We start from the raw sequence: 46,456 nt of genomic DNA, 5'->3' as shown, positions 1-46,456 counted from the left end.
GAGTCAGCTGCCGGTAATGCGTAGTCATCTGCGCTTGAATCCTTCGGTGTGAGAGCCTGGATTCTACCGGTGGCTGGCTCTCTGCCTCTCGTTTCAAGCGTTGCGCTTATTCTATGAATTCAGGGGGCAATGATTGGACGAAGGCGAATACCCCCAGAAACCACGGCTATATGACGGTCTCGGAACCATCGCTTTGCCACAGTTGTGGCAGGTAACAATCGAGTGTCTCATGCCGCACCTCAGCTCAAATCGTCTTAGATGAGCCCATGGTGCGCTGCCGCGGAAAAAACCCAACTGCGTGACCTGACATCTACCCAGCAACCGGTCTGAGCTGGGCATCAAACCCTTCTGGCCAGCTAACCGAGGTTGTGCTGTACACGACCGACTCTATTAAATGCTCCCGGTGGTTGAATGGCCTCGCCCGGTCGCAAACGAGATTCAGGACGCCAGTTCAACTCCTTAAGTAGCCGCTCATCGGAAATACGTGCACGGGGGCATTTATGGGGGCACTTAATAATTAATCTTTAAATAAACTCTTTTAAAACAATAACTTATGTATAAATCTTTAATCCCCCCGGCTCCACCAAATAATCATCTAAAGACGTCCACGGACGTCTTTTTTTGTGCCTGAATTCCAGCAAAGACGGGGGTTTCAGCGCTGCCAGGATCCATCAGCGTCCATCGACATCCATGCAAACGTGTATTCCAAGTGGTATTCCAAGCTCCCAACTGGTAATTTCTGGAATACACAAACAGCATTGGAATACACCATGTGTGCCCAAGCCACGCGCCTTTCAGACATGAAAGTCAAAGCCGCAAAGCCCAAAGAAAAGGACTACACACTCACGGATGGCAACGGCCTTCAAATGCGAGTGAGAACCAATGGCTCTAGGCTTTGGAATTTTAACTATATCCATCCCGTGACCAAAAAACGGATCAATATGGGATTAGGTACCTTTCCCGAGGTCAGCCTGGCCCAAGCCCGCAAACGGACTGTTGAGGCCAGGGAGCTTGTCGCCCAGGGACTAGATCCGAAAGAGCAACGCGATGCAGATCGCCAAGTGAAAAGAGCCGCGACAGAGCACACGTTTCAAAACGTGGCGACGGCATGGTTTGAACTAAAGAAAGACTCAGTGACAACTGCCTACGCTGAAGATATTTGGCGCTCGCTCACGCTCCACATCTTCCCGGACCTGGGCTCAACCCCAATTTCCGCAATCAGCGCACCTAAGGTCATCAATCTGCTCAGACCTCTTGAGACCAAAGGTAGTTTGGAGACTGTTAAACGGCTGACCCAGCGCCTCAACGAGATCATGACCTACGGGGTGAATTACGGGCTCATCCATGCCAATCCACTTAGCGGGATTCGCTCGGTCTTTAAGAAACCAAAAAAGAAAAATATGGCGGCACTGCCTCCCGATGAGCTAAATGAGCTCATGGTGGCAATTGCGAATGCCAGTATTAAAAGAACTACGCGTTGCCTAATCGAATGGCAGCTCCACACTATGACCCGACCAGCAGAGGCTGCCACCACCCGCTGGGCTGACATCGACTTCGAGAAGAAGACCTGGACGATCCCAGCGGAGCGCATGAAGAAACGTCGCACACACATTATCCCGCTCACGGAGCAGGCTTCGGCGCTCCTAGAGGCAATCAAACCCTACAGTGGACACAGGGAGTACGTGTTTCCTGCAGACCGGAACCCTCGCACTCACTGCAACAGCCAGACCGCCAACATGGCGCTGAAGCGCATGGGTTTCGAAGGGCGCCTAGTAAGTCATGGCATGCGCTCAATGGCGAGTACCATCCTCAATGAGCATGGCTGGGATCCGGAGCTGATCGAGGTGGCGCTTGCCCACGTTGACAAGGACGAAGTGCGGAGCGCCTACAACCGAGCAGACTATATCGAACGCCGACGTCCAATGATGGCTTGGTGGAGCGGACACATTCAGGAAGCAGCCACAGGCAACATGTCGATCTCAACGCTCATCCAAAATCGAGACCGAAAGGTTGTCTCCTTACGCTGAAGATTCGATCGATGATGAGTAGTCACTCGACCGTAGCTATCGGCCGCATAAACTAAATATCACGTAGGTATCCACACTATCAGCACGGATACCTGCAACATAACCTTCCGGCCATGTCACATCAACCAATGTCCCTCCTCTCGGGGTGAACAAACATTTGATCATCCCGAATGACTCCGCTCATACCAGTCAGCGACATAACCTCACAATGTATCAGCCACCCGTACCTCCAAGGCTTTCATCGCTCGGGCCATGGCGCGCAGCGTGGCGTGGCGTGGCGCGGCGTGAATGCGCTCTCGTGTGACCTCTAGGTTGATGACTTCCTTTTGCACGTCAAACTTAAAGGTAGCGACTAAAACTTTTCCAGATCAGGTACGGGTTTCAGCGCTTTTCGAGACATTTAAACCCTGAATCGCCCTGAGACTGAATAAATCAAGAAGTACAGGCAGCAGTCCCGAAATATGAGGGCCAAATCCAAGCTCGGCTCGAACTCCGAGCCACTGACTGTCTGGTATTCATCCAGCCGCAGCGGTAAGAGCTTTTCCTGCAGTTGCTCCGCTTCAAGCTTGGTGAGTAGGTGATAGCTGAACAACTCGGCATGCATCCCGCTCATGCGGCTTTTCTTTAGCAGGTAGATCTGGTCGCCATACCAACGCAGCGCATGCCAGCAGTACGCCCAGAATCTATGCGCCCGACACGCTGACCAATTGCAAAATCTTTCACAAAAAGTCAGCATACTCGTCTCTAAGGGGCAGAACGCCACCATGGACATTGCTTCAGTCAAAAGGAACTTGTAATGCCCCAGCCCCCGCGCCCGACAAAAGAGGCCGTCCGCCGTGAGTCATTGGGCAGCGACGATACCCCGACCTTCCGGAAGGCGCAGACTCTCAACAAGCCGAACCTGGGCGAGAGACTCGAGCCTGCAACGCTGGTCGAAGAGTTCGGTGTCAACATCCGCACCATCCAGTGCGACCTCAACGAGCGCCTTTCCAATCTCCCATTGAACAAGATCGACTGCCACTATCGGCTCGACCGGGCCTTTCTCGGCAAGATCGACCTGCGCGACGTCGAGCGTTTCGCGGGATTTGTCGGCATTTATGAGCTGTTTCTATCCCTGTCCGCCGATGTCCTACGCGACACCTTCGACGACCGCACGCAGAGTCCCCTGCTGATCAATAGTCAGCGTTACGAAGATCTCAGTGGCCGCAAAGTGCCGTTCCGAGCACCGGAAAAGACCAGAGTCACGCACCGTCATATCCACATCATCAGCCCGGAAAGCGTGTAGGACGAACTGGAAAACGAAGTTCGTACCGCCCTCGCCCGCTACCCCCTTCATCTAGAAGACTCGGCCGAGCCCCCATAGAGACGCCGACACAATCATGGAGCAGAGCATGAAATTCAGGAAACTCGGTCTTACCCTATCTGGCGGCGGCGGTAAGGGCGCCTATCAGATCGGTGTCTGGCAGGCTATGCGCGACCTGGGCCTGGACAGCCAACTGAGCGCCATCTCCGGCACCTCGGTAGGCGGACTCAACGGAGCCATGTTTGCTCAAGACAAATTCGATCAGGCCAAATCCATGTGGCTGAACATCGAAAGCCGCAACATGCTTTCCGTACAGGATGTGCCTGGACTGGCGTCACGACTGGCGTTACTGACCGCAAGCGGCATGATCTCGCCGATGCTCAGCCACTTCATCAGCACCAAGGGCTTTTTCAAGCAAGATGGCCTCAAGAGCATGATCGCCGAAGGCCTGGACGCAGGCAGGCTGACTTCCTCGGCGCTGCCGCTGACCGTGGCGCTGCACAATACTGCCGCCAACCGGGTCGACTACCTCTCGGTACGCGATACCCACACCGCAGCGGACATGCTGCTCGGTACCGCCGCTCTGCCCCTGATCTTCGACGAGGTCGCCATTGGCGACGGCATCTATACCGATGGCGGCTTCTACTGGGGGCTGCCGCAGAAACATGTCGACAACACGCCGATCCGGCCACTGATCGAGGCCGGCTGCGACACCATCGTGGTGGTGTATCTGTCGCCCGACGACCTGAGCATCGACCCGCGCCACTATCCCGGGGTGCGTCTTTTGCCAATCATTCCTGCCAATAGTCTTGGTGGCGTCAGCGCCACCCTCGACTTTTCCAACGAAGGCGCCGCAAGGCGCATGGAACAAGGCTATGCCGACGGCCTGCAGATCTTCCGCCACCTGCAATTGTTCCTCGACAACGAGGCTCAGTACGAAGCCCTGTGGGAGCGCGCTCGCTTGGCAGCCGAACAGGAGCGCAATCTCAGCGACAACCTGTACGACGTGGACCGTAAATACAGCCAGGCTGTCGGCGATATCCATGACTTCGATCGGCAAATTCGCAACGACGATTTCAGCCAGAAGTTCGAACTGGCCGACGACGATATCCCCCTTGCACTCGAGCACCTGGCTCTGAACAACACTGCGCTGCTGGCTGACATCGAGCGTCAGCAACTCGAAACTGCCGTCGACAGTTTCCTGGCCCAGAACAGCAACAACCGCCGGGCGGTCGAAACCTCGGTGCTGGACGCCCTCGCCACCCTTTCTCCAGTCAGCGGACGCGCCACCTACCTGCGTGAGCAGGGATTACTGTCGCGCTTCATGGGCGCTATCACCGGCAAAAACCAGCAGATTGCCGCCGAGAATGACCGCGACCTGGCCCAGGCGCAATTCGCCGCCCTGCGCCTGATTGCTGCAGTTCAGGAAAAAGGTGCAATCACCCTCGAGTTCGCCTGCACCTTGCAAAACCGCCTGAACGGCGCCTTCGCCGAAATCCAGCGACTGGGCGATCGTCATAATCAGGATCTGCGGCGCGTCTACCGCTCGCTGGCCGGAGTCTACTGCAAGCTACGCGACCGCCTGAGTACACATGAGAACCGCCTCGACGCCCTGGAACGCACCAGCCGCTTGCACGACTGGCTACTGCATCCCAATAGGCGTCATCTTGACGGCAAGGCGCTCAGCGAACTGCCTACTGCTTTGCGTCTCAGCTGTCTGGCCAACGACTTCTTTCGCCTCACCGACGGGCAGTGGACAGTCCACGAGCTGAACAGCCTTAAAGAGATGTGCCTGCTCGTCGGGCTGGATCTTGCTCACCCCGTGAAGATCGGCGAGTTCTGCACCCAGTTGAGCGAGCAGCCAACCTGCCTACAGGCACTCACCCTACACCTGGCCGCACTGCCTCAGACTAACCTGTTCAACCCGACCGCTCTCTGGCTGCTCGACCTGCGCGCCGGTACCGCGCCAACGGACAACAACAGCGTATCGGCCCGCTGGGGGTACGGCGCGGCAACGGTGTTACCCGCCTGGGACTTTCTCGCCGAACTGCTCTACCACCTCCAGTCCGCCGGATTTTCGGTGGTGCGCAGCAGCGACCTGAGCCAGTACAAGGAGCATTGGCTAGGGCAGTTGCAGGTGCTTGACGACCTGCTGGGCGAAAACATCCTGCCCAAGAGCTTCGCCGGGGAGATCAACGCGCTACGCCAGCAGATCACCGGTTTCCACCTCAAGGTACCGCTGATCGGCAAGTTCAGTGTTGGTAAGTCGACCCTGCTCAACTGCTGGCTGGGCGAGGATATTCAGAAGGACGACCTCGGCGCCTGCACCAGTCTGGCCACTGAATTCCACTACGCCGAACCAGACGCGGAAAAGCTGGTGATCCACTGGCTGGAGGACGCCCAAACTGGCCACGTACAGCGCGAGGAAAAACCGCTCACGGCCTACGCCGCGCTACTCGACGATCCGCGCACTACCGCCCGGCCACCGCTGTTCGTAGAACTACACCTGTGCCGCACTACCCTCGCCCGCCACCCTGATCTGGTGCTGGTCGACACGCCGGGCCTGGGCTCCAACAACGGCCAGCATGAACGTGCGCTGGAGCAATACATCGGCGAGGCTGTGTCGTGCATCCTCTGCGTCACCCGTATCAGTCAGGTCGGTATCGACGAGTTGGCCTTCATTGATCGCCAGCGCTCCCTGGGTCAGACGTTTTCCCTACTGGTCTGCCAGGAGGCACTGAACAGCCGTCAGCAGCGCGAACCCCTGCGCCGCTCCCTCGCCGAACAGGCCGGCCTAGACCCAAGCCAGCCGACCCGTGGCTGCTCTGCGCGTGAGGGCGATCTGAGTGGCTTCGAAGATTTGCTCGCCGGCCTCGAAACCCAGAAGGCAACCCTGTTCCACGAACGCTTCGCTGCGCAGATCAAGGCGTTGTTGGTTCAGGCCGAACGCCTGATTCGCCAGCAACTGGCGATGGACACCAGCGCAGAGCAGTTGCTCGAACAGCAAAAGGTCCTCGACAAGGGCATGGCCCGCCTCGAAGAAAATTACGTTAACGAACAGGACCGCCTGCTACGCGACTGCCGCGGACCGATCAGCCAGCAGGTGCTGGCCACCGTCAACAGCTACCTGCGTAGCCGTCGCCAGGCCTACAAGCAGATGCTGTTGGCTGGCCAAGGCATTGGTCCGCTGCTCACCGCCGATGCGCGTAACGCGTGCCAGTTGGCCATTGAGCAGAACCTGACCCCGCGCCTAAAGGATGCCTGCCAACGTTTGGGCAGTCATATCGAGTTCGGCGCCTTCGAGGGCCCGCAACTCTCCGGCGACGGCCCCGCTGGGATGGAGGCCGACCATGGTCTCAGTGCCTCCGCGGCCGGTGCAGCGGCCGGGGCGGCTATCGGCACCATAGTGCCGGTGATTGGTACCCTGATCGGCGGCCTAGTCGGCGGCGCGCTCGGCTTGTTCGCTTCACGCAGCAATAAGGAGAGCGAAGCCGAAGGCAAAGCCAATGATGCGATTGAAACGGTCATTAGCCAGTTGCAAAGCGTGATACCCGACACACTCGACAAGCATGCCCGTCAGTTCATCACCGATATGTGCGATAGGTTAGCCACACAGTTGGCGGCGCAACGGGAAAACCTCGAACGCATCGAACAGCAACTGATGGTAGACCGTGACCGCAAGCAACAGATCCAGCACAAAGCCGAAAAGGCGCTGAACAGCGTCGCCCGATTACTCGACCACAGCCGCCAGCAACAGTCCCTACCTGTGGAGGTCAGTGCCGATGTCGCTTGATTTTAGCTTCTCCCTCGAAGACCTGGAGGCCGCGCAATCGGCCACCACCAACACTTACCTGAGTGATCCCGGCAAAGGCTTGCAACTGATTGTCAGCCTGGTCGGCCAGCCACGTCCGGACGTGGGCCAGGAGCAACAACAGCAACTGCCCGCAACGCTGCACCGGCTGATCCATGAGCGCTTCATCGACCTCACATCCAAGGGCAGCTATCCCGGTGAAGCCCAGGCGTTGCGCGAGCTCCAGGCGCTGGAAGCGTCACTGGAAAACCTTGCTCTGTTTCCCGACCTGGCCAACAAGACCGTAGTCGGCGTCGGTGGTGGTTTCAGTGCGGGCAAGTCGCGCCTGCTCAACACCCTGCTCGGCGTCAACCTGCTACCGGAGTCACTGGAGCCAACCACGGCGATTCCCAGTTTCATCACCCTTGGCGAAGACGGTATCGTTGCGCTGAACACATTCAACCTGCAGATTCGACTGGACCGCGACGGCCTGCAGGCCATCACTCACGCCTTCACTAGCCACTACCGCGACTGCCTCGACGAGGGGTTCGGTTTTGCCCATGTGCTCAAGCTTTTGATGCTCCACTGCGCAAGCTTCGCCTGGAGCAACCTGGCCTTCCTTGATACGCCCGGTTACAGCAAAGCCGACGCCCGAGGTAGCCACCACACCGATGAAACCATTGCCCTCAAGCAACTGACCGAAGCCGACCATGTGATGTGGCTGCTCAGTGCCAAGAACGGTTCGATTCGCCAGGACGATCTGGCGTTTTTGCGCAGCCTCAATCACCCCAAACCGATCTTCTTCGTGGTCACTCAGGCAGATCTGGTCGGCCGCTCGTCTATCAACGCTATCCTGCACAGCACAGCAGAAGCGATCGAGGCTTCGGGCATTCCCTGCGCCGGACTGATGGCCTGGGCGGCGCCGCTGGGCGTCGGCCAGGGAGAGTTGATTGCTGGTGATGATGTTCGCGTGTGGCTCGAAAAGCTGGACGACACTCCCAAATACACCAACCACAGGCGCACTTGCGAACGCGTGCTCGACGGTTATATCCGTCACAACCAGGAAAACCTGTCCAACAGCCGCAGAAAATTATCGCTGTTCAATTCCCTGCTGCCATTGCAAAACAAGCTGCCTCAGAGCGAACAGGCAACGCTTCAAGAACTGCTCCAGGAGCAACGTACCCGACAGAAAGTCTTTGCCGAGCTGGTCGACGCCTTCACTGTTTTAAAAAGCGAAATGCAGGAAATCATCGCGCAGATCATCGGCGATCTAGCCGTTGATGCACTTTCCATCGAAGAGCTCTACGGCAAGGGTCTGACACTTCATGAGGAAGGTGATTACGACTCAGCGGCTGTCTACTTCCTGCACGCTGCAGAACAGGGGAGTTCCGCTGCTCAGTTTCGCCTTGGCATCTATCACGAGCTAGGACAGGGCGTGTGCGTAAACGAACGCCTCGCAGCAGAGTGGTACCGCAAGGCCAAAAACCAGGGTCATGTGGAGGCCCAGTTCTACCTGGGCGTCTGCTACGAGAACGGTGTAGGCGTGCAAGAAAATCTGGAAAGCGCCGTCGCCTGCTACCTCCAGGCCGCGGAGCAAGGGCACCCCGAGGCTCAATACAACCTGGGTATTTGCCTTACCAGGGGAGAAGGGATTGCGAAAGACGACCAGCAGGCACTGCATTGGTTTGAAAAAGCAACCAGGCAAGGTCACCAGGAAGCCCGCTTCCACGTGATCAAACGATCAGCCCAACATGGCAGCCCCGCCGGGCAATACGCGTTAGGGGTGCTTTACGAAAAAGGCCTGGGTGTTTCCCAGAACCTGGAGAAAGCCATTGCGGCTTACCGCAAAGCGGCCGAGGCAGGGCATGCCGATGCCCAATTTGAACTTGGTCGCCGCTTTTTATATGGCGAAGGACTGAGAAAAAACTCCGCTCACGCTATCAGTTGGCTGGAAAAGGCGGCTGCACAAAAACATGCCAAAGCCTCTTCATTGCTCAAGCAACAACAAGCGACTGGCGCCTTTTGGGCGGGAAGCTCAATTGCGACTTGGCAAAAAAATCTCGGGAAAAACTTTCTATGACCGCCAAAACATTCTCCCTAACTTCGCTAACCCCGCATGCCGCAGCTATTGACGCCGAACAACTCAGTAGTCTGAAAACCTTGCTCGACGGGCTTGAAGTTAATCTCGACGCTGTACGCGAGAGCGATCGCGACCTGCGCATCGCAGTTGTTGGTCAAATGAAGGCCGGTAAGTCGTCGTTCCTCAATGCTGCCTTCTTCGGCCGCGACTTACTGCCCAAGGCGGACACACCGATGACCGCCGCGTTGACCAAGATTGTCTACGCCCCCAAAGCCAAGGCTGAAGTGGTGTTCTACAGCACCGACGACTGGGCCGACATCGAACAACGTGCCAACGAGTACCCCGGGGCCTATGCCGAAGCAGAGCGCAAGCTGAAGGAGCCGCCGAAGAGCGATGGCCCTTTCGCCAAGATACTGCCAACACATCGCGTGCACACAGCGGAGGAGATCGACCGCCACGTCCCCGAAGCCATCCGCTCCTCACGGGAGCTGGTGGAAATGACACGCAAGCAGGGTCTTGACGTACACGACTACCTGGGCAAGACCGAGGTGCTGGACGTCGCTGGCGGCGCAGAGAACCTGGCATATGCACTGCAGGACTATGTTGGCAGCGGCGGACGCTTCACCGCCATTACCAAGATGTCCGTGCTGCATGTCGACGACAAGCGCCTGCAAGGCCTGGAAATAATCGATACCCCCGGCTTCAACGACCCGGTGGTTTCCCGTGGCCAAATCACCCGTAGCTTCCTTGGCCAGTGCGACGTGATCTTCCTGCTCTCGGCAGTCAGCCAGTTCCTCACCTCTTCTGACATGGCGGTGCTGCGCGAGCAACTGCCCGAAGCAGGTATCGATGACAAGGCAGTGTTCCTAGTCGGTTCGCAGCGTGATCTTGCCCTGCGCCAGGATCGCGGTATTGCCGTCACGGCCAGCAAACTCGCCGAGCGGGCACCGGCCGAGAAACGTTCTGCTGTACGAACCGGTGCGATGCTGCAGCTACTGGACAAAAAAATGACCGATCAGGCCAGCCTGACGCTGGATGCGCAGATCAGCCAGCCTGGCCAGGACAACAAGACCCGGCGCATCCTCGGCGCCGTTAAAAAATCCGCACCACGCTTCATTTCTAGCTGGGCGTGGCTGCTCGCCGAGCACTTCGATTCCCTGTCCGAAGAAGACCAGGAACAACTCGATCAGCTATGCACCGCCACCGGTTTTGCCTTCGAGCCGAACAGCCTGCGTCAGCTGTCCAACATCCCGGCGCTGCGCGACGAGATCCTCGCCCAGCGCGAACACAAGCAGCGCCTGATCGCCAGCAAGGAGCAGGCGCTTATCGAAGGCGTGCACAACGGAACGCGCGAACGTCTGCAACAGATTGAGCTCAGCCTGCAGGCGCGCAGCGAACAGGTTCGCAACGGCGACATCGGGGAGTTGGAGAGAACCGAGCAGGACATGCTCAGGCGTATGCAAGGCGGCAAGGCGCGTCTGGAAGGCGTGTTTGACGAGCAGTTGGTCAAAGCCAGCCAGCAGTTCGCGCTGCTGAAGACAGACATTCGCGAGCAGGCACAGAAATACTCGCGAATACAGGTTGTTCGAGAGACAACCACCGAAAGTTATCAGGTCGACACTTCGTGGTTCGGCGGGTTTTTCGGCCATGACTGGGAAACGCGCTACCGCGACGTGGTCACCACCTACGCCAGCGCCCAAGATGCCATCGAACAGGTCCAGGTTTTCGCCTTGCAGACCACTAAGGCCCTGCAGAAGGCAATCATCGACTGCGTCGATCTCGATGAGCTGCGCCGTAAAGTTGGTGTCGCCGCGATGTCGCTGTTCGACACCGGCAGCGCCGACTTCGATGCCGAACTGATGCTGGCCGAGGTCAACAAAAGCCTGCGCCGCATCACCATTCCGAATGTTAGCTTCGGCAACAAGGACTACAGCATCAGCATCATTAAATCGTTTGGCAGCGACCGGGTTTCAGAGAGCCAGATCAACGGCCTCAAGGATGCCCAGCGCGACGCTGTAGCCACGATCATTCGCGACCTCGAAAGCGAAGTGAAGGGCAAGGTAGAGGCTATCGAAAGCAGCCTGGGCAGCACGGGTCAGACCTTTGTCGAAAACATGAGCCGCGACATTCAGCAGAGCCTGACCCGCTTGCGCGAAGATATTGCCAACAAGGAGCAGAGCATCAAGCAGATCACTGCAGCCCGCCAGGCGGTGGCGACGGCACTGACTGCGCTGTAACAGCGAAGTGCCGAACAGTTCATACGCCATGGAATATCCGCAAATTCTCGATTCGAGACAGTAGCCTGCCAAAAAGAAGAAATTTAAATGTTCCTTGATAACAGCTTCTCCCTCGAAGAATTGGAGGCCGCCGAAGCCGAAACTGCCAACCCTTATCTGGCAGATTCGGCGCTGGGCCTGCAGTTGATCACCCGACTGATCGCCCAGCCTCAAGGCACGATCCGCAGCGAACATCGCCAGCAGTTGCATCGATTGCACCAAATGATCCACCAGAGCTTCGTCAATCTCGCGGCACGCGACGACTACCCGGCCGAAGCACAAGCCTATCGCGAGCTGGTGGCGCTGGAGCAGTCGCTGGAAGACCTGGTTGCTTTCCCCGCCTTGGCCAACAAGACCGTGATCGGTGTGGGCGGCGGCTTCAGTGCCGGCAAATCGCGTTTTCTCAACAGCATGCTCTGCGTCGATGTGCTACCCGAATCGCTTGAGCCCACCACCGCGATTCCCAGCTACATCGTGCAGGGCGAGCGTGAGGAAATCATCGCGCTGAACAGTTTCACCCAGGAGGTCGCGCTGGATCGCAGTGCTCTACAGGCAATCACCCATTCCTTCCAGAAGCATTACCAGGAAACGCTCGGCGTGGAGGTCGGTTTCGCTCATGTCCTGCGCCTGCTGATGATCCATTTGCCCGGCCTATGGCAGCGCCTCGCCTTCCTCGACACGCCCGGCTACAGCAAGGCGGACCGCAACGACGCCGCGCACAGCGATGCACAGATTGCCCAGCGCCAGCTCGCCGACGCCGACCATATAATCTGGCTGCTCAGCGCCAAGAACGGCTCGATCCGCCGCGATGACCTGGAGTTTCTGCGTACCCTCAACCATCCCAAACCGATCTTCTTCGTCGTCACCCAAGCGGATCTGGTCGGTCGTTCACGTATCCAGGCGATCCTCAACAGCACAGCGCAGGCACTCGACGACGCGGGCATCATCCGGGCCGGGCTGATGGCTTGGGCCGCCCCACTGGGTAATCTCAATGGTCAGCACATTGCCGGCGATGACGCACGCGCCTGGTTGGATACGCTCAATAGCCAGCCCAAGCGCACCCAGAAGCGTTTGGCTTGCGCGCGAGTGCTGGATGCCATTATCGCCCACAACAGCAATGCCGCGGCCAGCAACCGTGAGCTGCTGGCCGCCATGAACGAGCTGCTACCCATCGCCGAGAATTTGGCTGAGAAACGACGTGGAACGGTAAAGCACCAGATCGAACGCTTACGCAATGACCAGCGCCGACTCAACGAAATGGTCGGCGCCTTTGGTGAGCTCAAACAGGAAATGCTCGAGACGATCACCCGCATCGTCGGAGGTGTAGCCGAAGACGAAGAGGTGCAACGCGGCCACGTATTGATCTACAGACTCCGGCGAACATGGCTGAATCGCCCGCTTGCCATCGGTGAGCACTTCGAGATCCGGGTGCTGACGGTCAAGCCGGAGATCAAAAAGATCATCGTAGAGTTCGGCAGCGGGATTGCCTCCACAGGTCTGAGCTTCAGCATGATCCGCGGAGGTCTGCGCATCGACCCGCAGGTTCTGGTCAAGGGCAGTTTACTGCACGGTGAAGTTCGCCTTGTGGATGATGAGCATATCACCCTGGCGATCAGCAACCCGCACGCAACAACATGAGCACTTCGCCGGAGACCTGAGAAGGTTGCAGGCGATGCAGACTCGACTGCAGCATATGACATCACTTCGCGTACCGACGAGCACTCAAAAGCGTCGCAGTCGCGCCAGCCATTCAGCCGCTGTGCGATCGATAACATTCGCTCGCCGGTGACTCATCGCCTCGCTACCGCATTTGGGGCAGCGCGCGAACCAGTCTCCGGGCCCCAATGCATCGCTACGTGGAGCTACAGTTTTTTTCCAACCACACTCATCACAAACAAAAGTGAAAGGTTTGGGTTTAATTGGCATCGCAGCTCTCCTGAAAATTTATCTATAAGCCACAACTGCAGATATTCGGTGAAATCAACTTCCGACATGCAATGCACTGGATGAAGAAAAAACTCTCTTTCACTTCTTCCGGCCCCTCGCCATACTTCAAAGCCAAAAGCCATCATCGCTGCATCGGCGTGAATGTATGTACCCCTAAAAAATCGAGGCAACGGAATGAAATATGGAGCCGACCATGGTCTGGATGACATTCAAATCGACCAGCGAAACCACCTGCTCGACGATATCCGGACCGGCCTGCGAAACTTCAATGAAACCTATGCACTTGACCTTCCACTGGTGCGATTCGAAGGCCCCCTTGAACCCGGACTTTCCTCTAACCTGGTGATCGTTGGCACGCAGCCTGTCTATGATGAAGCCTGGGTTTATAAAACCCGGGATTTCATTCGAAACAACCTGATCGACCACCTCAGCAAGCAAATCTTACGAAGGGTCAGCACGCTTGACCGCCACGACTATTGCTTGAGGGGCAGCTCCTATGCGATCGCCCTTAAGCTTTGCACCACCCATCCCCTCAAGTATCGAACAGGCTTCGGCGATGAGCGCAGCGATTTCAGACTCGACTGCGACACAGGCAAGCTTGCCCTGACATTCAGCGACATTGTCGACCGTGTTTCCGAAGGGTATGAGCGCGACCACATGACCTACCGACTGTGGAGCGAAAAATCTCTGGAACTACTGGCCCAATTCCTATTTTCCGGGGAGTGGGACAGCACGGTCTTCGAGAGTGGAGCCTTGTGGGAGGAACTGAATAGCGAGGGAGAACCGGTCAGCCTTGAATCCTTCATCGAATCGGTCGACCAGACCATATTCGACTTACCGATGGAACGACTGACAGAAGCCAGCTTTCCAGACTATTCGGGCATTATCTTCACTGAGTACGTTCCTGCGGAGAACATGTCGCCAGCACAAAAGGAGCAGCTCTATCGGCAGTACGTCAACCTGCTTGCGAACTGAGACACGCCGATTGATGTCTCCCTGACAACAACTCTACACAGAAAAGACACCCGACTGCACTGGGACGAATGAGTAACTGAACGGACTATTGAAGCAGTACTTTCCCAAGAGAACTTACCTTCCGGCCGCAAATGCAAGTCAAGCTCAGTGCAGTAGCGACACAGCTAATCCCGCTCACCGAAGCTGATTATGACGCTAGCTATTAGGAATAATTCCACCTTGCCAATGTGGGCCTTTTTGACCACAGGGTCCGAGTAAAATCATTGACACCAGCTTTGTCTTTCCTGCATATCGGAGAGGGGCAATCAATGCAATTAAAAACCCCTGAAGGGTTGCCGAGAAGATTCACACACGCGGCAGGTAGGCTTTTTTCGGCAAAAACTTATCTTCAAAACACGCAGGAAATGGGTCATCGGTATGCATGCCCCCAACCGGTTTGCGCAGGTACTGTTCCCAATCGTCCGTCACATTACGCAGATCGATCTCGTCGTTGAACTCGGTGTGACGGCAGGCGTCCATACGCGTCTCGACCGCATGCTTGAGCAATACGAATGAGGCTAATTGCTCCTGGTCGAACGAACGTGTGAGATAGGGATAGTGAATCGCCAGTTCAGCCTCTCCGTGCTCTTGCAACTGCCGGTTTATTCGACCGAACAGCCGATCCACACGACCTACTCGCTGCTCGTTGTCACCAGGCGTCCAAGCGATACCATAGTGATGCACCTTGCGGCATTGCAGATGCAGATTCACACCTTCCTGGAATACCGAAGTCGCCACTAGCACGTTTGGATAAAAAGGACTGTTGAAGCCAAGAATCAGCCGCTGCCGGTTACCTGACTGACCACTGGCGAACCAGGCAGGGCTTTGCAGACTGGTGAGCGTGCGCCAATCTTTCTGCCAGTCCGCCAGCGCATGATCGGTTATTTTTTCACAGATTTGCTCGAAAGAATCCAGGGCCGCGATGAAGTACTTCCGGATCAGCGAACTTGGCAGGCGCGGTGTCATCCAATTGACAAAAGCAAGGTAACGCTGCTGAGCATCGCCACCATGAGAGGTGCGACGAAACTCAGTGAACCAGCTATAGAGTTCGATGATTACGGGGCTGGCAAACAGGAAGCCTGCTTTCACGTAATTGCCGAAGTTTTCGGCGATACCTCGATTTCCCGTCTCGGGGTCCAGCCAGACATCCAATCTCTGACGCGTAGTTTCGGGCAGGCCTTCATACATCAGGCTCCACAGGCTCGGCATTGGCCTGTCGTAATCGATTTGTATTCGGCCGGCCCTATCCGCCAGTTCGCTGCTACTCGCTCCCCCTTGGTGCGATGCAAGACGCGCCTGCAGCGCCGCCGTACCGTAGTCATCGCGATCACGCTCGCCAACATGTTTGCGGTCATACTGCGTATACCCGCCTCGGCGGTAATCACTTGCCGGCTCCAACAATAAAGAGAACAGGCTCTCGGGCTTGCGCAATCGCAAGCTGAAATTCGAGCAGTCCGTACTGCGCTCCTTGTGGTTCTTCTTCACTACAAACAGATCAGCAATGCGGGAGGCCAGCTTTTCATCGCCTTCCTGAGCATCGGCAACATCTGTTTGATCCTGATCATCCAGCAGATCCTGATCGCCCAAATCCTCAGATGCCTGCTGCCTAACAAACTGATTGAAATAACTACGCGACCAACCATTCTTCCGCCACCGCTCTAATATTCGCTCCTGATCTTCCGGTTGCCAGGCCTGGACAATTCGTCGCGCCAGCATCTGGTCACTCGCTGCATTCAAGCGCTGGGTGATTTCCCGAACCGAAGCGATCCGCCGCACAAACACCAGATGCTTGTGTTCGTGCAAAGCTATGCGCGTATCAAAAACATCTTCAGGCTGGCACTCGCACATCAGCGTGTCGTATTTAGGATGCTCGGGATAGCTGTGGAAATACTCACGGTGCAGTTGGGTTAGATGATTAAGAATCTTCGTATCCGGGGCGCCAGAGAATGCCTGTGTGGAGTGATCCTGTTCCGCCTGTGCAGCATCCATAACGTCGGCATCCAGCTTGGCGCCAATGGATTCGAATCCCTCGAGGTAGCCGTACAAAAACCTGCGATTGTTACCAGCCTGCCCCTGTTGTTGCACGAGTTTTTTCTGATACAACGCGAAGAACATCTCGGCTTCAGGATTGTCCTGGAAGCTTGCCGGCAAGGCTTTTTCATGACGATAGTTGTACTTGTTGCGGTAGCCCTGTGCGCCTTGCATCAGACGCAGACGCCGCAACGCATATTTGGTTAGAAGCTCATCAGGCTCTAGTTGTCGCCCGTCGACCGGAGTATCGATGAAGTAGCCAAGAATGGCCGCTATATCCTTGAGCGAGGAATGACTGGGCGTAGCGGTCAGCAGCAAGACTTTCTGCCCCAGCCGATTGCCCGGTTCACCGAAAAATTTTCGGGCTGCTTTGGCGCGCTGTGACCCTCCATCAGCGTTGCGAAAATAGTGGGCCTCATCCACGACGATAAGATCGAACCCATTGTCACCCAGCGATGACTTGAGTTTTCGGTGAATGCCGGCAGCGGCTTGCTGCGCTTTTGCCAACACATCACCCTCTTCCTTTTCGCATTTCAGAACCAGGTTGCTGAGCGAATGAATCGTGGTGAGATGGAGCTGCCCACTGCCCTCACTGACCGCCTTCGCCAGATCCGCAAGCCGCCAGTGCACTTGCGCTTCATGTCGCGGTCTGCCGTCGGGCGCATCGCTGGTCAAATGCTCACCACCTCGGTAGTGGTCGCGCAGGAAGGCCGCATATTCCCGTGCCCAGTGATGGCAAATGTCCCGATTGGGCGCCATTACCAGCACCCGGGCAGAGGGCTTCAGTTTCCATAGCAGCGCCATGATACCTAGCGCCTGAAACGTCTTGCCCATGCCGACCTCATCGGCCAGCAGTGCCACGTTGTGCATGGACAGTTTGTTCCACAAACCGGCGACGCCTTCGGCCTGGCGCGCCGGCATTGAAATACGCTCGCAGCTTGAGCTTGCGTAATGCCAGTCGCGATCAGTCGCATCGAAGTTGATCCAGTCCGCGACCTGTTCTGGCTTCAAGCCCCCCCACTCACTGCGGCGCATAGTCACATTCCTGTTCGACGCAACGAAGATAGTCCATATGCTTTTCCAATCCCCGCGGCAATTTTGGCGGCACCACTCGCAATGTCGACCACAATTCCTGTGCGGGCTTGCGGCGCTCGTAGCTCCGGTATGACCGCACTGCCTGGTCGTAAAGCGAATTGACTTCCTGTGCGAGAAACCAGTTGAACACGCTGGGTTGACTCCCTTGAAGTTGTTGGCGCGTTTTGGCCGCCAGCTCCTGCAGACAACCTGGGTAGCCGAAAAGCCATTTCTCCAGTTGTACCGTTTCCGTGACTGCGTTCAGGCGCTCCCGAAAATGCTCAATCGCTTGGAACAGTCGGAAATAAGACAACGCATCTTGTTCGATAGAGGCCGATGGTATCGGCAGGTCTTCATCCGGCCCGGCACCTGTACGCAGGCACGCGCGGAGCACCGTGTTGTTATCGCTCTGCGGATCAATTTGAGTGACCAAACTGTCGAGCAAATCCTTGAGCGACTCGAATCCTTGCGCACGCCGGAAAGACTGACCGCTTTCAACAATAATCCCCCGATAGACCGGAGGGGTCTGGTTCCGCAGAAGAATGCTGTAGCTGTGATCCGCCAGCATTGCCTCGTTATCCGGGGTAATCCGCTCGATCGGCGTCAGCGAAAAGGTTCCACCCTGACGTCGTGTCCTCCAGTGCAGGGGCATCGCTTCGTTCACACCCGGCAGCTTCAGCCAATAATCACTGTTGGGTTTGTTTGCGCACCAATGTCCCGTCACCGTAAAGCAGGCCCTCTTCCAGTCGTAATGCACGTTCAGGTCGAATGGCAGTTCCTCTGGAATGGTCAGGCTGTCCTCTAGCAACAACAGGTCGCTGGCAAAGTCAGCCTCGGTGACATCGATGGGGTCTCCAAGCATGTCTGCGTTGCGCTTGTAGTTCAGTACGATGCCCGCTTCGATATTGCGCTGCTCGAAACTGCTGGTACCTGCGTGCGTGAAATTCCACGATCCGATCGCCAAGCGGCAACCCTTGGTTGAGCGAAACAACCATGCCTTGGCGTGAGTTATTTCGACGAGATTATGGCGAAAGGAAGGGTTGTGATGAAAAGCCAGGCTCTCATCGTCAATACTCGTTGCCAGTGCTTCGCTCCAAGGCGTTCGGAAATAGCGGCCCTCGAGCCGGTCCGCGACCAGTGCCACCTTCAACCCGGGATTGCTGGACACTTGCTGAAGTCGAGCCAGCAGATCGGGCAGGTCCGCCGCCAGGTACGGTGACCATACCTGCAACGAAGTGATCCTGTCCTGCGCCATGAGTCGATGGAGAAAAGTGTCTCGGTCAAAGCTGTGCACGAACTGCCAATCGGAACCGTTGTTCGCAAAGCGTCTGTCGGGCCAATCGAACGTCAGCTCCCACGGTTCGATCAATGCATTGAAAAACGTCTTTATTTGTTTGTATTGCCCGACATTGCAGACCCGATGAAAAGTGAACACTTCCTGATTGCGTCCCCAGCCACCGACCGTCAGGTTGGCACTGCCCGCGCCTAACACCATCTGTCCCGACTTGCTCTCGAGGTAGATGACTTTCGGATGAAATAGAGTCTGGTCTGTGAAGCCATCGTCTTCACTGAATGCACGCGCTGACACGCAATGAACATGGATGGCCGTACGTTTGTACTGTTCGGCCCCCAGCATGCGTTTGTCGCAGAAGATCCGAAAATCGATGTCTTTTTCTACCAGATACAATTGGAAGCTTTCGTAGTCCATGCGATTGCGTGGCTGATCCATGCCCAGCACTGCCGGCAGCAGGTAAGTTTCGACAAAACCGATATTCAGGTTGAAGCTAGTCAGCCAGACCCGGCGTATTTCGCCCAGTTCCTCCAACTGCTGCTTGAAGGCATCGAGCAGCTTCATGCTGCCACTCCCTGCAAGCCGCCGAGCAAATGACGAAACTGGGGAATGTAATACTGATGCACCCAACAACCCAACGGCCTGTCGGCGAGGGTCGGTTCACTCCGTGGCCGTACATGTAGCTTGAGCTGCACGCCATTGACCAATGTCAGCCACGGCGACTGCCCGCGGCTTTCCATAACTTGCGCATGGTAGTTCAGCAATGCGCACATCTGGGCCGGTACGTCACCCTGCCTGGCCAATATCAGCAAGCGATTCAGCCGTGATTGACCGGTTGCCGAAAGCACCGAAGACATCGCTACGCTCTCTTCAATGGGGGCGGCATAGGATGCCAAGGTGGCGGCATTACGGCCGAGGGCCTCCCAGCGTCGTTGAGCCTCCTCCAAGGATTGGGACTTCTCGGCCAGCATCAGGTTGAACAACAGATCCAGCTCGCCCAGTAAAGGCTCAAGTAGGCGCACGTGTTCAAGCTTGCCCTGCGCTTCTAGCGACAACGGTTGCTTCACCGCCTTCTCAAACACGGCGGCAGCGGATGCGCTGCTGAGCCCCTCGCCGCGCTTGGCGGGTGAGAGCACCTTGTACAGCGCTCCCGGTGCGCCTTGATCCAGCTCCGTGATGGAAAGCCAGAAGTCGCAAGTCCTGGCGCCGACAACCGCCGAAGAAGGAAAGGCCTCAATCAGAGCCAGCGTGAGCGTCGTGGGTATGTCGGAAAAATCCCGCTTCGGCTCGCCACTGTTGCTCGCCAGTAATTCCCGTAGGTGCAGGCGCAGTACGTGGTAAAGGCGGGAGAGTGTCGGGACACTCTTGATCAGTGTCTCTGCGCTTTTCCACAGCGGTGCGGCCGTCGGCAAACTGTAGTGATACTGACGATCGAAAAAGCCCATCTCCACCAGCGGAGTCTTATAGCGACCGCTCACACCAAGCATGGTTTGACGAACCAGTACCTGAGCCTCGCTGTTATGGCTGAACGAAAGCCGAGGGTTCGCGCCGCGTTCATACCACCGGCGTCGTGCCTTGCTGATCCCCAGCACACCAGTGCTTTCCAGGTCGGCAGTGTCTTGATGAGCGATGACGCTATAGACGTACAAGTTTTCCAGGTATACCAGGCAAGCATGCTTGAAGTTGAGATCATTTTTTCCGGCGTAGACTTTTTTCAAACCGCTGCCTAACGCGACCGAGTCATCATCAATCAGGTTCTTGATCAACCAGTGATTGAACAGATTCAAGGTGTAGTTGCGGATATCGTTGGAGATCGAGCTGATCCGGTTCTGAAAAATCTGCTGGCCGAACGCCGACCAAATCACCTGTAACCCCAACGGATCGATATTCAGCTCACTGCCAAGACTGTCGTCATACTCAGTCAGAAACTCATTCAGCAACACACTCGGACTCCTCGGCGGTCCCTGCCATCAAAAACCGAACAGCCGCTGCAACCGCAGACGCGCAAAGCCCAGCCACTTAATAAACCTGCGACCTGCCTGGTGGGGGACGCATGAAGCCAACAAATTCAAAGCGAGATCAATATTTCTGCTTACGCATGGCCAAGAACGCTAGCAAAATGCCATAGTCTTGTACACGTCAGCTTAAGGGCTGCTTTGACTTGCGAATAGAAAACAAAAACCTAACCCATATCCAAGAAGCCTGCCTTATCAAACAGGAACCGGCATTGACGCTATCCATCTTCGTTAACACAGGTTTCCATTAAAGCTTGCTGGACTCATGCCGATATCGTGCAGTGGATTTCTCTTCGTAGCCACGAACGCCTATACGCACAAAGAAGTTGCGAATGTCTGTAGCAGCCCTGATTTATCCGTCCCTCGCACCTTTCCTCGTCCCCCCCTTCCCTTGCCACGGAACGACAGGCGTCAATTCGACTGACTTCACCGTAAGTGCTGCACGCGAGTGCCCATGCAATCCGGATGTCGCGCGCGACACAATATGTCGTGGCCATGTTCGACATTTACTCGTCTTGTTCTACATCTGACCCAGCGAGAGATATCCCCATGCATGAGTCCTTCTATCCGTCGCAGAAACGCTCGAAGCAGCCCGCCTTGTTCCTGGCAATCGATATGTGGGGGATTGAGGGCGAGTACGCCGACGGAAACTGGCATGTCCTGCTTCATCGGTTCGCTCTGGAATGGAGCAAGAAACATCCGGACCAGGCAACAGCAACGCTATGGTCAAGCGTTCAACCCTGCAGCATTTTCGCCAATGGATCGTCTTGCTACGTCTCCGGCAGCTCCAGGTTGCCCGATGCGTTTTTTCAGCAACTGGAGAGCTTTCTACGCTCACAGTTCGGTAACTGCGCCCGTATTGGTGGAGAAATCCAGGTCAATCCGGATGAGTGGCGGGTGTACCTGCACTTTGAGAAAGGCGCAGTCTGGGAGAAGTACAACGGTTATGAATGGAGGGAACTCAAGCTGTGAAGCGGGTTTGGCGAAAACCGCTTCAGCGTCCCTATTAATTACACACACCTCGTCAAAACCAAAAAACCGTAGAGAGCACACCATGTCAGACAGCGCATTTGAAAAGGATTACTCAGACGACTCGTTCTGGGACAAAGTTAAAAACTATGCGAAATCCGCCGGCGAGGCGGCACTGGAACCGGCGCTGAAGATGTACTACGCCGCAACCGACTCAGATACCCCGACCTGGGCAAAAACCACCATCTATGGTGCACTCGGCTATTTTATCTCTCCGATCGACGTCATTCCCGACATCACGCCAATCGTGGGCTACTCCGACGACATCGGCGTGTTGTGCGCAGCGTTGGCAGCGACCGCTAGCCATATCAAGGCCGAACATGTGGCCAAGGCGAAGGAAACATTGAAGCAGTGGTTTTCCTGATTTAAGTGGAAGCCTTACTCCGGTCCCGTTTGGGAGTAAGGCTTCAACATGAACAGATGCAACCATCAGCGTCATGGCATGCCCCTGAACCATGCCCCCCACTCCATCCCTCCTGCAGAGTCAGCCTCATGGATTACCAAACCCTCAAGGCGCGTCACCGACTTGAACGCGACAACCATCACGTCAACCTGACATTGCGTGTGCACCGGTCCTTGAGCTGGTTGCAACGCGCCGAACAAGCTGATGATCCGGACGGTCGTTTCGTGTTCCTATGGATTGCCTTCAACGCCGCTTACGCAACTGACATCGACGAGAACTATCGGCTATCCGAACAGGAAACCTTCCGCGCCTTTCTGCGCAAGCTTTGCGATCTGGATCGCGAACGGCAGATAGAGAAACTGGTCTGGTCCGAGTTCTCGGGAAGCATCCGCGTGCTGCTGGATAACCCATATGTTTTCCAGAGCTTCTGGGATCACCAGAACGGCAAGATCACCGAGCAACAATGGAGTGAACGTTTCGCCGACGGCCGACGCAAAGCACAGTCCGCTCTGGCACAACGCGATACTGCGGATGTACTCGCGGTGCTGTTCAATCGCATCTACACCTTGCGCAATCAAATCATGCACGGCGGTGCAACCTGGGATAGCAGTATCAATCGACCACAATTGCGCGATTGCGGAAAACTGCTCGGTAAGTTGGTGCCTTTGATCATCCATCTAATGTTGGACAATCCCGACACGCTCTGGGGCGACGCATGCTATCCGGTCGTGCAAGCTTGAGTATCAAGGGACTCAATCCCCGCCAGTGGCTGCCTTACGCCAAACATCGTTTTCCCGCTCCATTTGCTTGTACTTCTGGTACAGATCAGAGCTCCTTTTTAGCACCACGACCAGACCCACTGTTGCGAGTACGTTCTTCAGCATTGCCCATCCCTCTCTAGTCCATTGTGTGGATTCCAGACTAAGAGTCAGGCACGACAGAATGTGTCGAGCCTGAACTCTCACTGACCACTATTACCACGACACATTCTGACCATCCCTCGCCCCATCCTGCCGCCTCCACAGCATCAGGAGATCCAGCATGGGAACCCGATTAATCCCTTTCGCACACGGCAGTCGCCGCGCCGTTGACACCTGTGCGCTGTCGCTGAAGTGGAGTTTCCAGCTGCTGCTGGATCTGGGGGGACATCGTACCTTTATCAGCCGGCACGGCCTGAATGATGAGGATCTGGCTCATGAACTGGGTCTGGCCAAATGGATAGACGGCGAAAATTACAGTCCCGCACTTGCTCTGGCGACACTGCGCAAAGGCGCTCGTAGCTTCAACGCCGATCCCCTGTATGCGCCCTACCCGGACAGCCTGGCGACCAATCTTGAGGCATTGGGAGAATTGTTGGGTTTGGCCGACGCAGAGCTTCAGGTGCTCGGTTTTTGCGTGCTGATGCACACCGATCCGACACTCAGTGATGCTACAGATCAGCTGGGAATGCTGGGACTCAACCGTGCAATAAAAGTGCTGTCCGTACTATTGGGCCTGCCGCTGCCGGAGGTCGAGGCCTGCCTGGCGCATAACAGCCCACTGATGCGCACCGGACTGCTGGAAATAAGCAACAACCACCGTTCCGTCATGGCGTTGAGTTCGATGTTGTCGGTTAGCAACCCGGATCTACCTGGCCTCCTGCGCTTCAGCAAAGGCACGCCACTGGAGCTGTTCGCCTATGCGTTCCGTTTGAGTCCACCCGGCAGCTTGAGCTGGGAGCATTACAGTCATGTCAGACAGCCGCTGATGATCGCCGAACGCTACCTGAGCAAATCCTTGGCCCAAGGGCGTCAAGGTGTGAACATTCTGCTGTATGGCCCGCCTGGTACTGGCAAGACTCAACTCAGTCGTCTGATCGCTAACAGCCTGGACAGCGCTCTTTATGAAGTCGCCTGCACTGACAGCCAAGGTGACCCGGTGTCCGCCAAGCAACGTCTGTGCTCCCTGCGCGCGGCCAACAGTGTGCTGCATTCTCAACGCGCCTTGCTCGTACTTGACGAGATCGAAGACATCTTCCAGACCGCCAGCGCAGACGCCAATAGTCGCTCGCAGAAAGGCTGGATCAATCGCATGCTGGAAGAAAATACGCTGCCGTGTTTCTGGCTGAGCAACAGCATAGAGGCTATCGACGCCGCCCATATACGACGCTTCGATATGGTGATCGAGGTGCCCAACCCTCCTCTGGCACAACGCAAGCGGATGCTGCGCGAGTGTGGCGGTGGCAAATTGAGCGATCAGTTGATCGAACACCTCAGTGCACACGAGCGAATGACGCCTGCCGTGCTGGAGCGAGCAGTGCGCGTAGGACTCAGCGTGTCGCAGCGCGCCAGCAAGGCGCTGGATAACACTATTCGCTGCATTGTCGACGGCACGCTGAAAGCTCAAGGCTTCGAAAAACTTCAGCACACCGACGGCGCTTTGCCAGCGCTCTATTCTCCGGAGTGGATCAACGCCGACCTCCCACTGGACGGACTGGTTGACGGTTTGCGCTCTCATCCACAGGCACGGTTGTGTTTCTACGGGCCACCCGGCACTGGCAAAACCGCATTTGGCCACTGGCTGGCGCAGGAGTTGGGCAAGCCGCTGATGGTCAAGCGAGTCTCCGACCTCGTATCCCCTTACGTGGGAATGACTGAGCAGAACCTGGCGGGCGCCTTCGAGCTCGCGCAACGAGAAGACGCCGTACTCCTGCTGGATGAGGTCGACAGTTTTTTGCAGGACCGGCGCAAGGCGCGGCAAAGCTGGGAGGTCACTGCAGTCAATGAAATGCTCACGCAAATGGAAAGCTACCGAGGGCTGTTCATTGCCTCCACAAACCTGATCCTCGATCTGGATCAAGCCTCTCTGCGGCGCTTCGACCTTAAGGTGCATTTCGGCTACCTGGCAACCGCTCAGGCTCAGGCATTGTTTGCCGCACATCTGAAGGCTCTGGCGCTCAAGGACCCACAAAACAGTGCTGCGACTCGCTTGCGCGGCGAGACATACCTGACTCCCGGTGACTTCGCGGCGGTCGCGCGCCGGGGGCGCTTCAAGCCATTCGCCAGCGCGGATGAATTGGCAGGCGCACTGCTTGCCGAGTGTCGATTGAAGTCCACTGGGCAGCAGCGCCCTATCGGTTTCATACATTAAACGGACTAAAGGTTGCCAGATTGTCGCCGATAGGCAGACAACCGGCTTATTCGCCAGCCAAAGGCCAGCTTCAACACTACAAGGATGATTCTCTTGCCTTCAGCCAAGACCCATAGCGCTTTGAGTCGTCAATGGGAGCTGTTGCAACAGCTGCCCAAACGCTCACCCGGTATCACAGTGAGTGAATTGCTGACTCGCCTGACGGCCACTGGCTACTCCATCAGCCGCCGCAGCATCGAGCGCGACCTGCGTGACCTGTCCCTGGTGTTTCCATTGCAGTGCAACGATGGTGGTACGCCCTTCGGTTGGTACTGGAAACCGGGCGTGAGCGTCGAATTGCAGGGCATCACCTTGACTGAAGCAGTGAGTCTCGCACTGGTCGAGGATGCGGTTCGCCCTCTTCTGCCCGGCAGCATGCTGAGTGTGCTGGAACCCCGTTTCGAGCACGCCCGGCAGAAGCTCAAAGGCCTCGGAGAGGGCAACCCTGCCGCCCGCTGGCCGGATAAAGTCGCCAGCGTTCGGCCAGACTTCAATCTTCAAGCGCCGGACATTTGTGCAGATACCCTGGAGGCGCTGCAGCACGCGTTGATCAGCGAACAGCAGGTGCATTGTCAGTACTACTCGGCGCACAACGACAAAATCAGTGAAATGACACTCAACCCGTTGGCCATCGTCCAGCGCGGATTGATCACCTATCTCATCGCCACCGCTACGCGCTACACCGATGTCCGTCAGTTCGCGGTGCATCGCTTTCGCGCAGTGACGGTACTCGACACTCCCTGCCTGGGGCTGGAGTCGTTCGAGCTGCAAACCTACCTCGCAACTGATGCGCTTCAGTTTGGCAAGCCCGAGAAAATCCGCCTGAAAGCCTGGGTGAGTGAGCATCAGGCGCGACTGATTCGAGAGACGCCTTTGAGCATCGACATGGTGCTCGCCCCTCTTGAGGATGGTTTCGAGCTTCAGGCGACGGTGAACAATACCTGGCAACTGCACTGGTGGATTTTGTCGCTGGGCGACTCGCTGGTGGTGCAGGAGCCGCCGGCGCTGCGCCAGCAGATAGGCGAGACGTTGCGCCGCGCCGCTGCGGCGTATGAACCTGAAAACGTCTCGCTCGAATTAGCCGATACAACCGCCTGACTCCAGGCTGAACGCTCAACAAGGTAGAAAGACATGCTGACCCCTTCCACCCTGATCGACATTGCCGGCAATCTGCGCGTTCTGGCGAAATACGTTGAAACTACAGCTATCGATAGCATTCATAACGTGAGCGTGCCGTTCAGTGAGATCCGCAGCGGCTATCCCGTTGAGTCACTGGCGACACTCAAGGACTGGGCCTCTTCCAAGGCGCGCTACATCTATCAGTTTTCAGTTGAGGGCGATGTTTTCGAAGGGCTCCACAGCGCATTCAATGAAGCCAAGGCAAGCCGAAAAAATGATCGGGGTTACTGCCGTCTCAACCCTGCGTCGCCGATGCTGTATGTCGGGAGTTCCTCGGCGCTTGATTCGCGAATCAAACAACACCTGGGCTTTGGTAATAAAGGCACCTACGCCATGCAGCTCTGCCACTGGCTGCCAGAACTTGAGGGGACGTTGCGTATCCAGGCCTGGCGATTCAGCCAAGAGATCGACGGTGCCGTCGTCCAGGCGATAGAAGATGGTTTGTGGGCCTCGAACCGGCCGATGTTTGGCAGGCAGGGCGCCCGGTAAGCATCGCGGCCTGCCAAAGACACCGGCGATTAGTCAACGCCAGCACCAACCGGAGGCAACGCGCAGGCGTTGCCCCCGGAGTTCGATCAGGACTTCTATCTGCGTAACCGGGCAAACCACTCAGCCAATGTACGGTCGAGCATCGTGGCCGGTTGCCGGGTCAACGCCTCGCTTCCACAGCGCTCGCATCGATCACACCAATCCCCCGGCCCAAGGGCATCGCTAAGTGGCGCCACCGTTTTTTTCCAGCCACATTTGTCACAGACAAGCGTGAAGGGTCTTGGTCTTACTGGCATGTCATTGCTCCTGTGTCGCGCTTTCGCTGAATTCGATGTGCCTCCCTGTAGCCTGGAGACTACTGTTGCGGTCTATCGTTAGTAACCTCGATCTAACCTCGCCCCCTTACACCACAGGCAACAAGGCTTGCAGAATTTCCAGCTTGCGCTGCAGCTGTTCCACATGGGCCTTTTCCGCTCGCAGCGCCGATCTGAGCTCGCGGTTTTCCTCGGCATGCCAACTTGCGCGCTGCTGACGCTCGCGCGTAGTGAGGTGCCAATGACTGAGCAAGCGCCACGTTTTAGTGCAGCGCAGGTACAGCGCCACCAGCACTGAAAAGACCAGCCCCAACATCACCATCGATGCCAGACTCTCAGCGGCCATAGCATTGTTCTCCTGAGATAGACGCCGCTCCGAAAGCCAGCCGGTACCAGTGCGTCGCCAAACCGAAGTCTGGCGCCTGACCGCCCACGCCTTTTTCATGCAAAAGCCCCAGTGCTCCCGCCGCCCCCGTGATGCCGCGTTCATAGGCCTGTTCGTAGTAGCAGGCCGCAAGGTCGTGGTTAACGCACATGCCTCGGCCGTACAAGGCTTGCTCGGCAAGATTGAATGCCGCCTCGCCCGATCCCAGCACATACGCGAGTTTGAATAGCCGACGAGCCAGGACGCTATCAAAAAGGACGCGGCTGCCATTGATCCATAGCCAGCCGAGATCATTGAGTGCATCGGGATCCGAAGCGAGAGCGTCATCGCGTAGCGACCGATACAGAAAGCGCAGCAAAACGGGATCGGCCATCGTGGCCAGAGGGTTCGCGGCCTTGATGGTGATGGCGGCCAGCTTCCCGTCGACCGGCGCTTTCAACACTCTCAGGGACGGCATGCCGATGTCTGCATCCGCAGCACAGGACGACCGGGATTCGACAAACTGCATATTCTCGGCAGCGGGCAACAGGGTATCCAGAAACTGGAATACTTTTTCATCTGGGCTCATTCGGACAGCCTTCTGGTTGATCATTCGATAGGTCCCATTATCGAAATACCAGCGACATTTTGTGTCGTGGACGGATCCCGACACATCCTGTCGTGGCTGATCACCACAGTGAAAGCTCACCCTTCACTCGAGCCTGAACCCATGAAAACCTACCGAGCCTTCATGCAGCGTGTGGTCGCTACCGCCGGCCCCCAAGCCAACTTCACCATCACTGTTCAGGCGGTGACCTCTGCCATGGCAAAGGTCACCGCTGAAGCGCAGTACCCAGGCTACAAATGCCTGAATGCACCCACTCAGGTGCGTTGAAGTTTCGCCAGTTCATCTTGCAGTTGCAGCGCCAGTCCGCTGGTACGCTGCACATTGCGACTCACCGCGCCCTCAAACACGCCTGGCCTGGCTTCGACCAGACTGAACCATTGCTTGGCACGGGTGATGGCGGTGTACAAAAGCTCCTTGGTCAACACAGGGTTCAACGCATCAGGCAACACCAATGCCGTATGGTTGAACTCCGAACCCTGGGACTTGTGCACCGTCATGGCGAAGACTGTCTCGACCTCCACCAGCCGACTCGGCATCACGAAACGTACGCCACCACTGCCATCGTTTCGCGGGAAGGCCACGCGTAGAACATGCTCTGAGGAGGGGCCTGGCACCCAAAGGGCGATACCAATGTCACCATTCATCAAGTTCAGGCTGTAATCATTGCGGGTGACCAGTACCGGTCGCCCTTCGTACCAGCCATGCTCACCCGACAACAGTTCACAGCGGCGTAATTCAGTGGCTACTCGCTGGTTCAGGCCCTCAACCCCCCATGGTCCGCGACGTAACGAACAGAGCAGGCGGAATTCATCGAACGCCGCCAACACTTTGCCAGCCCAGCCCGCCCAGACCTCACTGTCCCAGGCACTATCCCTGGAAGGACGCAGGTCTCGTAACTGCTCAAGGTAATGGCGGTAACCAGGGGCATCCCCTTTACCGTTGATAATCAAATCAGTGAGCGCCGCATCATGCTCGCCTCGCAACTTGAGGTTGAACAGCTGCGGTAATTGCTGATCCAGTAGCACCCGTGCCTCAGCAGCGTTTTTCTCATTGACCAGCTTCGCCAGACGCCCGATCCCCTGCTGCGCGTCGAAGCGCCTGGAGTAACGCAACATGATGGTTTGCTGGGACAACGGATCGCCCAGACCGACTGCCGTTTGCAAACCCGGAGCACTGACCGCCTCGCCACTGTGGGCTTTCAACCAGGCCGTGGTCTGCTCGCTGTAGCCTCCGGCTTCGGCATCACGACAGAGGTCGCCCAATACCGAACCCGCATCCACCGACGCCAGCTGATCCTTATCACCCAGCAGGATCAACCGGGCTTGCCGGGGCAAGGCATCGAGCAGGCAAGCCATCATTTCCAGATCGATCATCGACGCTTCATCGACCACCAACACATCCAGTTCCAGCGGCTTATCCCGGTGGTGAATGAAGTTGCGCGAGTCCGGTCGGCTGCCCAGCAGGCGGTGCAATGTAGAAACATCGGTCGGGATCGCCTCGCGCACTGGGGCATTGACAGGCAACTCACGGACAGCCTTGCCGATGGATTCGGACAAGCGTGCGGCCGCCTTGCCGGTGGGTGCGGCGAGACGAATTCGCAGAGGTTTTCCTTCCTCCACAGCGGGGGTTTGCAGCAGCCCCAGCAGGCGCACGACTGAGGTGGTCTTGCCGGTGCCGGGGCCGCCGGTGATGACACTGAAATTGCCTCGCGCCGTCAGTGCGCAGGCAATTTTTTGCCAGTCGCTGCAGCGTTCACCGTTAACCTCGAAGGCGTCAGGGAACAAGGCATCGAGCCGACTGGAGAGTTTTTCCGGAGTTACCGCGTCCACATTCAAGCGGCCACTCAACGCCTGGGCAATGCTGCGCTCGTAGTTCCAGTAACGACGCAAGTACAGGCGCTGCCCGGTCAACACCAACGGCCGCTCAGGGAAGCGCTGGTGCCCGTCCCGGTCCTCCACCATCGGGCTCAAGGCCAACGCCTGGCGCCACTGCGCGACATCCAGGCCCAGTAACCATTGTGACGGTAGCTGGCTGCCCTCCTCGCCTTCAGGTGGCAAAGACAACACAAAATCAGGGGCTTGCAGTGTGGCGGACAGATCAAGGCAGGAATGACCACGGCCCAGTTGGTGACTGGTCATCGTCGCGGCCAGCAGCACACTGGCTTGGGCCTGGGAGTCCTGTTCGAGAATGAAGGTGGCAAACGATCGGTCCAGCGCGCGCAACCAGCCACGGGTCACCCAATTGTCCAGTTGATGCAGCAGTTCGCTGTTGCTGGCGTCACCAATGAATACCGCCGGATGATCAACGTTGCGTTGGCTGTTGCTGAGTTGCTTAAGGGTCTGGCTCATGCGCTGGCCTCCGCGTGTTGCCCCATGAAGAGTTGGTCCAGCTGTTCAATCAGTTGCCGCGGCGGCCTTTCAAAATGAACTCCTTGCGTTGGCGCCTGGTGGCCACGGACGAACAGATACAACGCCCCGCCCATGTGCCGTTCGTAGTCATACCCCGGAAGGCGCAGCTTGAGCTGGCGATGCAACGCCAGCAGGTACAGGCACAATTGCAGGTCGTAACGCTTGTCCAGCATCGTCGCGACCATCGCCTCGGCGTCGTAGGCCTGATCGTTGCTGCCCAGCCAGTTGGATTTGTAGTCCGCCACGTAGTAGCGACCTTGATGTTCAAACGTCAGGTCGATGAAACCTTTAAACATGCCGTTCAACTCGTTGGAGGCCAGCACGGGACGCGGTGCACCGCCCAACGTGTATTGCCGCACTAGCGCGTCAAGGCGCTGAACGTTCACGGACCGGCTGGAAAACCAGAACTCCATTTCGACCTGATAGGTACTCAGGGTCGAGAGTTTGAATTGAGTGCCGTTGAATCGCAGGGGAGCATTCAGATAGCTTGCCAGCCAATCGGACAGAGGTTCGATCCAGGTTTCCCAATCACGCAGATTGCAGCGCCGGGCAACGGTGTTATGCAGGATTTCAGAATTGCCAGCAGTCTTGGCGAAGCCTTCGCGGCCGGCCCATTCGAATAACCCGTGCAAGAAAGTGCCCGGGCCCGCGCCCCGAGGGAAACCGTGAATCCCGGCCCCTGCAGGCAAGGTTTCAGCTTCGCCCTCCTCCTGCAAATTGGCTTCCAGCGCGGTCGCAGGCTCAAGGCTGACACCCGGCTCTGCCCCCATCAGGACATTGCCGTCAGCAATGGCCAAAGCGGAGTAACTGGCAATCCACCAGTTCGCCGCGAGCTTGTGCAAGGGACGCAATGCCGGCCCCACGGACGGTTGAGTTGGTGCCGTATGGACATTGTCAGACGGCACGGGCGCTGTACGCACCGCAATGTCTGTGCAGCCGCTGGCCAACGCCTCAACCACGTCGAGCAGATTATCTGGCGCGATCGCCTTCTCACCTGCCAGCATGTAGCCCAAACCTGCCTTGTGCAGATCCGTCGATGCGCCTCCAGCCTTGAAGCCCTGAGGGGCCACACAGATCCAGGTGGCGTAACGGGCTCGGGTCAGGGCGACGTAGAGCAGACGCATTTCTTCGCCCATGCGCTCATCGTTGGCAAGCGCTTGTGCCGGTTTTGCCAGATCACCCTTGACCAGCTCAATCACCAGACCCTTGTCGTCATGGAACATGGGCGGTGTTGTGCTTCTACCATCGATCGCTCTGGCGCTGCAGGCAAACGGCAGCAGCACCAACGGATACTCCAAACCCTTGGACTTATGCACAGTGATGACCTTGATCAGGTCCGAATCGCTTTCCAGGCGCAGAATTTCCTCTTCACTCTGGCCGTCTACCTGCTCGGCCAAGTGGCGGATCAGCGCATGCTCGCCATCGAGTTCGGCGGCGCTGCGCTGCAGCCATTCGGCCAAATGCAACAGGTTGGTCAAGCGCCGCTCGCCCTGATCTTCCAGAAGCAAACGGGCCGGCACCTTGAATGTAGCAAGCAGCTTTCGCAGCATGGGCAGCACGCCTTGCTGCTGCCACAACAGTCGAAAATCCCTGAACAGCAACACCTGTTGCTCCCAGAACAACTCATCCTGGTTCAGTTGCTCCAGCGTCTGCCATGACAGCCCAACGCTGCGGGTCGCCATCGCCGCTCGCACCAGCCGATCGCTCGTGGGCTGAGCGCAGGCCCGCAAGATATACAACAGGTCTTTAGCCTCTTCGCTTTCGAAGACTGAATCCCTATCAGAGAGATAGACACTGGCCAGATGCCGATAAGCAAGGGCTTTGCGAATGGCTTCAGCCTCCTTGCGATTGCGCACCAGAATGGCGATATCGGCAGGCCGCAAGGCGACAAAATTTCCATTGCCATCGCGCAAACCGGAGCGCTCGGATGCAGCAGGATCAAGCCAGGCCTGAATCGCCGATGCCGATGCTTCAGCCGCTTTGCGCAAGTACGTGGCGTTACTGATCACGCCCTCCGTCTCCAGATGCCAAAACGTCAAGGCCGGCTGATCCGTACCGTTGATCTGCAAAACATCGTCGCGTCCATTGGCTTGAACGGTGTTGAACGGTACCGGGTTGCCCTGGTCTTCTTTGGCGAAACGAAACGCGCCACGCGGCTGGGCTTCGGCGAAGCGGAAGCAGTGGTTGGCCGCGTCGACCATCGCCTTGGTGGAACGATAGTTGGTCCCCAGCGTGTAATGACGGCCAGCCGTGGCCTCTCGCGCCTGCAGGTAGGTGTAGATGTCCGCCCCGCGAAAGGAATAGATCGCCTGCTTCGGGTCGCCAATCATGAACAGGCCACAGTCATCCAGGTTGTCGGGAATGCGGTAAATGGTTTCAAAGATCCGGTATTGAACCGGGTCGGTGTCCTGGAATTCATCGATCAAGGCGACCGGATACTGCTTGCGAATGGTCTCGGCCAGACGAGGGCCGGACGGGCCTTGCAGTGCATGGTCGAGGCGATTGAGCAAATCATCAAAGCCGATCTGTGCCCGACGCAACTTCTCTTCATTGAAGACATGTTGCACCTCCCGGAGCGCATGCAGCAGCAACTGTGCCCGGATATCAAGACGCTTGCCTTCGTGATCGACCCAGGCATCAATGGCCTCAAATGCCGGATGCTGCTTGGCGATGCCCCCTTTATTCAATTTGAACCGGGTTTGCCCGCACTTGCGTACGTGAACGGATGCCGGACCTCCCTGGCTCCAGGCCGCAAGCTCGGACAGCATCTGATCGAACAATTCATCAGTTTTTTTCAGGTACGAACCGCCGCTCAACACCCCTCGCATGTTATGCAACGAAGCCTGCACGCCAGCCAGATCATCTAACCACGCGGCTCTTGCGCGATTTTCAAGGGCAATACATTCGGCTGACCAATCAATGGAGGCTTGCAACAGAGCGTCAAGTTTCGACGGCGCGGTTATCAACGTCCCCGCTTGCTGGAACTCAGCGTCTGAACGTGAAAGCAGGGAATCCAGCCCCTTTTGCAGCACAGCGGGGCTTTCGAAGCAATCGGCGACAACTTTGGCCTGCTCTGACGACAAGAGGTAAAAGTGCCGACGCCAATAATCCCTGATCACTTCCGCCAGCAACTCGCTCTGATCGGTTTCCAGTGTCTGGGTGAACAGGCTGCCACTGTCGAAGGCATGCTCGCGCAACATCCGGTAACACCAACCATGAATGGTCGAGACCGCCGCTTCATCCATCCACTCACCCGCCAGTTGCAGCCGGCGCGCGCAATCGGGCCACTCCTTTGGCGGGTACTCGGCACGCAGTTGCTGCAGTAGCTTGTCATGTTTGCGATCAGGCTCCACAAAGCACTGCGCCGCTTCGGTCAAACGTGCGCGAATACGGTCGCGCAGCTCCTGGGTCGCGGCGTCAGTGAAGGTCACGACCAGGATCTGCGGCGGTGTCAGCAGGTCCTTGAAGGCGGCCTCACCACCATGGCCAAGCACCAGGCGCACATACAGCAATGCAATGGTGAAGGTTTTGCCGGTACCGGCACTTGCCTCGATCAATCGGCTGCCATGCAAGGGAAAGTCGAGGGGGTTGAGATTTACCGGTTTCATTGGTCGCTCCCTGCGCGGCTAGAAGAAAGATGATTGAACAGTCCGCTATACAGGCGCTTGGCCCATGCGGCGAAATGGCCGGACGCGCATAGCTGGTCGAAGTCAGCGTACGCACGGCGCAAGGCGAAAGAGCTCTGCGCTTCTCCAGTCCGCATGTAGCCCCCCTCGAACGTCTCGCGGGCCTTGTCGGAGGCCGCATCGTTGTCTTCCCCGCCTTCCCCGCCTTCCCCCGCTTCCTCGAGCCAGGCGAATGCGCTTTTGCAAGCGACGGGCAGCGGTTCACGCATGCCCGTCACCCAAGCGTCAAGCAGCGACTGCAACTGCTCCTGCGCTTGTTGCGCTGGCATTGGCCGAAACACTACATCCCCGTTCAAACTGACCAGGATCGTGGTGCAGCCGGGTTCGCTCAACTGCAACGCCAGATGCCGCACCCACGGTCGGACCAGGTTGTGCCAGCGCCAACTGTCTTCGTTGCACAGCTTCTTGCTGTCCAGTTGCAGGTACGCTCGCTCACCTTGTGAATTACGACGAATGCCCCCCAGCCAGTCATTCAATCCAGGGCTCGACTGGTGCGCCGCAATCGTTGCGGCGGTCTGGCCATCCTCGATTTCAGGCCACGCCTGCAACTGCGCGTGGTAACGCTCCAGCATCTCCGGTAGCGGTTCAGCCAGTGCCGATGCGCTCAACGCGCCGAACCCACTCAGCGGCAACTTGCCTTCGCGCTGCAAGCGCTGAACGTGCAGATCAAGTTCAGCCACCGCACGCTCAGGTCGGTAATCCTCTTCAACCCAACGCTTGAGCGCCTGGCTGAGTCTGTCCTGGTGCTGCCAGTTCTCAAGGCCGTCGAGCTGAAAGGTTTCGTCGTCGCGGCTGATCAATTCGTCATTGTCGAAGTTGACCTTGAGACGTTGCTGGAAGAATGCCCCGACGGGATCACGTACAAAGCCGGCCAGTTGGCGCAGGGTCAATGGCGTGTCTTGCCCGAGCTCTGGCAGCAGGCTGACCGATTGCTCCTCGGTCCGGCCCTCATGCACCTCACGCCACTCATGAGAATAAGTGAACAAACCATCAGGCCCCGGCTGACCGGCAAAGTAACCAGCGCTGAAAGGCTGTAACGGATGCTCCTGAGTCAAGGCATGCAGCAGCGCATTGGGCGTCGCCGATGGCTGCGCCAACCGCCAGCCACTGGCCAGATGATCACGCAGTTGACCGATCAAAACCGAAGGCACTCGCTCACTGTTGTCGCGGATATTGCGGCCAACCCAACTGACGTACAGTTGCTCCCTGGCAGACAGCAGCGCCTCAAGTAGCAGGTAGCGGTCATCCTCACGCCGTGAGCGATCTCCGGGGCGGTAATCGTTGCGCATCAGGTCAAAATCGACAGGCGATTGTTGTCGCGGGTAGTCGCCATCGTTCATACCCAGCAGGCACACCACCTTGAATGGAATCGCTCGCATCGGCATCAGCGTGCAGAAATTCACAGCCCCTGCGAGAAAACGCTGCGACAACCCGCCCTCCTCAATGCCGGAAAGCCAGGCTTCATGCATCACGCTCAATGGCAGTGGTTCACTGAACTGCGCAGACTCGCAGGTGCGCAACCAGTCATCGAGCAGCTTGAGCAATTGATTGACCAGCAATTCTTCGGCATCACCCACCGCCCGGAAGAACACTTTCAACAGCGATTGCAGGCGCTCGACCCAAAGCACAGGTGTTGCCGGCTGCTGCAGGTCCTCACGGGCAATTTCCAGGTGGTCAAGCAAGGTCAACAAAGGCCCCGCCAGTGCCGCTTCCAGTCCGGACACTTCATCGTAGGGCTCGATTCCATTCAGTTCAGGCCCTTGGCCGGCAGCGTAGCCCAGCAGCATGCGGCGCATACCGAAGCGCCAGGTGTTTTGCTCCAGGCCCGCAGGCATGTCCAGGCTCTCGCGCTGTTGGGCATCGAGTCCCCAGCGCACACCGGCACCATCGATCCAGCGTTGCAGGATCGGGACATCTGCTTCTTTGATGCCGAAGCGCGCACGCAGCGCCGGCACATCCAACAGGTCGAGAATATCGCTGACGGCGAAGCGGCTATGAGGCAGTTTGAGCAAGTGTTCGAGAGCAATCAGCAATGGCTGGCGCCCGCGCTGCCCCTGGTCAGCCAATGTAAAGGGCAGATAACGAGGGTCATGACGCGGCACCTGACCGAACACGGCCTCGATATGCGGTGCGTAGGCGTTGATGTCAGGCACCATCACAATCACATCACGCGGGCTTAGTTCAAGATTGGCACTGAAGCGGGCGAGCAACTGATCGTGCAGCACCTCCACTTCACGCTGCGCACTGTGGACCACGTGAAAGCGTACCGAGCGATCTTGTGCAACGTCGACAGCGCCCCATACTTCACGCGTTTCAGCTAAAGGACGCAATTCAAGAATGTCGCTTTGCAATTGACCTAGCAGGCTTGAAGGTGGCTCGTCATTGAACAGATCGATTCGCCCGCCGTTTAGGCCCTCGAACAGGTGTCGATAACTCGTCGGCTCGTCATAGTGGTCGAGCAAATTGATGTAGTCGCGACCTTGCTTACCCCAAGCTGCGAGCAATGGCTGGCCATGTTGGCTCGCCGCCATAGAAGCACTTCTGTTTGGCTGACGGCGATAGGCATGGCCCAGCAAGTCTTTGTCAGCAACGATATCCCCCCAGTGATGGCGACAAGGGTTGTGCACACACAGCAACACCTGACTGTAGCGCGAGAGTATGGCCAGGGCTTCCAGAACCTGTGCCGGCATAGACGAAATGCCAAACACCACCACACGCCGAGGTAAACCATTCGGGGCCTGCCCTGCTTCACGCAGGTGTGCGACAAAGCGCTTGTGAACACCGGCGCGGCTGCGCTCAAGCGCCCCCTCGCCAACATCCGCCAGCACTTCACGCCACAGCTCCGCTTGCCACAGGTTATCGGGACCCAGCGGCTTCACACCACCTTTGATGTGCTTTAGCTGATCACTCCCGGCCGCCCAGTCCTCCAGCCAATCGGCGCGATAGACCTGATACTGATCAAACAGGTCCGCTAGCCGCTCGGAAAGCTGGTGGAGCTTGCGCTGATCGTCATCCTCTTGGAGGAATTGCTGCAAGCTACTGAAATTGGTTTTGCTGAGCAATTGAGGCAGCAAGCGCATGAGCCGCCAACTCAGAGCAACCTTGTCCAGCGGCGAAGATTCAGGTGTTGTCTCGGCCCCCAAAACAGACCGATAGGCCTGCCACAGGAAGCGCGCTGGAAGTTGCACATCCAATGCTGCTGCGATACCGCAGCCACCGTTATCAGGATCGTCGGCCAACGCCAGCTTCAGCCATTGAGCAATGCCGTTGCTGTGTACCAGCACGACTTCATTTTCCAGCGGGGCTAACGGATAGCGCTGCATCCAGTTCACAGCTAGCTCACGCAAATCGTCCAAACGATTGCCATGAATGATCATGAAGCCAGGCTTCAACGAGTCCGCATCCTGCATAAACGATTCCCTCAGGTCTGAACGCTCAGCTCTGCGATATAGAGCAGCAAAAGGCCATCACTTTAATCCGATATGGCTATGCATCACCACCTCTACGAGGGTCTGCACCACCATCAATGGGAGCCGAGGATAGGCTGCCGATAAAGCAAGAAAATGCTGTTGTTGTGCACAAGACAACCTCTCATGCATTACTAATCGAGTAAGGATGGCAGTCACTGCGAGTAACAGTCATTTTCGATGGAAAATCACCGAGGAAAAAAATTCTATTCTATTGAGCCCGCCGCTAGAACATTTGCCCTCAGGTCAAGGGCGATTTTAATGCTTCGAGGTTCAGAAATGTGTCGAAGTAGGTTTTGCGCAGATACTCAAGGTCCTCTTCCCGGCCGCTGATTGCTTGGGTGAAATTCCCTGGGGAGCGTTTTGCATTTCGGCACAATGCGGCATTAGTCCTGGCCATCTTCATCAGCCGCTCGAGACTAGCAGCCCTCCCCCACTCTCCGAGATATCGAGTATCAAAGTAACTGACTTCGAGGGTCATTGAACAATTTGGTGAGGATTTTTATTCGCGCGACAACTGGCTGACCATTTAAACCAACATGGTAACCGTAGTGGCTAAGCAAACCCGCCTTGATCCACCCAACGTCGACCAGATCAGCAAGCGAAGCCGGCGCATCAGTTGTTGGCCACTTTAGGAAAGCATGTCTCCGGTCCATACAGAAAGCAGCAAGATACCCAGCTCACCATTACCTCCCAGGTACAAGGCAAAGACGGTTGAGTAAGTAGCTTGCCAGCTACTCACTCAGGGCCGATCCTGCGGATGTTCTTTTTTTGGAAGTCGGGCAGAATCCAACGCCCATTTAGCTTCCACTAAAAACCTATGAAACTGCTCAACACCTACGACGACCGAGATGAGGCCGAAGCCGCAGCCGAAAAGCTCAGCGGAGAAAAACGCCTAGCCAGCGAACGCGACGCCACCGTGGTCATCTACAACATGTTTGGCATTCCCAGCTGGGGTAACTTTCATCGTCTCGGCATGTACAACCTTAGCGAACTGAAAATCCTGCTGGATAGCCGCAATTCCTGGCAGCCCAGCGAGCAGACGCGGCATGCTGAAATCCTCGCCATGCTAAAGACAGTGGCCAAGAACTACGGGATCGAAATCCCCAAGCATTGGCTTTAGAAGCGGGGGTCGATACCGACGCCCGCCGCATAAACACCTACTAAAACCCGAGCGCCGTAAGATCACTACAGATAGCGTCTAAGCATTCGAATGACTCTTAGAATGAGCTGCTGCGGGATGACGGCGGAATCAAACATAGTCGCCAGCCAACACACTTTCGTAGAGGCTCTTCGCGCTCGTTGCATTCTTGATTGCTGCCCTGACATCGGGACGGGTTAAATCCAGCACACGTAGCTTACCGCCAGCCTCTGCAATTGACTCGATGCGCCGGTAGGCAATGGCATGGGTCTCAGCATATACAGCCAGCCCCTTCAGCTTGGGCAGCGCATCGACCAAATGCAGACCATGCGGGTCAACTAGGTCCACCACCATATTGCCGTCCACCTCAACGAAGAAGACAAAATCGGGACGGACGATCTTATATTGCTCATCTTCAACATAGGCGATGCCCAGCGAGGACTGTCCCGGCTGCTGCGGATTTCGGTACCAAAATCGGAAGCCGATGCGATTGAACTCAGTTTCAACAACCGTACGCTCCCAATCGTTGAGTTCGGCCGGGTACTTGCCACCTTTGTCACATAGCAGATGGTTCTTCCAGGTCGGGAAGGCGACCTCCTTGTCGTTCTCACGCGCCTTGGTTGCCTCATAGCGAGATTCGGGCTTAGCCAAATCCACGCTCTGTGGCTCAGTGCTCATTTCCGTGATTTGCCGGTAGGATTCCTTGCGGTCGTCGGTCAGTGCTTTGATCTGCGGCGCATAAGTCATTAGCCACGCCTTCGCAAGCTTGTCAGCCTCTGTATCAAAGTACGTCTGCACTTCCGTAACTAGCCCCAAGCCTGCGACGGTGACGCGTGCCTCGACGATAGCCTCCAGGTATTCCTCCGGGTCGCTGTCCACACTGGCGACCTTCTGCGCTAAATGCTCGACATAGGTGCGGGAAATGTCCGGGCTGAAGATGCGCGCCGCACGCCGATAGGCGTCGTCGATCACCGCCATGTCGGCGTCTTCCCAGAACTGATCGAAGTTCTTTTCCTTACCCTTCAAGTCGGCGATCACAGTCTTACCGTCCACGGTCATCACTGATTTGCGTTTCGCCTTGATTTTTTCTTTCTGGCTTTCCTGGAACGCATCTAGATCCTTGTGCATATGCGCATGAGCCAGTCTCCCAGCGCGAGGAAGGATGTCATCTGACGCCAGCTCGTGAGCCAATGAGGTCAATCGCCTTGCCGGTTTTGCTCCGCGCTGCGGTCGTGTTTGCGATGGCAGCGCCTCGAATGCCTCCCACACAGCTGCGGACGCATCGGGGTGAGGCGTCACCTCTACGTAGTCGATAAGGATGCGTCCGGAGGGTGGCGCCGTGTCGTCGCCCTGCATCAGGGTATCAACGACCGCTTCAACAGTCTTACGGTTGAACTTCGGTAGCAAACAGTCCACTGCGTTTAGCCGATCATTGCCGGGGATGCGGCGTGCCAACGGTGAACGCATCATGCGGCCCAGCAACTGGGTGATGTGTGTGCGGTCGCTGGCGCTACGGAAGGACACCATAACCTCAGCGCGTGGGCAGTCCCAGCCGGTACTGATGGCATCCTTGGCAATTAGTACACGCACCCAGCTGGATTCCTGGACGCGCTGCGGCTCGATGTAGGGCACGTCGCGATTGCCAAACCGCTGTGTGGTATGGTCGCCGAAGACGTGCGCCACACTGGCTGCCGGCAATTCAGGGTAGCGCTCAAAGATGGTGTCCAGAGCGCGTCCGATTTCGTTCGGGTCAGGTGTATTGGGAACCTGCAATACCATCAGAGGAACGACGATACGTGCCTCTTCTTGCTGCTTAGCATACTCAACCCAGGCAGCGGTTGACTCTTTCAGCTTGTCAGTAGCACGCCGTACCAGCACGGTATCGAAGTCACCGACTTCATCAGGAATATCCAGCAGGATGGTGTCCTTGATAAGGCCGGACTCCTGAACCTTGGCTGCATCCACCACCACGTTCGGCAGCTTGATGTGCTTGCCCGCAAACTCAATGGCCTTATTGAAACGCTCCACCGTCGCCGAGATCCCCCAGACCACTGAGATGCCTGGGACTCCGCCGGAACCATTGATAAGCCGCTGGACAATGGTGCCCTTTTCCTTCGACGCGGCGTTACCCATGCCGCGATGCGCCTCATCCAGGACGAGATAAAGCGTCAGGTCAGGATCTTCGATGGTGTTCTGAATCGTGTCCCAAATGGTATAGGCCCGCAGGTCGGGACGAGTTTCTGGAAGCAGGTCGCCCGCCTTGGCCTCCAGTTCCTTTTGGTCATAGCCACGTACTAGTAGGCTGTTCTTGCTCAACTTCTGCGTGTTGAGAAAGTAGATTTTCCCGGCCTCGAATCTTGGCCGGTTGAAGGTGTTTTCCACCACTACCAGGTCGGTATGGTTGATTCGGTCACTCGCTTCTATCAAGCGGAAGCGGGTCTGCTCGTTCAGTGATGGGTCGTCACTAAACCAAATGACCACAGCTCCGGGGTCAGCATCAAAGTCAAATTCGTCATCGCCGTGAAATAGCGCCTCGAAGGCGGCAGCTGCCATGACGGTCTTACCCGCACCAGTTACGGCAGTCAAAGAGAATGCGGTCTTGTCTGACTCGCCATGCCATAGGCGACGAGCCTTCCTGATATTGGCCAAAGCGTCGCGCACTGCATCGCGTTGGTAGTCCTTAAGGGTGAACTTCATGCCTTATTCCCCGTTGGCAAAGCTGAAATTGGTCAGGTAAGACTCGTACAGGCGTACCGGCTCCACGCCATCAGGCAATCGCTTGGCAATCGCCTGAAAGCAGCGGTCGTCGTCGGTGATGATGTAAGCGACGCACAAGGTTTTTGCCTCGGTAACTGCTTTGATGAAGGGGGTTGCCGCATCCATCTCGGTCAGCAGGCCATAGGTATCTGCCACGGCCCAGCCGTCAGCGGGCAGCTTGTCGATGCGCTGACCTTGCGCACCAGCGCGCAGCCATAGCAGGGAGGCGATACGGGCATAGGCCAGGTTGTGGTTGACTGCGTTCCTGGACTCGTAGGTCAGGGTGAAGAACTCGGCGTTCTCGTCGAAACCTTCAGCCATCGGGAATTCGTCGGTGAACTTGTAGTCGCCCTTGATCGGCTCGCCGTCTGGTGTCTTGCCTGTAATTGCCGCGGCCACACGCGGTTTGGTGATGTAGTCGCAGATGCCGTATTTTTCCCACTCTGCATCGCCAGGACGAAGACCTTGTTTGCGTAACGCCTTCTGTTCGTCAGCTGCAACCTCGTTATTGGTAACACAAATGCACTGACGATGACCTCCGTCCTGACTGTTCAGACGCATAACAGCGTGTGCAGTAGTGCCTGAGCCACAGAAGAAGTCCACCACGATTCCACCGGGCTTCTCTGCGAGAAATACTCGCAGCATGTCTTCAACCAGATAGAGCGACTTCGGGAATGGGAACTTCCGTCCCGGAATGAACCGACTCAAGTGCTCAGACCCGTACATGCCCGCGTTGTGCGAGTCTCGGTACCATACCGTGCGCGGGAGTTTCTTTCGCTCGATCTCTTCAGCATGCTCCAGCTGAAGGACACCATTCTCATCGCGTCCAGTAATTCGGATTTCGCCGGCTTTGATGCGCATGAGATCTTTGGAAATCAGGTAGCTGATTGACCATTGGTCCCTAGCTTTGTTGTATGCGCCAACCTTCGCAGTTCCTTCACCGGCGTACTTACGCAAAGAGTCGACACCAAGAGTCCATCGGCCTTCGGCACCGTTTGTGCGGATCGGCCACACAGCAACACAGCCTTCCGGAACTTCAACGCTGAATCGATCAGCGTCGAGCGGTAATGGATCGCCGACAGAGACAATCGCTCGGCGAAGAGGGTCAATGAAGATCGGGTAGAACTGTCGCGGTGAATCTGCTCGTAGAGAGTCGGTGCCTCGACGCATCAATCGATTCCAGATATCGATTCGTTGTTTAGCAATAGTCTCGTCAGAAGTAAGTAAGTCATCAGGACCTTGTGCCACTCGGGCGCCGCCGATAAAGACAACAAAAGCATATTCGTCTACCCGGGCAAACTCCTGGCCACGAGCCACACCGCGTTGATTGGTTACCGTGGTCACCATCTGAATGCGAGAGCCTGCGAAAACTTGCTCTAAAAGAAGACCTAATCTGTTTACCTCTTTCTCGTCGATAGTCACGATGAGTGCGGATGTCTGCGGATTGAGCAGCTCGCGCGCTACGAGCAAACGTCGCTCCATCATCGCCAGCCACTTGCTGTGACGGTACAGGTCGTCCTTCTCGACGTAATCGTTGCTGTATTTCCAGTCCTTCGCCCCCGTGTTGTATGGCGGGTCGATGTAGATGGCGTCCACCCTACCGCGATGGGTGTAAGTCAACGCCTTCAGCACATGGTAGTTCTCGCCATTAATGACGGTGTGGAACGGCTTGTCGTCGCCACGTTCCACCTTGCCCGTACTAATCAAACCCGGAAAGATCGTGTCGCGGAACTCGGCTACAACTACTAGATCATCCAGCGCCACTGATTGCGTTTCAGCCTCTACTGCCCCCAGTAGTTCCAAGTCGGCCATCTTCTTCGACTTGTGGACCGTTTTGACCTGCCACAAGCGCTGGTCACCTTTCTTAGTCGAGCCGCGAGGCGGCAGGACGCGCACCTTGTCCCCCTTGCGGATAGGACGTAGAGGCAGCTCCACAGCTTCCGGGCTGTGACGCTCGAAGTTAAGGCCGAAAGGCAGTCGCGAGGACAGAACCTTGAACTCTCGCTCCAGGTCGACGCCCAGTTGGGAATCCTTAGCCTTCGCTTGGGCAATCAGATCAGTTAGTCGTGACACAGGGTCTCCCAGTGTTTTGCTGTACATAATGCGGGGTAATGAAAAGCTGCATGAATGTTCACCTTGTTTGGGTCTCTTCCCGATTCTGGCTGCAATCCATCATGAGATAGCCCGGCGCCAGCACCGCTGTTTCTACTCCATAGAGCAGTAGCGGGTCTTTCAGCCAAAGGCTGTATTCCGACCCGCGCAGACGGTGATCCGGCGAGCAGTCAATGCTCCACTTGCGCAGCACATAGCCAGCAGTGGCCGCACGCAGCTTCATGCGCAACACACCGTCGCGCATGCCGTAGTCCATTTCAGTGATGTCTGGGTGAGATTGATCAGGGTGCGGTACCAATTCCAGCTCGACGATCCTCGTCCACTGGATATCCTGATCGCTCAGCTCATGAGGTGCGGGCACTTCGTCCTTGAGCAAACGCGGTCGCTTGATCCGCGTGATCACGAAATCGCGAAACTCACCGGTCTTCCGATCGAAGGCGCGGACATGCCAACGCAGGCCAGTATCGATCAAGGCAAAAGGCACGATCTCGCGCTTTGATTTGCCGCTTGAAATAGAGTGGTACTCGACAACTAAGGGGCGGCCCTGGTGTATGGCACGCGTCACACTCGCCAGCACATTCAGATCGGGATGAGTCAACCGCAAAGGAATCTCACTTGGCACCCAGGTTTTGAGCTGCAGCGGTTCGCCATCGCCGAAGGCCTGGGTCAACCACGACATAACCCTTTCGGCCGGGTAGTCGAACAGTGAACGGAAATCAGCGCCCAAAACATAGGTTTTACCCTTGGAGTCATAGTCGATGTTGCCGGGGGCCAGCGCCTTGTACAACGCAAGATCCCGGGTAGCCGCAGCGGACTGGATGGCAAAGCGGTCTACCAGATCCTGCCGACGAATATCACCGACGAAACGCACACGCAGCTCGATAAAGGCCAGGCGGTCGCGCTGTGGCTGAGCGAATTCTGCGAGCGGATTCATGGGCGCCATATGACCTCACGAGACTTAATAGGAATATTTAAGCAGAGCATATTGCATGCTTTTAAACACGTCCACGCTTTCATTTTACAGATATAGTAGTAATCATTTTGATTACATAAATTTCAATTCGGCAGAAAGCGCCACGCAGAGTCCTCGCGATATCTGCGCCCACTGACTGGCTGAAGCCCGCTTAACCAAAAGTAAGCGTTCTGGGTATACACCTTCCGAGCCTCGGCTTTAAAGGCGATGGTGTCCGCATATTTTGAAGCGGAGGCGATTGCCCTTAGCGTCAGGATCCCCATGCGCCAACGAAACTCTTACCCCAAGCCCTTCAGGCCCAGATTGTTCAGGAATGTCTGCGACAGGGCGCCATGGCCTCCGGCGTTGCCATCAGCCACGGCATCAACGCCAACGTCATCCGTAAATGGCTACCGCTATACCGCGATCAAGCCCCTACGACGCTGCCTGTCTTCATTCCTTTAAAAACCGAGCCGAAACGTCAGCCCGAAACATCTGCGATCATCGAACTACCAGTTGGGCAGCAGACGCTCACGGTGGAATGGCAACCTCCGATCCTGAAGGCGGTGCCCGGTTCGTCCGCGGGTTGACGCAATGATCCGCATTGACTCCATCTGGCTCGCCACCGAGCCCATGGACATGCGCGCCGGCACCGACACCACGCTGGCGCGGGTCATGGCGGTGTTCGAGTGAGATTACCGACTTGCTACCACATTGCAGGGCGCCCGTTTAACCACTCAAGGTGAGTTGGCGGAACGCTTACAACCAAAATCCTTTTTGTAGCATTTCGAAGAAACTTTCAGGCGGAGTGAAAGACATTTTTCGCCTGGCCTTCAAGAAGTGTTCATGCAAAATCTTTCAGGCATCTCCTCCGGCGTGAACTAACTGACGGCAAAAGCTGACACTCCTTTTCAAATTGAAGCCTAAAAAGCAACGAAAAGCCCTTGCTGGAGACTGATCTAGCACTTGCTGCTTCAATGAATCACATTCAAAAAAATTTCAGACCTATATCACCTCTATGAATGCCCTTCGTATTGACTGCGGCAGGGAATTTTACGTGCCAATTTTTTGGCTCAGAAAATCACCACTTGAGAGGATTCGCGTATGTATACACCTTGCCCAAGCTGCAATTCTGGACGAGTCGTTACGAAAAATGTCGGTAAGCACACAGGCGGACTCATAGGTACCGTAGGCGGTGCCGCGAGTGGTACAGCCGGAGCTCTCTCCGGTGCTGAAGCCGGAGCAGTATTAGGTGTAGCCGGCGGCCCGATAGGTATAGCGATCGGGAGCGTAGCCGGTGCGATTTTGGGTGGCTTGTTCGGCGGGGTGGCAGGCGGTATCGCAGGGGCCACGCTTGGAGAGCAACTCGATGACAAAGTATTGAACCCTGAATTCAACACATAAGTGCAACGCTCACCCCTGTATGCACTTCGTACGGCGTCTTCCAGCCCAAGCGCTTGCGCGGGCGTAGATTGATCCTCGCTACTGTCCGATTGACGGCTTCGACGGTC

The 46,456-nt window shown here is 56.8% G+C and carries 30 protein-coding genes and 1 pseudogene; 17 read left to right on the top strand and 14 right to left on the bottom strand.

The annotated features are described in order from the left end of the window. Nucleotides 1-770 precede the first annotated feature (770 nt). Nucleotides 771-2,027, top strand: a complete 1,257-nt coding sequence (locus tag AC19YT_RS22120; protein WP_500611038.1) for an integrase domain-containing protein — start codon at nt 771-773, stop codon at nt 2,025-2,027. Nucleotides 2,028-2,427: 400 nt separating this feature from the next. Here AC19YT_RS22120 and AC19YT_RS22115 read toward each other — a convergent pair whose 3' ends face one another. Next, nucleotides 2,428-2,640: a hypothetical protein gene (locus tag AC19YT_RS22115; protein ID WP_500611036.1), complete on the bottom strand. Its 213-nt coding sequence runs from the start codon at nt 2,638-2,640 to the stop codon at nt 2,428-2,430. Nucleotides 2,641-2,823: 183 nt separating this feature from the next. On the opposite strand from AC19YT_RS22115, the gene AC19YT_RS22110 reads away from it, so the two are divergent. The 6 genes from AC19YT_RS22110 (at nt 2,824) to AC19YT_RS22085 (ending at nt 14,398) form a co-directional block, all read left to right on the top strand. Continuing rightward, nucleotides 2,824-3,312, top strand: coding sequence for a hypothetical protein (locus tag AC19YT_RS22110; protein WP_500611035.1), 489 nt, complete (start codon nt 2,824-2,826; stop codon nt 3,310-3,312). A 106-nt stretch (nt 3,313-3,418) separates the two neighbouring features. After that, entirely contained in the window at nt 3,419-7,123 is a 3,705-nt protein-coding gene (locus tag AC19YT_RS22105) for a patatin-like phospholipase family protein (RefSeq protein WP_500611034.1), read from the top strand. Beyond that, nucleotides 7,113-9,200: a dynamin family protein gene (locus tag AC19YT_RS22100; protein WP_500611033.1), complete on the top strand. Its 2,088-nt coding sequence runs from the start codon at nt 7,113-7,115 to the stop codon at nt 9,198-9,200. Before AC19YT_RS22105 ends, AC19YT_RS22100 begins: the two co-directional genes overlap by 11 nt. Further along, entirely contained in the window at nt 9,197-11,437 is a 2,241-nt protein-coding gene (locus tag AC19YT_RS22095; protein WP_500611037.1) for a dynamin family protein, read from the top strand. The genes AC19YT_RS22100 and AC19YT_RS22095 overlap by 4 nt, the downstream gene beginning before the upstream one ends. Nucleotides 11,438-11,524: 87 nt before the next feature. Then, nucleotides 11,525-13,114 (top strand): dynamin family protein, encoded by a 1,590-nt coding sequence (locus AC19YT_RS22090; RefSeq protein ID WP_500611032.1) that lies wholly within the window; start codon nt 11,525-11,527, stop codon nt 13,112-13,114. A 483-nt stretch (nt 13,115-13,597) separates the two neighbouring features. Continuing rightward, nucleotides 13,598-14,398 carry a hypothetical protein gene (locus tag AC19YT_RS22085; RefSeq protein WP_500611031.1) on the top strand — a complete coding sequence of 267 codons (801 nt, stop codon included), beginning with the start codon at nt 13,598-13,600 and terminating at the stop codon, nt 14,396-14,398. 345 nt (nt 14,399-14,743) lie between these two features. Here AC19YT_RS22085 and AC19YT_RS22080 read toward each other — a convergent pair whose 3' ends face one another. From AC19YT_RS22080 to AC19YT_RS22070, 3 genes are read right to left on the bottom strand one after another with little or no spacing between them, the layout of a single operon-like run. Then, nucleotides 14,744-17,503 (bottom strand): DEAD/DEAH box helicase, encoded by a 2,760-nt coding sequence (locus AC19YT_RS22080; protein WP_500611030.1) that lies wholly within the window; start codon nt 17,501-17,503, stop codon nt 14,744-14,746. After that, nucleotides 17,490-19,397, bottom strand: coding sequence for a phospholipase D-like domain-containing protein (locus tag AC19YT_RS22075; protein ID WP_500611029.1), 1,908 nt, complete (start codon nt 19,395-19,397; stop codon nt 17,490-17,492). Before AC19YT_RS22075 ends, AC19YT_RS22080 begins: the two co-directional genes overlap by 14 nt. After that, complete coding sequence (locus tag AC19YT_RS22070; protein WP_500611028.1) at nt 19,394-20,776, bottom strand: hypothetical protein; 1,383 nt, start codon at nt 20,774-20,776, stop codon at nt 19,394-19,396. Before AC19YT_RS22070 ends, AC19YT_RS22075 begins: the two co-directional genes overlap by 4 nt. 621 nt (nt 20,777-21,397) lie before the next feature. Here AC19YT_RS22070 and AC19YT_RS22065 point away from each other — a divergent pair. From AC19YT_RS22065 to AC19YT_RS22040, 6 genes are all read left to right on the top strand, one after another. Further along, the gene (locus tag AC19YT_RS22065; RefSeq protein WP_500611027.1) at nt 21,398-21,820 is read left to right on the top strand and encodes a hypothetical protein; all 423 of its coding nucleotides are present in this window, start codon (nt 21,398-21,400) and stop codon (nt 21,818-21,820) included. 82 nt (nt 21,821-21,902) lie between these two features. Then, nucleotides 21,903-22,241, top strand: a complete 339-nt coding sequence (locus AC19YT_RS22060; RefSeq protein ID WP_054920563.1) for a YkvA family protein — start codon at nt 21,903-21,905, stop codon at nt 22,239-22,241. Between the two features lie 128 nt (nt 22,242-22,369). Continuing rightward, nucleotides 22,370-23,020 carry a hypothetical protein gene (locus AC19YT_RS22055; protein ID WP_500611026.1) on the top strand — a complete coding sequence of 217 codons (651 nt, stop codon included), beginning with the start codon at nt 22,370-22,372 and terminating at the stop codon, nt 23,018-23,020. A 301-nt stretch (nt 23,021-23,321) separates the two neighbouring features. Then, entirely contained in the window at nt 23,322-25,409 is a 2,088-nt protein-coding gene (locus AC19YT_RS22050) for an AAA family ATPase (protein ID WP_500611025.1), read from the top strand. Nucleotides 25,410-25,502: 93 nt separating this feature from the next. Beyond that, on the top strand, nt 25,503-26,546 hold the full coding sequence (locus tag AC19YT_RS22045; RefSeq protein ID WP_500611024.1) for a helix-turn-helix transcriptional regulator: 1,044 nt from the start codon (nt 25,503-25,505) through the stop codon (nt 26,544-26,546). Between the two features lie 33 nt (nt 26,547-26,579). Then, nucleotides 26,580-27,116, top strand: a complete 537-nt coding sequence (locus tag AC19YT_RS22040; RefSeq protein ID WP_500611023.1) for a GIY-YIG nuclease family protein — start codon at nt 26,580-26,582, stop codon at nt 27,114-27,116. 402 nt (nt 27,117-27,518) lie between these two features. Here AC19YT_RS22040 and AC19YT_RS22035 read toward each other — a convergent pair whose 3' ends face one another. Beyond that, nucleotides 27,519-27,776 carry a hypothetical protein gene (locus AC19YT_RS22035; protein ID WP_315337794.1) on the bottom strand — a complete coding sequence of 86 codons (258 nt, stop codon included), beginning with the start codon at nt 27,774-27,776 and terminating at the stop codon, nt 27,519-27,521. Beyond that, on the bottom strand, nt 27,766-28,407 hold the full coding sequence (locus AC19YT_RS22030) for a tetratricopeptide repeat protein (RefSeq protein WP_500611022.1): 642 nt from the start codon (nt 28,405-28,407) through the stop codon (nt 27,766-27,768). The genes AC19YT_RS22035 and AC19YT_RS22030 overlap by 11 nt, the downstream gene beginning before the upstream one ends. A 117-nt stretch (nt 28,408-28,524) precedes the next feature. Here AC19YT_RS22030 and AC19YT_RS22025 point away from each other — a divergent pair, with 117 nt between their 5' ends. Beyond that, nucleotides 28,525-28,689: a hypothetical protein gene (locus AC19YT_RS22025; protein WP_175456232.1), complete on the top strand. Its 165-nt coding sequence runs from the start codon at nt 28,525-28,527 to the stop codon at nt 28,687-28,689. Here AC19YT_RS22025 and recD read toward each other — a convergent pair. From recD to AC19YT_RS22005, 4 genes are all read right to left on the bottom strand, one after another. Continuing rightward, on the bottom strand, nt 28,677-30,770 hold the full coding sequence (gene recD, locus AC19YT_RS22020) for an exodeoxyribonuclease V subunit alpha (RefSeq protein WP_500611021.1): 2,094 nt from the start codon (nt 30,768-30,770) through the stop codon (nt 28,677-28,679). The genes AC19YT_RS22025 and recD overlap by 13 nt on opposite strands. After that, a complete protein-coding gene (gene recB, locus AC19YT_RS22015; protein ID WP_500611020.1) occupies nt 30,767-34,438 on the bottom strand; it encodes an exodeoxyribonuclease V subunit beta in 3,672 nt (1,223 codons plus the stop codon). The genes recD and recB overlap by 4 nt, the downstream gene beginning before the upstream one ends. Continuing rightward, nucleotides 34,435-37,926 carry an exodeoxyribonuclease V subunit gamma gene (recC, locus tag AC19YT_RS22010; protein WP_500611019.1) on the bottom strand — a complete coding sequence of 1,164 codons (3,492 nt, stop codon included), beginning with the start codon at nt 37,924-37,926 and terminating at the stop codon, nt 34,435-34,437. The genes recB and recC overlap by 4 nt, the downstream gene beginning before the upstream one ends. A 298-nt stretch (nt 37,927-38,224) precedes the next feature. Further along, nucleotides 38,225-38,464 (bottom strand): hypothetical protein, encoded by a 240-nt coding sequence (locus tag AC19YT_RS22005; protein ID WP_500611018.1) that lies wholly within the window; start codon nt 38,462-38,464, stop codon nt 38,225-38,227. Between the two features lie 339 nt (nt 38,465-38,803). Here AC19YT_RS22005 and AC19YT_RS22000 point away from each other — a divergent pair, with 339 nt between their 5' ends. Beyond that, entirely contained in the window at nt 38,804-39,106 is a 303-nt protein-coding gene (locus tag AC19YT_RS22000; protein ID WP_500611017.1) for a hypothetical protein, read from the top strand. Between the two features lie 129 nt (nt 39,107-39,235). Here AC19YT_RS22000 and AC19YT_RS21995 read toward each other — a convergent pair whose 3' ends face one another. Genes AC19YT_RS21995 through AC19YT_RS21985 form a run of 3 tightly spaced genes read right to left on the bottom strand, consistent with a single transcriptional unit; the run spans nt 39,236 to nt 44,936 of the window. Further along, entirely contained in the window at nt 39,236-41,821 is a 2,586-nt protein-coding gene (locus AC19YT_RS21995; RefSeq protein ID WP_500611016.1) for a DEAD/DEAH box helicase, read from the bottom strand. A gap of 3 nt (nt 41,822-41,824) precedes the next feature. Then, nucleotides 41,825-43,954: a site-specific DNA-methyltransferase gene (locus AC19YT_RS21990; protein WP_500611015.1), complete on the bottom strand. Its 2,130-nt coding sequence runs from the start codon at nt 43,952-43,954 to the stop codon at nt 41,825-41,827. 58 nt (nt 43,955-44,012) lie between these two features. Beyond that, on the bottom strand, nt 44,013-44,936 hold the full coding sequence (locus AC19YT_RS21985) for a helix-turn-helix transcriptional regulator (RefSeq protein ID WP_500611014.1): 924 nt from the start codon (nt 44,934-44,936) through the stop codon (nt 44,013-44,015). A 362-nt stretch (nt 44,937-45,298) separates the two neighbouring features. Here AC19YT_RS21985 and AC19YT_RS21980 point away from each other — a divergent pair, with 362 nt between their 5' ends. Beyond that, the gene (locus AC19YT_RS21980; RefSeq protein ID WP_500611013.1) at nt 45,299-45,535 is read left to right on the top strand and encodes a transposase; all 237 of its coding nucleotides are present in this window, start codon (nt 45,299-45,301) and stop codon (nt 45,533-45,535) included. Nucleotides 45,536-46,049: 514 nt separating this feature from the next. Further along, a complete protein-coding gene (locus AC19YT_RS21975) occupies nt 46,050-46,349 on the top strand; it encodes a hypothetical protein (protein ID WP_500611012.1) in 300 nt (99 codons plus the stop codon). On the opposite strand, the pseudogene AC19YT_RS21970 reads toward AC19YT_RS21975, so the two are convergent. Further along, a pseudogene (locus AC19YT_RS21970) lies at nt 46,339-46,456 on the bottom strand (IS30 family transposase); the annotation flags it as partial. The gene AC19YT_RS21975 and the pseudogene AC19YT_RS21970 sit on opposite strands and share 11 nt — an antisense overlap.

Source organism: Pseudomonas sp. MF08875, from assembly GCF_059862525.1.
This window is presented reverse-complemented; position numbering and strand designations above follow the sequence as displayed.

Coding starts and splice junctions, on each gene's coding strand:
- AC19YT_RS22120 (WP_500611038.1), top strand. CDS start 771: ATGTGTGCCCAAGCCACGCGCCTTTCAGACATGAAAGTCAAAGCCGCA.
- AC19YT_RS22115 (WP_500611036.1), bottom strand. CDS start 2,640: ATGAGCGGGATGCATGCCGAGTTGTTCAGCTATCACCTACTCACCAAG.
- AC19YT_RS22110 (WP_500611035.1), top strand. CDS start 2,824: ATGCCCCAGCCCCCGCGCCCGACAAAAGAGGCCGTCCGCCGTGAGTCA.
- AC19YT_RS22105 (WP_500611034.1), top strand. CDS start 3,419: ATGAAATTCAGGAAACTCGGTCTTACCCTATCTGGCGGCGGCGGTAAG.
- AC19YT_RS22100 (WP_500611033.1), top strand. CDS start 7,113: ATGTCGCTTGATTTTAGCTTCTCCCTCGAAGACCTGGAGGCCGCGCAA.
- AC19YT_RS22095 (WP_500611037.1), top strand. CDS start 9,197: ATGACCGCCAAAACATTCTCCCTAACTTCGCTAACCCCGCATGCCGCA.
- AC19YT_RS22090 (WP_500611032.1), top strand. CDS start 11,525: ATGTTCCTTGATAACAGCTTCTCCCTCGAAGAATTGGAGGCCGCCGAA.
- AC19YT_RS22085 (WP_500611031.1), top strand. CDS start 13,598: ATGAAATATGGAGCCGACCATGGTCTGGATGACATTCAAATCGACCAG.
- AC19YT_RS22080 (WP_500611030.1), bottom strand. CDS start 17,503: ATGCGCCGCAGTGAGTGGGGGGGCTTGAAGCCAGAACAGGTCGCGGAC.
- AC19YT_RS22075 (WP_500611029.1), bottom strand. CDS start 19,397: ATGAAGCTGCTCGATGCCTTCAAGCAGCAGTTGGAGGAACTGGGCGAA.
- AC19YT_RS22065 (WP_500611027.1), top strand. CDS start 21,398: ATGCATGAGTCCTTCTATCCGTCGCAGAAACGCTCGAAGCAGCCCGCC.
- AC19YT_RS22060 (WP_054920563.1), top strand. CDS start 21,903: ATGTCAGACAGCGCATTTGAAAAGGATTACTCAGACGACTCGTTCTGG.
- AC19YT_RS22055 (WP_500611026.1), top strand. CDS start 22,370: ATGGATTACCAAACCCTCAAGGCGCGTCACCGACTTGAACGCGACAAC.
- AC19YT_RS22050 (WP_500611025.1), top strand. CDS start 23,322: ATGGGAACCCGATTAATCCCTTTCGCACACGGCAGTCGCCGCGCCGTT.
- AC19YT_RS22040 (WP_500611023.1), top strand. CDS start 26,580: ATGCTGACCCCTTCCACCCTGATCGACATTGCCGGCAATCTGCGCGTT.
- AC19YT_RS22035 (WP_315337794.1), bottom strand. CDS start 27,776: ATGGCCGCTGAGAGTCTGGCATCGATGGTGATGTTGGGGCTGGTCTTT.
- AC19YT_RS22030 (WP_500611022.1), bottom strand. CDS start 28,407: ATGATCAACCAGAAGGCTGTCCGAATGAGCCCAGATGAAAAAGTATTC.
- AC19YT_RS22025 (WP_175456232.1), top strand. CDS start 28,525: ATGAAAACCTACCGAGCCTTCATGCAGCGTGTGGTCGCTACCGCCGGC.
- recD (WP_500611021.1), bottom strand. CDS start 30,770: ATGAGCCAGACCCTTAAGCAACTCAGCAACAGCCAACGCAACGTTGAT.
- recB (WP_500611020.1), bottom strand. CDS start 34,438: ATGAAACCGGTAAATCTCAACCCCCTCGACTTTCCCTTGCATGGCAGC.
- recC (WP_500611019.1), bottom strand. CDS start 37,926: ATGCAGGATGCGGACTCGTTGAAGCCTGGCTTCATGATCATTCATGGC.
- AC19YT_RS22005 (WP_500611018.1), bottom strand. CDS start 38,464: ATGACCCTCGAAGTCAGTTACTTTGATACTCGATATCTCGGAGAGTGG.
- AC19YT_RS22000 (WP_500611017.1), top strand. CDS start 38,804: ATGAAACTGCTCAACACCTACGACGACCGAGATGAGGCCGAAGCCGCA.
- AC19YT_RS21995 (WP_500611016.1), bottom strand. CDS start 41,821: ATGAAGTTCACCCTTAAGGACTACCAACGCGATGCAGTGCGCGACGCT.
- AC19YT_RS21985 (WP_500611014.1), bottom strand. CDS start 44,936: ATGGCGCCCATGAATCCGCTCGCAGAATTCGCTCAGCCACAGCGCGAC.
- AC19YT_RS21980 (WP_500611013.1), top strand. CDS start 45,299: ATGGCCTCCGGCGTTGCCATCAGCCACGGCATCAACGCCAACGTCATC.
- AC19YT_RS21975 (WP_500611012.1), top strand. CDS start 46,050: ATGTATACACCTTGCCCAAGCTGCAATTCTGGACGAGTCGTTACGAAA.